At 70.7% G+C, this 57671-nt stretch carries 45 protein-coding genes, 1 pseudogene and 1 CRISPR repeat array (2 of these 47 cut by a window edge); of the genes and pseudogenes, 12 read left to right on the top strand and 34 right to left on the bottom strand.

Features of this window, described 5'->3' with window-relative positions:
* Window positions 1-249: the final stretch of a ketopantoate reductase family protein gene (locus tag ACWGKJ_RS15060; protein WP_385016867.1), read on the top strand. The gene continues 777 nt to the left of window position 1, outside the view; only the last 249 of its 1026 coding nucleotides appear in the window; the start codon falls outside the window, past its left edge; it ends in the stop codon at window positions 247-249.
* A gap of 121 nt (window positions 250-370) precedes the next feature.
* Here ACWGKJ_RS15060 and ACWGKJ_RS15055 read toward each other — a convergent pair whose 3' ends face one another.
* The 15 genes from ACWGKJ_RS15055 to ACWGKJ_RS14985 form a co-directional block, all read right to left on the bottom strand.
* Complete coding sequence (locus tag ACWGKJ_RS15055) at window positions 371-1120, bottom strand: sirohydrochlorin chelatase (RefSeq protein ID WP_385016870.1); 750 nt, start codon at window positions 1118-1120, stop codon at window positions 371-373.
* 6 nt (window positions 1121-1126) lie between these two features.
* Window positions 1127-2005, bottom strand: coding sequence for an ABC transporter permease (locus ACWGKJ_RS15050; protein WP_385016872.1), 879 nt, complete (start codon window positions 2003-2005; stop codon window positions 1127-1129).
* Complete coding sequence (locus ACWGKJ_RS15045; RefSeq protein WP_385016875.1) at window positions 1992-2777, bottom strand: ABC transporter ATP-binding protein; 786 nt, start codon at window positions 2775-2777, stop codon at window positions 1992-1994. Before ACWGKJ_RS15045 ends, ACWGKJ_RS15050 begins: the two co-directional genes overlap by 14 nt.
* Before the next feature lie 46 nt (window positions 2778-2823).
* Window positions 2824-3936: an aliphatic sulfonate ABC transporter substrate-binding protein gene (locus ACWGKJ_RS15040; protein WP_385016878.1), complete on the bottom strand. Its 1113-nt coding sequence runs from the start codon at window positions 3934-3936 to the stop codon at window positions 2824-2826.
* A 136-nt stretch (window positions 3937-4072) separates the two neighbouring features.
* A complete protein-coding gene (locus ACWGKJ_RS15035; protein ID WP_385017097.1) occupies window positions 4073-4195 on the bottom strand; it encodes a hypothetical protein in 123 nt (40 codons plus the stop codon).
* Window positions 4183-5541 (bottom strand): sulfate adenylyltransferase subunit 1, encoded by a 1359-nt coding sequence (locus ACWGKJ_RS15030; protein ID WP_385016881.1) that lies wholly within the window; start codon window positions 5539-5541, stop codon window positions 4183-4185. The genes ACWGKJ_RS15035 and ACWGKJ_RS15030 overlap by 13 nt, the downstream gene beginning before the upstream one ends.
* A complete protein-coding gene (gene cysD / locus ACWGKJ_RS15025) occupies window positions 5542-6480 on the bottom strand; it encodes a sulfate adenylyltransferase subunit CysD (protein WP_385016883.1) in 939 nt (312 codons plus the stop codon).
* Window positions 6477-7046: an adenylyl-sulfate kinase gene (cysC, locus tag ACWGKJ_RS15020; protein WP_385016885.1), complete on the bottom strand. Its 570-nt coding sequence runs from the start codon at window positions 7044-7046 to the stop codon at window positions 6477-6479. The genes cysD and cysC overlap by 4 nt, the downstream gene beginning before the upstream one ends.
* The gene (locus ACWGKJ_RS15015; RefSeq protein WP_385016888.1) at window positions 7046-7747 is read right to left on the bottom strand and encodes a phosphoadenylyl-sulfate reductase; all 702 of its coding nucleotides are present in this window, start codon (window positions 7745-7747) and stop codon (window positions 7046-7048) included. The genes cysC and ACWGKJ_RS15015 overlap by 1 nt, the downstream gene beginning before the upstream one ends.
* Window positions 7744-7932, bottom strand: coding sequence for a hypothetical protein (locus ACWGKJ_RS15010; RefSeq protein WP_385016891.1), 189 nt, complete (start codon window positions 7930-7932; stop codon window positions 7744-7746). Before ACWGKJ_RS15010 ends, ACWGKJ_RS15015 begins: the two co-directional genes overlap by 4 nt.
* Window positions 7929-9626, bottom strand: coding sequence for a nitrite/sulfite reductase (locus ACWGKJ_RS15005; RefSeq protein WP_385016894.1), 1698 nt, complete (start codon window positions 9624-9626; stop codon window positions 7929-7931). The genes ACWGKJ_RS15010 and ACWGKJ_RS15005 overlap by 4 nt, the downstream gene beginning before the upstream one ends.
* A gap of 175 nt (window positions 9627-9801) precedes the next feature.
* Window positions 9802-9885 carry a putative leader peptide gene (locus ACWGKJ_RS15000; RefSeq protein ID WP_385017083.1) on the bottom strand — a complete coding sequence of 28 codons (84 nt, stop codon included), beginning with the start codon at window positions 9883-9885 and terminating at the stop codon, window positions 9802-9804.
* Between the two features lie 170 nt (window positions 9886-10055).
* Entirely contained in the window at window positions 10056-10634 is a 579-nt protein-coding gene (locus ACWGKJ_RS14995; protein WP_385016896.1) for a GNAT family N-acetyltransferase, read from the bottom strand.
* Window positions 10635-10750: 116 nt separating this feature from the next.
* Entirely contained in the window at window positions 10751-12052 is a 1302-nt protein-coding gene (locus ACWGKJ_RS14990) for a GAF domain-containing protein (protein WP_385016899.1), read from the bottom strand.
* A gap of 442 nt (window positions 12053-12494) precedes the next feature.
* Window positions 12495-14132, bottom strand: a complete 1638-nt coding sequence (locus ACWGKJ_RS14985; RefSeq protein ID WP_385016901.1) for an acyl-CoA dehydrogenase family protein — start codon at window positions 14130-14132, stop codon at window positions 12495-12497.
* A gap of 17 nt (window positions 14133-14149) precedes the next feature.
* Between ACWGKJ_RS14985 and ACWGKJ_RS14980 the strand changes: the two genes are divergently transcribed.
* The gene (locus tag ACWGKJ_RS14980) at window positions 14150-15304 is read left to right on the top strand and encodes a YihY/virulence factor BrkB family protein (protein ID WP_385016904.1); all 1155 of its coding nucleotides are present in this window, start codon (window positions 14150-14152) and stop codon (window positions 15302-15304) included.
* Window positions 15305-15660: 356 nt separating this feature from the next.
* Window positions 15661-18039 (top strand): ATP-binding protein, encoded by a 2379-nt coding sequence (locus ACWGKJ_RS14975; RefSeq protein WP_385016907.1) that lies wholly within the window; start codon window positions 15661-15663, stop codon window positions 18037-18039.
* A 357-nt stretch (window positions 18040-18396) separates the two neighbouring features.
* On the opposite strand, the gene ACWGKJ_RS14970 is transcribed toward ACWGKJ_RS14975, so the two are convergent.
* Window positions 18397-18747: a hypothetical protein gene (locus tag ACWGKJ_RS14970; protein ID WP_385016910.1), complete on the bottom strand. Its 351-nt coding sequence runs from the start codon at window positions 18745-18747 to the stop codon at window positions 18397-18399.
* Window positions 18748-18838: 91 nt separating this feature from the next.
* Entirely contained in the window at window positions 18839-22900 is a 4062-nt protein-coding gene (locus ACWGKJ_RS14965; RefSeq protein WP_385016913.1) for an amino acid adenylation domain-containing protein, read from the bottom strand.
* Between the two features lie 313 nt (window positions 22901-23213).
* On the opposite strand from ACWGKJ_RS14965, the gene ACWGKJ_RS14960 reads away from it, so the two are divergent.
* Both ACWGKJ_RS14960 and ACWGKJ_RS14955 read left to right on the top strand, forming a co-directional pair.
* Entirely contained in the window at window positions 23214-24197 is a 984-nt protein-coding gene (locus tag ACWGKJ_RS14960; RefSeq protein ID WP_385017085.1) for a L,D-transpeptidase, read from the top strand.
* A 125-nt stretch (window positions 24198-24322) separates the two neighbouring features.
* Window positions 24323-25537, top strand: a complete 1215-nt coding sequence (locus ACWGKJ_RS14955) for a low temperature requirement protein A (protein ID WP_385016916.1) — start codon at window positions 24323-24325, stop codon at window positions 25535-25537.
* Window positions 25538-25606: 69 nt separating this feature from the next.
* Here ACWGKJ_RS14955 and ACWGKJ_RS14950 read toward each other — a convergent pair whose 3' ends face one another.
* Complete coding sequence (locus tag ACWGKJ_RS14950; RefSeq protein WP_385016919.1) at window positions 25607-27088, bottom strand: AfsR/SARP family transcriptional regulator; 1482 nt, start codon at window positions 27086-27088, stop codon at window positions 25607-25609.
* A gap of 235 nt (window positions 27089-27323) precedes the next feature.
* On the opposite strand from ACWGKJ_RS14950, the gene ACWGKJ_RS14945 reads away from it, so the two are divergent.
* Entirely contained in the window at window positions 27324-27905 is a 582-nt protein-coding gene (locus ACWGKJ_RS14945) for a hypothetical protein (protein ID WP_385016922.1), read from the top strand.
* A gap of 165 nt (window positions 27906-28070) precedes the next feature.
* Window positions 28071-28404: a CRISPR direct-repeat array (repeat unit 29 nt; unit sequence GGGACCACCCCCGCAGGCGCGGGGAAGAC).
* Between the two features lie 116 nt (window positions 28405-28520).
* Here ACWGKJ_RS14945 and cas2e read toward each other — a convergent pair.
* From cas2e to casA, 7 genes are all read right to left on the bottom strand, one after another.
* Window positions 28521-28883, bottom strand: a complete 363-nt coding sequence (cas2e, locus tag ACWGKJ_RS14940; protein WP_385016924.1) for a type I-E CRISPR-associated endoribonuclease Cas2e — start codon at window positions 28881-28883, stop codon at window positions 28521-28523.
* Window positions 28880-29827, bottom strand: a complete 948-nt coding sequence (gene cas1e / locus ACWGKJ_RS14935) for a type I-E CRISPR-associated endonuclease Cas1e (RefSeq protein ID WP_385016927.1) — start codon at window positions 29825-29827, stop codon at window positions 28880-28882. Before cas1e ends, cas2e begins: the two co-directional genes overlap by 4 nt.
* Before the next feature lie 3 nt (window positions 29828-29830).
* A complete protein-coding gene (cas6e, locus tag ACWGKJ_RS14930) occupies window positions 29831-30547 on the bottom strand; it encodes a type I-E CRISPR-associated protein Cas6/Cse3/CasE (protein ID WP_385016930.1) in 717 nt (238 codons plus the stop codon).
* Window positions 30547-31341: a type I-E CRISPR-associated protein Cas5/CasD gene (cas5e, locus tag ACWGKJ_RS14925; RefSeq protein WP_385016933.1), complete on the bottom strand. Its 795-nt coding sequence runs from the start codon at window positions 31339-31341 to the stop codon at window positions 30547-30549. The genes cas6e and cas5e overlap by 1 nt, the downstream gene beginning before the upstream one ends.
* Window positions 31338-32546 (bottom strand): type I-E CRISPR-associated protein Cas7/Cse4/CasC, encoded by a 1209-nt coding sequence (gene cas7e, locus ACWGKJ_RS14920; RefSeq protein WP_385016936.1) that lies wholly within the window; start codon window positions 32544-32546, stop codon window positions 31338-31340. Before cas7e ends, cas5e begins: the two co-directional genes overlap by 4 nt.
* A gap of 86 nt (window positions 32547-32632) precedes the next feature.
* Window positions 32633-33508, bottom strand: coding sequence for a type I-E CRISPR-associated protein Cse2/CasB (gene casB, locus ACWGKJ_RS14915; protein WP_385016939.1), 876 nt, complete (start codon window positions 33506-33508; stop codon window positions 32633-32635).
* 18 nt (window positions 33509-33526) lie between these two features.
* Complete coding sequence (casA, locus tag ACWGKJ_RS14910) at window positions 33527-38272, bottom strand: type I-E CRISPR-associated protein Cse1/CasA (protein WP_385016942.1); 4746 nt, start codon at window positions 38270-38272, stop codon at window positions 33527-33529.
* A gap of 1247 nt (window positions 38273-39519) precedes the next feature.
* Here casA and rsgA point away from each other — a divergent pair.
* Window positions 39520-40638 (top strand): ribosome small subunit-dependent GTPase A, encoded by a 1119-nt coding sequence (gene rsgA, locus ACWGKJ_RS14905; protein ID WP_385016945.1) that lies wholly within the window; start codon window positions 39520-39522, stop codon window positions 40636-40638.
* 161 nt (window positions 40639-40799) lie between these two features.
* Window positions 40800-42131 carry a DNA-3-methyladenine glycosylase 2 family protein gene (locus tag ACWGKJ_RS14900; RefSeq protein WP_385017087.1) on the top strand — a complete coding sequence of 444 codons (1332 nt, stop codon included), beginning with the start codon at window positions 40800-40802 and terminating at the stop codon, window positions 42129-42131.
* A gap of 46 nt (window positions 42132-42177) precedes the next feature.
* Here the strand turns inward: ACWGKJ_RS14900 and ACWGKJ_RS14895 are convergent, their stop codons facing one another.
* The 4 genes and pseudogenes from ACWGKJ_RS14895 to ACWGKJ_RS14880 form a co-directional block, all read right to left on the bottom strand.
* The gene (locus tag ACWGKJ_RS14895; protein WP_385016948.1) at window positions 42178-42543 is read right to left on the bottom strand and encodes a PPOX class F420-dependent oxidoreductase; all 366 of its coding nucleotides are present in this window, start codon (window positions 42541-42543) and stop codon (window positions 42178-42180) included.
* 103 nt (window positions 42544-42646) lie between these two features.
* The gene (locus ACWGKJ_RS14890) at window positions 42647-45019 is read right to left on the bottom strand and encodes a glycosyl hydrolase family 95 catalytic domain-containing protein (RefSeq protein WP_385016950.1); all 2373 of its coding nucleotides are present in this window, start codon (window positions 45017-45019) and stop codon (window positions 42647-42649) included.
* A gap of 134 nt (window positions 45020-45153) precedes the next feature.
* The gene (locus tag ACWGKJ_RS14885; protein ID WP_385016953.1) at window positions 45154-45636 is read right to left on the bottom strand and encodes a DUF456 domain-containing protein; all 483 of its coding nucleotides are present in this window, start codon (window positions 45634-45636) and stop codon (window positions 45154-45156) included.
* Between the two features lie 357 nt (window positions 45637-45993).
* Window positions 45994-46977, bottom strand: a pseudogene (locus tag ACWGKJ_RS14880) (helix-turn-helix domain-containing protein); the annotation flags it as partial.
* Window positions 46978-47242: 265 nt separating this feature from the next.
* Here ACWGKJ_RS14880 and ACWGKJ_RS14875 point away from each other — a divergent pair.
* On the top strand, window positions 47243-48907 hold the full coding sequence (locus ACWGKJ_RS14875; RefSeq protein ID WP_385016956.1) for a protein phosphatase 2C domain-containing protein: 1665 nt from the start codon (window positions 47243-47245) through the stop codon (window positions 48905-48907).
* A 65-nt stretch (window positions 48908-48972) separates the two neighbouring features.
* Here the strand turns inward: ACWGKJ_RS14875 and ACWGKJ_RS14870 are convergent, their stop codons facing one another.
* A complete protein-coding gene (locus tag ACWGKJ_RS14870; RefSeq protein WP_385016959.1) occupies window positions 48973-49902 on the bottom strand; it encodes an NmrA family NAD(P)-binding protein in 930 nt (309 codons plus the stop codon).
* On the bottom strand, window positions 49899-50723 hold the full coding sequence (locus ACWGKJ_RS14865; RefSeq protein WP_385016962.1) for a polysaccharide deacetylase family protein: 825 nt from the start codon (window positions 50721-50723) through the stop codon (window positions 49899-49901). Before ACWGKJ_RS14865 ends, ACWGKJ_RS14870 begins: the two co-directional genes overlap by 4 nt.
* A 97-nt stretch (window positions 50724-50820) precedes the next feature.
* Here ACWGKJ_RS14865 and ACWGKJ_RS14860 point away from each other — a divergent pair, with 97 nt between their 5' ends.
* The gene (locus tag ACWGKJ_RS14860) at window positions 50821-51189 is read left to right on the top strand and encodes a winged helix-turn-helix transcriptional regulator (protein WP_385016965.1); all 369 of its coding nucleotides are present in this window, start codon (window positions 50821-50823) and stop codon (window positions 51187-51189) included.
* Between the two features lie 41 nt (window positions 51190-51230).
* Window positions 51231-52973 (top strand): pyruvate dehydrogenase, encoded by a 1743-nt coding sequence (locus tag ACWGKJ_RS14855; protein WP_385016968.1) that lies wholly within the window; start codon window positions 51231-51233, stop codon window positions 52971-52973.
* Between the two features lie 66 nt (window positions 52974-53039).
* Here the strand turns inward: ACWGKJ_RS14855 and ACWGKJ_RS14850 are convergent, their stop codons facing one another.
* Both ACWGKJ_RS14850 and ACWGKJ_RS14845 read right to left on the bottom strand, forming a co-directional pair.
* Complete coding sequence (locus tag ACWGKJ_RS14850) at window positions 53040-53252, bottom strand: DUF397 domain-containing protein (protein ID WP_385016970.1); 213 nt, start codon at window positions 53250-53252, stop codon at window positions 53040-53042.
* Window positions 53249-54109 (bottom strand): helix-turn-helix domain-containing protein, encoded by an 861-nt coding sequence (locus tag ACWGKJ_RS14845; protein WP_385016973.1) that lies wholly within the window; start codon window positions 54107-54109, stop codon window positions 53249-53251. Before ACWGKJ_RS14845 ends, ACWGKJ_RS14850 begins: the two co-directional genes overlap by 4 nt.
* A gap of 484 nt (window positions 54110-54593) precedes the next feature.
* Here ACWGKJ_RS14845 and ACWGKJ_RS14840 point away from each other — a divergent pair, with 484 nt between their 5' ends.
* Complete coding sequence (locus ACWGKJ_RS14840) at window positions 54594-54716, top strand: hypothetical protein (RefSeq protein WP_385016976.1); 123 nt, start codon at window positions 54594-54596, stop codon at window positions 54714-54716.
* A 358-nt stretch (window positions 54717-55074) separates the two neighbouring features.
* Here ACWGKJ_RS14840 and ACWGKJ_RS14835 read toward each other — a convergent pair whose 3' ends face one another.
* A protein-coding gene (locus ACWGKJ_RS14835) for an alpha-mannosidase (protein ID WP_385016978.1) crosses the window boundary here: on the bottom strand, window positions 55075-57671 show its 3' portion. 505 nt of this gene lie beyond the right edge of the window; the window shows 2597 of its 3102 coding nt (coding positions 506-3102); its start codon lies off the right edge, out of view; it ends in the stop codon at window positions 55075-55077.

Genomic DNA, 57671 nt, shown 5'->3' with positions numbered 1-57671 from the left:
CTGCCGGTCGAGGGGCAGCCGCGCGGCGGCGGTTCCTCCTGGCAGAGCCTCAGCCGGGGCACCGGCACCATCGAGGCCGACTTCCTCAACGGCGAGATCGCCCTGCTGGGGCGGGAGCACGGCGTACCGACCCCGGTCAACGCGGTGCTCCAGCGGGTGGCGAACGCCTTCGCCCGGGAACGCCGGCCCGCGGGCTCCATGCCGGTCGCCGAACTGGCCGCGCTGGTGGCCGAGGAGGAGCGCCGCTGAGTCCGGCCGACCGCGGTGGCCCACCGAATCGCGCCCCAAGTGGCCCGCCGGGCTGGTTCACCGGTCCGCAGCTACCGCGTACGCGCTGCGGCCGGACGGCACGAGGCCGGGCAAGCGGATATCAGGCGCTCAGGGCCGCAGGTTCACGCGTCCGCGCCTCGTCGTAGCGGGTCAGCAGCAGCCGGGCCAGCTCTCCGCCGGCGCCCAGCACCCCGGACAGCACATCGGCGCGGGCCGCACGCGCCCCCGCCGCGATACGGTCCGGCAGTCGGCCCGGTGCGATGACATAGGGCGCCACCGCGACCCGGCCGACACCGCAGGCCCGCAGTTCACGCACCGCGTCCTCGGTGCGGGGCAGGGCAGCGGAGGCGAACGCAGGCCGCACGGCGCACCAACCGGTGTTCCGCAGCTCCCGCGCAATTTCAGCGATCACTGCGATCGCCTCCGGGTCCGTGGAGCCCGCCGAGGCCAGGACCAGCCCCGTCGAGCGCCTCTGGGAGGGGCTGAGCCCCGCCTCGTACAACCGCCGTTCCAGCGCGGTCAGCAGCAGCGGGGACGGGCCGAGCACCTCCGCCTGGCGTATCCGCATCCCGGCCGGTGCCTCGCGCAGCACCCCCGGGATGTCCCACTTGGCATGGAAGGCCCGGGTCAGCAGGAGGGGGAGCGCCACCACATCGCGTACGCCGTCGGACGCCAGCCGTTCGAGCACCCGCGGGACCGACGGCGCGGCGAAGTCCAGGAACGCCGTCTCCACCCGGACCCCGGGACGCAGCGAACGCGCCCGCCGGGCCAGCGCGTGGACGGTCGCCGCATGCCGGGGGTCGCGGCTGCCGTGCGCGACGACGAGCAGGACCGGACGGTCGTCGTACATTCCGCGTCAGCTCCTGACCAACAGACCGCGGCTGCGCAGCACACGACGCTCCAGCGGGCTGAAGACGATCAGATCGATGGCGATACCGACGATGAGGATCAGGAAGATGGCCAGGAAGACCATCGACATGCTGCTGGTCTCCCGGCCCTGCTCCAGCAACTGTCCGAGCCCCACGCCCAGATCGGGCGACGAGGCGATGATCTCGGCGGCCATCAGCGACCGCCAGGAGAACGCCCAGCCCTGCTTCAGACCCGCCAGATAGCCGGGCAGTGCGGCGGGCAGCACCACATGCCAGGTGCCGCGCAGACCCGACGCGCCGAGCGTCCGGCCGGCCCGCAGATAGAGCGGCGGCACCTGGTCGATGCCGGAGACCAGGCCGTTGGCGATCGAGGGCACCGCGCCCAGCAGGATCACCGCGTACATCATGGTGTCGTCGAGCCCCAGCCAGATCACCGCGGGCGGCACCCAGGCGACGGACGGCAGGGACTGCAGCCCGGAGAGGATCGGGCCGATCGCCGCGCGGACGAACTTCACCCGCGCCACCAGCAGTCCCAGCGGGGTGCCGATCACCAGCGCCAGCAGGAAGCCCAGCAGACCGCGCGAGACGCTCGTCCAGATATAGCCGAGCAGGGTGCCCTGCGCCCAGGCGTCGGAGACCTCACCCCACACCTGGCCGGGCGAGGGCAGCTTGTAGCTGTCGGTGACCTTCGCCCAGATCAGCAGCTGCCAGACCACCAGTACGAGCACCACCGCAAGGGCGGGCGGCAGCACCTTCCCCACCAGCACCTGACGGACCGGGACCCGGTCCACCCGTACGGTGTCGAGCGCGTCCAGGCCCGCTTCCAGGCCGGCCAGCTCGTCCGTCCTGACGTCAGTGTCGGCCATGTCGGCGGATCTCCCCACGCAGTTGCTCCGTTATCTCCACCGAGAGCTCCGCCACCGCGGAGTCCTCGATCCGGCGCGGATGCGGAATGTCCACCGCCCACTCGCGCGCCACCCGGCCGGGACGCGAGGAGAGCAGCACCACCCGCTCGGCGAGCCGCACCGCCTCGCGCACGTTGTGGGTGACGAAGAGGACCGAGACGCTCGTCTCGCGCCAGATCCGGGTCAGTTCGTCGTGCAGCACATCGCGGGTGATGGCGTCGAGCGCGGCGAACGGCTCGTCCATCAGCAGCAGTTGGCTGTCCTGGGCCAGCGCCCGCGCCAGCGCCACCCGCTGGCGCATCCCGCCGGACAGCTCGTGCACCCGCTTGGCGTACGCGCCATCGAGACGTACGAGGGAGAGCAGCCGCTCCGCCTCGTCCCGCCGGCCGGCCCGGGGCACGCCCCGCAGCCGCAGCGCCAGCTCGATGTTCTTGCCCGCGGTCAGCCACGGGAACAGCGCGTGCTCCTGGAACATCAGCGCGGGCCGCCCGCCCGGGGTCGTGATGGTCCCCGAGGTCGGTGCGTCGAGTCCGGCGACCAGATTGAGCAGGGTGGACTTTCCACAGCCGGACGCCCCCAGGAGCGTGACGAACTCGCCCGGCGCCACGTCGAGGGTGATGTCGTCGAGTACGGGCTGCCCGGCGGGTCCGCCGAAGGACTTCGAGACGTGGCCGATACGGGCCGCGTGGGTCACATCGGTCCGGTCGTCGGACTCGGCGATTGCTGTGGCCATGGTCGTCACCTCCTGGGAACGGGGCTGGATCCGGGTTTGTCCGGGGTTACTTGACGCCGAGACCGGCATCGGGGACCGCCGGGCGTCCGGCTGCCTTCAGGACCTTGTCGAGCGGCCGCAGGTCGTAGATGCCCTTGAGGTCGGGCTTCGACAGCAGACCTGCCTTGACCGCGTGGTCCGCCTCCGTGTCGAGCGTCGCAGCGAGCGGGTCGTCGGTGGTCTGGATGGACTTCCACGCCGGGTCGAGCACATCGGCGGGCAGCGCCTTGCCCGACAGCTTCTTCAGCGCCGCGTTGGCCGAGGCCTTCGCCGCGTCCGGGTGGGCCTTGATCCAGGCGTTGGTCTTCACCGAACCGCGCAGCACGGCCTCGACGACGTCCGGGTGCTCCTTGAGGAACTTCTGCGACACCACGATGTTGGTGATCACGAACTTCTTCTGCGGCCACAGGTCGCTCTCGTCGAGCAGCACCTTGGCGCCCTGCTGCACCAGCTTCGACGCGGTCGGCTCCGGCACCCACGCCCCGTCGATGGAGCCGGACGCGTATGCGTCCGGGGTCACCTTGTTGTCCGTACGGACGACGGAGACATCACCCTTGCCACTGGTGGGATCGGTCTTCCAGCCCTTGCTCGCGATCCAGTTGAGGAACGCGACGTCCTGGGTGTTGCCGAGCTGCGGGGTGGCGATCTTCTTGCCCTTGACGTCGTCCAGGGACTTGATCTTCTTCGGGTTGACCACCAGTTTGACCCCGCCGGAAGCGGAGCCGCCGATGATCCGCAGGCTCTTGCCCTGGGACTTGGTGTAGCCGTTGATCGCCGGGGACGGGCCGATCCAGCCGATGTCGATCGAGCCCGAGTTGAGCGCCTCGATCTCGGACGGGCCCGCGTTGAAGGTGGACGCCTTGAGCCGGGTCCCGCCCAACTCCTGCTGGAATATCCCCCGCTGGTCGCCGACGAGCGCGGTGGCATGGGTGAGATTCGGGAAGTAGCCGATCTTCACCGAGTCGGCGGAGAGCTTCTTGGCCCCGGCCGCGACGTGGGACTTGCCCGTGTCGTCGTCGGACTTGGCCGATCCGTAGCCGCAGGCGGTGAGCGCCACGGCCAGCAGCGGAAGGGCGGCGGCAGCGGCGAGGCCGCGGCGCAGGGGCAGAGTGGCAGGCACGGGAGGTCTTCCTCTCGGTGGCCCGGTGGGGGCGTCCCTCAGGACACCGCCGGGCGGTCGGCTGGTGGTGCGGGTCTTCGCCGGGTCGGTCGCGGCGAGTGGTGCGTCCGGGCGCGCAGGCAGTGCGCGTACGCCTTCACGCACATCGCCCGACCCCGCCCTGCCCGCTCCCGAGAGCGCCGCTGCCGATGCGGCCGCCCTCCTTCGCGAAGGTCGCGTAGATGTCCAGCGCGTACAGGGCCATCGTCAGAAGTCCCACCCGGTCTCGTCCTGCGCGGCCCCCGCGGTGTCGGCCGGGGCCTGCGCCGTGACGGCGAAGGCGTCGCCCGCCATCCCGGCGGCCAGCGTGGTGCCGTCGGCCGGGTCGATCAGCAGGAAGGAGCCGGTGCGCCGGGAGTCCGCGTAGGCGTCGAGCGCCAGCGGCTCGGCGGTGCGGATGACCACCCGGCCGATGTCGTTGGCGACCAGCCGGCCGGGCTCCGGGTGCTGGGACAGGTCGTCCAGGGTGAGCCGGGACGGGATCTCCCTGACGATCGCCTTGACCGTACGGGTGGTGTGCTTGAGCAGCACCCGCTGGCCCACCGAGAGCGCCGAGTCGGCCACATGGCAGACCGTCGCCCGCACGTCCTGGGTCGGCACCGGGGCGTCATCGGCCGGGGCGATCAGATCGCCGCGAGAGATGTCCAGATCGTCGGTGAGCCGTACGGTCACCGACTGCGGGGCCCACGCGATGTCCGCGCTCTGCCCCAGCACGTCGATACCGGCGATCGTCGACGTACGGCCCGACGGCAGTACCGTGACCGCCTCGCCGACCCGCAGCGCGCCCGAGGCGATCTGGCCCGCGTAGCCGCGGTAGTCGGGGTGCGCGGCGGTCTGCGGGCGGATGACGTACTGGACGGGGAAGCGGGCCCTGCAGCCGGTGAGGTCATGGCTCGAAGGGACCGTCTCCAGATGTTCGAGCACGGTCGGGCCGCCGTACCAGTCCATATGGGCGGATGGCTCCACCACATTGTCACCGGCCAGCGCGGAGATCGGGATCGCGGTGATCTCCGGGACACCGAGGGATGCCGCGTACGCGGTGAACTCCTCGGCTATGGCGGCGAACACCGGCTCCGCGTAGTCGACCAGGTCCATCTTGTTCACGGCGAGCACCACATGCGGCACCCGCAGCAGCGCGGCGACCGCGGCATGGCGGCGGGTCTGCTCGACCACGCCGTTACGGGCGTCGACCAGCACCACGGCCAGCTCGGCGGTGGACGCGCCGGTCACCATGTTCCGGGTGTACTGCACATGGCCCGGGGTGTCCGCGAGGATGAACCGGCGCCGGGGCGTGGCGAAGTAGCGGTAGGCGACATCGATGGTGATGCCCTGTTCGCGCTCGGCGCGCAGCCCGTCGGTGAGCAGCGCCAGGTCGGGGGTCTCCTGGCCGCGTCCGATCGACGCCTGCTCCACGGCCTCCAGCTGGTCGGTGAAGATCGACTTGGAGTCGTGCAGCAGCCGTCCCACCAGGGTGGACTTGCCGTCGTCGACGGAGCCCGCGGTGGCGAAGCGCAGCAGAGTGGTGGCCGACACCTGCTCGGCCGACCGGTCGGTTGACGTGGTCATTTAGAAGTACCCCTCGCGCTTGCGGTCTTCCATCGCTGCCTCGGACATCTTGTCGTCGGCGCGGGTCGCGCCCCGCTCGGTCAGCCGGGAGGCGGCGATCTCGGTGATCACGGCTTCGAGCGTGGTGGCGTCGGAGTCGACCGCGCCGGTGCAGGACATGTCGCCGACGGTGCGGTAGCGCACCAGCCGGGTCTCGACGGTCTCGGTCTCCTTGGGGCCGCCCCACTCGCCGGGGGTCAGCCACATCCCGGACCGCTTGAACACCTCGCGCTCGTGCGCGAAGTAGATCTCCGGGAGGGCGATCTTCTCGCGCTCGATGTACTGCCAGACGTCCAGCTCGGTCCAGTTGGAGAGCGGGAAGACCCGGACGTGCTCGCCCGGCGCGTGGCGGCCGTTGTAGAGCTGCCACAGCTCGGGACGCTGGCGGCGCGGGTCCCACTGGGAGAACTCGTCGCGCAGCGAGAAGACCCGCTCCTTGGCGCGCGCCTTCTCCTCGTCGCGGCGCCCGCCGCCGAACACCGCGTCGAAACGGTGCTGCTGGATGCCCTCGGTCAGGGGGACCGTCTGGAGCGGGTTGCGCAGCCCGTCGGGCCGCTCACGCAGCGTCCCGGCGTCGATGTACTCCTGGACGGAGGCCACATGGAGCCGCAGCCCGTGCTCGGCCACCACACGGTCGCGGTAGGCCAGCACCTCGGGGAAGTTGTGCCCGGTGTCGACGTGCAGCAGCGCGAACGGCACCGCCGCAGGGGCGAACGCCTTCAGCGCCAGATGCAGCATGACGATGGAGTCCTTGCCGCCGGAGAAGAGGATCACCGGCCGCTCGAACTCGCCCGCGACCTCGCGGAAGATGTGGACGGCCTCGGACTCCAGGGCGTCCAGGTGGCTCAGGGCGAACGGGCTGTCGGTGCCTTCGGTGACAGTGGCGGCGGTGGTCGTCATCGGGCCAGGCCCCTCTCGGTGAGCAGCGCGTGCAGCGCCGCTGCGGACTCCTGCACGGTCTGGGTGTGCGACTCGATGCGCAGGTCCGGGGTCTCCGGTGCCTCGTACGGGTCGTCGACACCGGTGAGCCCGGAGATCTCGCCCGCCGCCTGCCTGGCGTACAGGCCCTTCACATCGCGTACGGAGCACACCTCGACCGGGGTCGCGACATGCACCTCCAGATAGGCGGTGCCGGTGCTCGCGTGGCGCTTGCGCACCGCGTCGCGGCTGTCCGCGTACGGTGCGATGACCGGCACCAGCGCCTTCACGCCGTGGGACGCGAGCAGTTCGGCGACGAAGCCGATCCGCTGGACGTTGGTGTGCCGGTCCTCGCGGCTGAAGCCGAGGCCCGCCGAGAGGAACTCGCGGATCTCGTCGCCGTCGAGCACCTCCACCCGGTGGCCCTCGCCGCGGAGGGTGTCCGCGAGTTCACGGGCGATGGTGGTCTTGCCCGCGCTCGGCAGACCGGTGAGCCAGACGGTGGCTCCCTGGTCCGTCGTCATCTCGTTCTCCTGATCCTTCGTCATCAGCCGTGCAGCCCGCACTCGGTCTTGTTCCGGCCGGCCCAGCGGCCGGCGCGGGCGTCCTCGCCGTCGGCGACCCGCCGGGTGCAGGGGGCGCAGCCGATGGAGGGGTAACCGTCCATCAGCAGCGGGTTGGTGAGGACGCCGTGCTCGGCGATGTACGCCTCCACGTCGTCCTGCGTCCAGCGGGCGATCGGGGAGATCTTGACCTTCCGCCGCTTCTCGTCCCAGCCGACGACGGGGGTGCCCGCCCGGGTGGGGGACTCGTCGCGGCGCAGCCCGGTCGCCCAGGCCGTGTAGTTCTTCAGCCCGTCCTCCAGCGGCTTCACCTTCCGCAGGGCGCAGCACAGGTCGGGGTCCCGGTCGTGCAGTTCCGGGCCGTACTCGGCGTCCTGCTCGGCGACGCTCTGCCAGGGCAGCAGAGTGATGACGTTGACGTCCATCACGGCCTCCACCGCGTCCCGGGTGCCGATGGTCTCCGGGAAGTGGTAGCCGGTGTCGAGGAAGACGACATCGACCCCGGGGAAGGCGCGGGATGCCAGATGGGCCACGACCGCGTCCTCCATGGAGGAGGTCACACAGAAGCGGCTGCCGAAGGTGTCGGCCGCCCAGCGGAGGATCTCCAGGGGCGACGCGTCCTCCAGTTCGCGGCCCGCGCGATCGGCGAGGGCCCTCGGATCCCCGGTCTCCGGAGTGCCGGTCATATCCCTTCCCCTTCACCGCTGTTGGGCTGCTGGTGCTGGAGCCCCCGGGCCAGCAGCCCGAGGAACTTCAGGTGGAACGCGCGGTTGCACGCCGCGCACTCCCAGGCGCCGTGGCCCGCCTCGTGGGGACGCAGGTCCTCGTCCCCGCAGTACGGGCAGAAGAACGGCGCCGCGCGCTCGCTCATGACAGGGACTCCGCGTCCGCGCGCGCGGCCCAGGTGGCGAACCGCTCGCCCTCGGCGCGCTCGGCCTGGAAGTTCTTCAGCACCCGCTCCACGTAGTCGGGCAGCTCGTCCGAAGTGACCTTCAGCCCGCGGACCTTGCGGCCGAATCCGGCGTCCAGGCCCAGTGCGCCGCCCAGGTGCACCTGGAACCCCTCGACCTGGTTGCCGTCGCCGTCCAGCATCAGCTGGCCCTTGAGGCCGATGTCGGCGACCTGGATCCGGGCGCAGGCGTTGGGGCAGCCGTTGATGTTGATGGTGATCGGCTCGTCGAACTCCGGGATCCTGCGCTCCAGTTCGTCGATGAGCGAGGCACCGCGCGCCTTGGTCTCGACGATCGCCAGCTTGCAGAACTCGATCCCGGTGCAGGCCATGGTGGAGCGGCGGAACGGCGAGGCGTTCACCTTGAGGTCGAGCGCTTCGAGTGCGGCGACCACCGGGCCGACCTGCGACTCCTCGATGTCCAGCACGATCATCTTCTGCTCGGTGGTGGTCCGCAGCCGCCCCGAGCCGTGCGCCTCGGCCACCTCGGCGATCTTCGTCAGGGTCGTGCCGTCCACCCGTCCGACGCGGGGCGCGAAGCCGATGTAGTAGCGGCCGTCGCGCTGCTTGTGCACGCCGAGGTGGTCACGCCAGACGCCGGCGGGCTGCTCGGGCGCCGGGCCGTCGCTCAGCTTCCGCTGGAGGTACTCGTCCTCCAGGATCTGCCGGAACTTCTCCGGGCCCCAGTCGGCGACCAGGAACTTCAGCCGGGCGCGGGTGCGCAGCCGGCGGTAGCCGTAGTCCCGGAAGATCGAGATGACGCCCTCGAAGACATCGGGCACCTCGTCCAGCGGCACCCAGGCGCCGAGCCGGACCCCGAGCTTCGGGTTGGTGGAGAGCCCGCCGCCGACCCACAGGTCGAAACCGGGGCCGTTGTCGGGATGGTCGACACCGACGAACGCGATGTCGTTGATCTCGTGCGCCACATCGAGCTGCGGGGAGCCGGAGATCGCGGTCTTGAACTTCCGCGGCAGATTGGAGAAGGCGGGGTTGCCGATGAAGCGGCGGTTGATCTCGTCGATGGCCCAGGTGCCGTCGATGATCTCGTTCTCGGCGACACCCGCCACCGGGGAGCCGAGGATCGTACGAGGGGTGTCACCGCACGCCTCGGTGGTGGAGAGGCCGACCTCCTCCAGGCGCCGCCAGATCTCGGGGACGTCCTCGATCCGGATCCAGTGGAACTGGATGTTCTGCCGGTCGGTGAGGTCGGCGGTGCCGCGCGCGAACTCCTGCGAGATCTCACCGATGACGCGCAGCTGCTCCGTGGTGAGACGGCCGCCGTCGATGCGGACCCGCATCATGAAGAACTCGGCGTCCAGCTCCTCCGGTTCAAGGACCGCGGTCTTGCCGCCGTCGATCCCCTCCTTGCGCTGGGTGTAGAGGCCCCACCAGCGCATCCGGCCGCGGAGATCGCCGCCGTCGATGGAGTCGAAGCCGCGCTTGGAGTAGATCGTCTCAATGCGTGTCCGCACATTGAGACCGTCGTCGTCCTTCTTGGTCTGCTCATTGCCGTTCAGCGGGGTGAAGTGGCCCTTGGCCCACTGGCCTTCGCCACGGTGCCGGCTCACCTTGCGTCGGGGCGTGGCGGGCGGAGGTGTTCCAGGGCTGGCGGCCATGATGCTTCGTCCTTCTGTGGCGGCTCAAGGGGGCGGTTGATCAAGCCGAAGGGACCCCTGTGACCTGCCGGTACATGGCAGAGCACGGTGGCGGTGGGACAACTGGAGACCCCATCGGGGGCTTCGCTCGTCCGCTACGACGGGGACGGCGGGAAAACGGCGTGGCTGGTGGAGATCAGCGCGCCGGACAGATGGCGCTGGACAGGCGGCCGAGGTCGACGTGGCGTCGACTCACCAAGGCAATTCCAGTTCCAGACATGACGGAAGCGTGGCACGGCGATCTCACGCCAGTCCACTACTATCCAATATTCGGACGAGATGGTCCCGCATGGTGAGACGGTGTGGTCCCGGTCACCTGGTGGCGGGCGTCCGTGCCCGGCACACCCAGGGCCGGTGTCGGGCCTCCGGGCCCGGTACTCGGAGTCGGTGTCAGACCTCCGCGCCCGGCCACGGCCCCGGCGTCCCGGCGTCCGGCTCCTGCGCGGTCTCGGTCCTGAAGAGCCGGAACCCGCGGCTCAGATAGTTGTCCATCGCATGGGCGCCGTCCTTGCTGCAGGTGTGCACCCAGACCCGCTCGGTCGGCCGCCGCCCGGGGGTGCGGTCCGCGAGGTCCCAGGCCCGCCTGACACCGTACGTGAGCAGATGACCGCCGATCCGCCGCCCCCGGAAGGCCGGGATCAGACCGAAGTACATGATCTCCACGGCCCCGTCGTCGTGCGCGCACAGCTCCACGTATCCGGCCGGTGTGCCCCGGTCGTACGCCACCCAGGTCTCGGTGCCCGGCCGGGCGAGCGTCTCCTGCCACTGGGCGTACGACATCGAGAGCCGGTCCGTCCAGCGGATGTCCCCGCCCACGGAGGCGTAGAGGTACCGGCTGAACTCGGGGGAGGCGACCTCGGCCCGCACGATCCGGAGGTCGCCGCCGGGCTCGGCGGCCGGGCGCAGATCGGTGGGGGAGGTCTGCTCCAGATACCAGGTGGTGACCGTGACGGTGCTCTCGCTCTTCATGGGGGCCAGCGAATCACGCGCCGGGGCCATGGCTCACGGCAGCCCCGCGGTCCCTTGGCGCGGAACGGCCGGCGGGTCCGCTTCTCCGGCATGCCGGGCTGCGGTCAGGAGATGATTCAGCGCCGGACCGCGGCCCGGCGCACCGCGGGCGCCGACGAATGGGGGAGCAGGTCCGCCGGGTCGGCCGGGCCCCTCACCTCCACCTCGACCCCCTCGGCGAAACGGTACGGGCGGTGTGCCAGCACCTCTGCGAGACCCCGGCGCACCCGCGACATCTCCGCGCGCACCGTCACCGTCCGTGTCGCGTCGCCGAACAGGTCGTCCGCCAGCTCGGCCGCGGTACGCCCCTCGCGGTGCAGGCTCAGTACGTAGAGGACCTCCGCATGACGGGGCGTCAGGTCCTGGGTCCAGCTGCCGGACGCCCCCGACACGGTCACCGACCAGCGCCTGCTGCCGCTCAGATCGAGGACGACCCGGCTCGCCGCCGCCCCGCCGCCCTGCTGCCGCAGCCCCGGCCCCTCCTCGTCCACCCGGATCAGCCAGCCGCCGGGCAGCGGCTCCACCGTGCACATCCCGAGTGAGGGCAGCCAGAGCCGGCCGGGACCGAAGGACTTGGGCAGGGGCAGACGTCCGGCAGCCGGCATCCCGGTCACCGCGGCCGGCCAGCCGTGCGCGTCCACCACCAGGGCCCGGCCGCCCACCCTGTTCAGGACCGGCGCCGCCACCGTCCGCAGCCGCTCGACGGAGTCCAGATGCCGGTCCCGGAGCTCCGCCGCCGCCAGCCGGGCCACCGAGTCCACCAGGGCGAGCATCGCCGGGTGGAACGTCGAGTCGGGGCCGCTGACATCGATGACCCCGAGCAGCCGCCCGTCGCGCGGATCCTGGACGGGCGCGGCGGCGCAGGTCCAGTCCCGCAGCGTACGGACGAAGTGTTCGGCAGAGTGCACCTGGACGGTCTGGCCGGTCGCCAGGACGGTGCCGACCGCGTTGGTGCCGGTGGAGCCCTCGCTCCAGGCGGCGCCCTCCTGGAGCCAGATACCGTCGGCCTGGCGCAGGACGGCCCGGTTGCCCTCCCGCCACAGCACCCGGCCGTCGCCATCGGTGACCACCATCACCTGCATCGACGCGTCGGCGACCGAGGCGAGCCCGCGGCTGAGCGTCGGCAGCAGCTCACCGAGGACCGTGGACCGGCGCCGGTGCTCCAGCTCGTCCGCGCCCAGCAGCACACTGCTGGTGTCCCGCTCCGGGTCCAGGCCGATGCGCAGCATCCGCTGCCAGGACGCGCCGATGACGGGGCGCGGCGCCAGCTCCGGACGGTCCCCCGAGAGCGTCGCCTCACGTATGCAGTGCAGCGTACGGGCGCTCTCAGCGGTGTGCCGGGCCACCGGGCCGGTGACGTTGGGGGCTCCGGTCCTCATGGGTACTCCCGAATGTGATCCACGACGCGAATGGGCGGTCCAGCGGTGCGGTACGGCGGTCCAGCGATGCGGTGCAAGCGGTGCGGCGATCCGGTCCAGCGGTCCGGTGCAGCGGTCCGTTCCAGCGGTCCGGTCCAGCGATCCGGTCCGGTGGTCCGGTCCGGCGGTGCGGTGCCTCATCGTGCATCTCCGGCGGCCCGGGCGCACCGCACTCCGCACAACCGGTGCAACCGTCTGCAACCCTGGCGCAGCCGCACCCCGTTGTACGAAGGTGGGGGCCCAGCCGGGGTGGTGCCGTGTCGGCGCAGCATCGACCCCGGCTGGCCCCGTGCCGTGCCGCTCCGTCCGGTACCGCCCAGCCCTGCCCCGACGGCCCGGTCCGGAGCTGTCCTGCCCGGACCGTCCCGGCCCGAAGCCGCCCGGACCGTCCCGGCCCCGCCCGCTACCCGCAGGCCCGTGCCCGGTCGACGACCGACCCCAGATCCAGGGTGTGCGGCAGGGTGCCGAACGCCGTGCCCCAGTCGCCGCCGAGGCGGGAAGCGCAGAACGCGTCGGCGACCTCCGGCGGCGCCCAGCGCACCAGCAGCGAGCCCTGGAGCACCAGCGCGATCCGCTCCGCGACCCGGCGGGCACGGCCCTCGACTCCGTCCAGATCGGCGAGTTCGGTGAGCAGCTCCCTGATCGCCCCGTCCAGCCGGTGATCGGCGCCCCGCGCCCTGCCCACCTCGCGGAGGAACGCGTCGAGCGCCTGCGGCTCACGCTGGAGCGCCCGCAGCACATCCAGCGCCTGTACGTTCCCCGACCCCTCCCAGACCGAGTTGAGCGGGGACTCGCGCAGCAGCCGCGGCAGCCCCGACTCCTCCACGTAACCGTTGCCGCCCAGGCATTCGAGAGCCTCGGCCACCACCGGCGTACAGCGTTTGGTCACCCAGTACTTGGCCGCGGGCACCGCGAGCCGCAGGAACGCCAGCTCCTCCTCCGTACCGCTGTCGTACGCGGCGGCCAGCCGCATCGCCAGGACCGTCGCCGCCTCCGACTCCAGCGCCAGATCGGCCAGCACATTGCGCATCAGCGGCTTGTCGACCAACTCACCGCCGAACGCCCTGCGGTAGGTGGCGTGATGCACCGCCTGCGCCACCGCCTGGCGCATCAGCGCCGCGGAGCCGATGGCGCAGTCGAGCCGGGTCGCCGCGACCATCTCGATGATGGTGCGCACCCCGCGGCCCTCGTCACCCACCCGGCGCGCCCACGTTCCTTCGAACTCGACCTCGGCCGACGCGTTCGACCGGTTGCCGAGCTTGTCCTTGAGCCGTTGGAGCGCGAAGACGTTCCGCGTCCCGTCCGCCAGCACCCGGGGCACCAGGAAGCAGGTCGGCCCCTCCTGCGCCTGCGCCAGCACCAGGAAGCCGTCGGACATCGGCGCGGAGCAGAACCACTTGTGCCCGGTGAGCGCGTAGGCGCCGTCGTCCCCGTCGACCGGCACCGCGGTGGTCGTGTTGGCCCGGACGTCGCTGCCGCCCTGCTTCTCGGTCATCGCCATCCCGAACAGCGCCCCCGGCTTGCTGCCGGGGACGCCCAGACCGCGTTCGTACACATGCGAGGTGAGCCGCGGCTCCCACTCGGCCGCGAGCGCGGGATCCGCCCGCAGCGCCGGCACCGCCGCATGGGTCATCGACACCGGGCAGCCGTGCCCCGCCTCGACCTGCGACCACACCAGGAACCCGGCGGCCCGCCGCACATGCCCGCCCGGCCGGCCCCAGGCGTCCGTCAGCCCCGCCGATACGGCCTTGCCGAGCAGCCGGTGCCAGGCCGGATGGAACTCCACCTCGTCGATCCGGTGCCCGTAGCGGTCGTGGGTCCGCAGCCGCGGCGGGTTCTCGTTCGCCTGGAAGCCCCACTCCCGCGCCTGCGCCGATCCGGCGCTGCGGCCCAGCAGAGACAGCTCCTCCCGTACGACGGTGGCGAGCGCCGGCGCGGTGTGCCGGTCCACCGCCTCGGCCAGGACCCGGTCGGTGGTGAAGACGTCATGCCCCACCAGGGGCGGAGGCTGGTTGGTCACTGTGTGAGTGCTCGGTGCCATGGGGCTACGGTATGGAGGTGCAGGCAGCAAATGAAACAGGGGAGCAGCATCCGGGTCTGCTCCACCGGGCCAGAGCCCTTTACCGCAATGTCTCCAAACGCAGAATGGCGTGGTTGCTCCTCAAGGACACCGTCAACTCGTGCATGGAGTACCGGATCCTGGGACTCGCTGCCGAGGCGGCGTTCTTCACCCTGCTCTCCCTGCCGCCCCTGCTGCTCAGCCTGATCGCCCTGCTCGGCTATGTCGACGGCTGGACCGACACCCACACCGTCGCCAGCCTGGAGAAGAACATCCTGCACGCGGCGAGCACGGTCCTCTCCGACCGCGGCGTCCGCGAATTCGCCGAGCCGCTGCTTGAGAACGTCACCCACGCCAAGCGCCCCGACATCGTCTCCATCGGATTCGCCTTCGCCCTGTGGTCCGGGTCGCGGGCGGTGAACGTCTTCATCGACACCATCACCGTGATGTACGGGCTCGACGGCCGGCGCGGCATTGTCATGACCCGGCTGCTCTCCATCGTGCTGTACGTCGTCGCGCTGGTGATCGGTGCGGTGGTGCTGCCGCTCGCGGTGGCGGGCCCCGACCGGGTGGTCCAGTTCGTGCCCGGGGGCGAGCAGGTCATCGCGGTGCTCTACTGGCCGGTGGTCGTCCTGCTGTCGATCGCCTTCCTCACCACGCTCTACCACGTCTCCGTACCGGTGCGCTCGCCCTGGATCGAGGACATGCCGGGCGCCCTGGTCGCGCTGGCCATGTGGTTCCTGGGAAGTCTGCTGCTGCGCGTCTATCTCACGAGCACGGTCGAGGGCCCCACGATCTACGGCTCGCTGGCCGCCCCGGTCGCGGTGCTGCTGTGGATCGGGGTCTCGGCCTTCGCCGTCCTGGTCGGCGCCGCGGTCAACGCCGCCATCGACCGGATCTGGCCCTCGGTGGCGACGGCGGCGGCCCGCGCGGCGAACGAACGCCTCCGGCTCCGGCAGACCGCCCGCCCGGTGGGCGGAGCGCACACCCCGGACCACCCGGGCGCCCGGGCCCCGGAGGCCGACGACGAAGGGTCGGACATGCCGTCCGAGTTCCCCGAGCGCTGGTCGAAGTTCCTGCCCCCCGAGGACGTCACATCCCGGCTGCGCACGAAGAAGCCCGACGACAGGCGCTCCGGGCCTGACGAGGAGTGAGGCGGGGCCCCGGGAGCCCGGGGCAGGCACCCGCGTGCCGCCCCGAGCGGACCGATGGGGCGCCCGGTCCGGCCGCGGCACGTCGGCGAACACCCGTCCGCCTTCCCGGGGCGAGGGCGCCATCCCCGCCCCGGGCCGGACGGCGTCGTACCCCCGGGCAACCGCCACCGGGGTACCGGGGGTTACGGCCTTGGCAAAGGCTTGGGAACGGCCTTACGGAAACGTGCCCGGCCGGGTCGCTCGTCCGGCTGTTCTTCCGGCCGCCCGGTGTCACTCAACGTGGTGTGCCCCGTACGCTGAGGTGCGCGGCACGGGCGTGCCGCGCACACCGGAGACGTGGCGTACGCGGAGAAGCGGTGTACGCGGAGAAGTCCAGCGAGCGCGGCGGGGGCGGCATGGCACTCGGATACAGCCGGCGCACCGGGGAACTGCCCCTGGAAGTCACCGGGTTCGTCGGACGCTCGGCCGAGCTCGACCGGATCCGTGAACTGGCGGCGCGGGCCAGGCTGGTGACCCTCGTCGGCCCCGGCGGGGTGGGCAAGAGCCGACTGGCCCTGCGCGCCGCACTCACCCTCGGGGCGAACTACCCGGACGGCGTCGTCCTGGCCGAACTCTCCTCGCTGCACGACCCCGAACTGCTGCCCCAGGCCGTGGCCGCCGCGCTGGGGCTGGCCGAGCAGTCCGGGCGGATGCTGCTCGACGTCGTGATGGAGCACCTACGGGAGCGCGCGCTGCTGCTCGTCCTGGACACCTGCGAACACCACCTCGACGCCTGTGCGTTCCTCGCCGATCTGCTGCTGCGCGAGGCCCCGGGTGTGACGGTGCTCGCCACCAGCCGTCAGCCGCTCGACGTCCCGGGTGAGCACACGCTGCACGTACCACCGCTGGCGTACGACGACGCGACGACGCTCTTCGAGCAGCGCGCGGCGGCCGTGGTGCCCGGCTTCCGTGTCCACGCGGGCAACCACCAGGACGTACTCGCGCTCTGCCGCCGCCTGGACGGCATCCCGCTCGCCATCGAGCTGGCCACCGTACGGCTCAGGGCCATCCCGCTCGACCAGCTGACCGCCCGGCTCGAACGCCGGTTCAAGGTGCTCACCGGTGGGCGCCGCAGCGCCGCGCTGCCCCGCCACCAGACGCTGCGCACCGCGATCGACTGGAGCCACGACCTGTGTTCGGCCGACGAACGGCTGCTCTGGGCACGGCTGTCGGTGTTCGCCGGGCCGTTCGATCTGACGGCCGTCGAAGAGGTCTGCTCGGGCGCCGGCCTGCCGCGCGACGAGATCCTCGAACACCTCATCGGTCTGGTCGACAAGTCGGTGGTCCTGCGGGAGGGCGACGACGGCTCCCGCTACCGGCTGCTCGACACCATCCGGGAGTACGGGGCGGACCGCTGCGCCGCTCTGGGCGACGAGCAGGAACGCTGCCGGGCCCGCCACCGCACCCACTACCTGGCCCGGGTCCAGCACTTCTACGAGACGGTGCTCACCTCCGAACAGGTCACGCTCTACTGGGAGTTGTACCGGGACATCGCTGATCTGCGCAGCGCACTCGACTACTCGCTCTCCCGGCCGGACGGCATCAGGCCCGGCCTGGAGATGGCGGCCAGGCTCTGGCCGTTCTGGGTGACGGCCGGGCTGTCCAAGGAGGGCCGCTACTGGCTGGGCAAGGGCATCGACGCCGACCCCGAGCCCTGCCGTGAACGCGCGCTCGCGATGCTCTGGCGCAGCCTGCTCGCCCTGGCGCAGGGGGATCTCGAACCGGCACTCGCCGGATTCGAGGCGACCCGCGAGGTGGCGGGACTGGCGGGATCGGAGCTGGACCTCGCCTTCGCCACCGGGTACACGGGCGGGGTCCGCTGGCTGCTCGGCGACCCCGAGACAGGACAGCGGCTGCTCGACGAAGCACTGGCCCGCCAGCACCGCATCAACGACCGGCTGGGGCTGGTCGTCTTCCACTACCAGAAGGGCTATATGCACGCGGTGCTGCGCGACTCGGCTGCCGCGGTGGAGGAGTGCGAGAAGGCGCTGCTGCTGCTCGGGGACGAGAGCGGCGAATGCATCATCAAGGGGCAGATCCTGGTCATCGAGGCCATCGCGGCCTGGGGCCGGGGCGAGCCCGCGGAGTGTGTCGCACTGGCCCGCTCCGGCCTGCAGCGCAGCCGCGAGGTCCGCGAGATGTTCGGCGCCGCGAACAGCCTGGAGCTGCTGGCCTGGGCCGCCGCCGACCTGGCCAGCCCCAGCAGGGCGGCCTGGCTGCTGGGCGCCGCCGAGGCGCTGTGGCGCAAGGTCGGCTCCCCGATGATGGGGGCCGCGGTGTACCTCGACGACCACGCACGGGTGGAGAGCGCGGTCCGCGCCGAACTGGGGGAGACCGAGTTCGCCCGGCTCTTCGCGCTGGGCGCCGAACTGACGCTGGACCGGGCGGTGGAGCTGGCCCTCATGGACGCGGACACCCCGGCCGCCACGCTCCCCGGGCAGCGTGGCTCGGCTCCGGGCGGCATGCTGACCCGCCGGGAGCGGCAGGTCGCCGCGCTGGTCTCCGAAGGGCTCACCAACCGGGAGATCTCCGAACAGCTGGTGATCTCCAAGCGCACGGCCGACGCCCACGTCGAACACATCCTGGCCAAGCTGGGCTTCTCGTCGCGCGCGCAGATCGCGGCGCTGGCCGGGCCGGCCGGGGAGATCGGGGCCGCTCCCGCTCCGGCCACGGAAGCGGCTCCGCAGGCGGAGTAGCCGGCCGGAGCGGGCACCGGCCCTGCACGCGGCACCGGCGCTGCATGCGGCACCAGCCCGCCGGGGAGAACCGGATACGTCCGGGGCACCGGACCGACCCGGTCCGGCGCCCCGTATCAGCCGCACCCGCATCCTCACGGGATGCCACACGGACGGCCCGGAGCACCACCTCTGCCCCGGAGTGACGCCCGTTCACCGCGCGACGGCCGTGCATGGTGCCGTCCGTCCGCGCATGGTGCCGTCCGTTCACGGAGCCGCCCGTGCACCGCGCTGTTCGCGCACCGCGCCGCCCGTGCGTCGCGCCGCCCGCGCACCGCGCCAACCGTGCACGGTCGCCGCCGCGCACCGCGCCGCCCGTCAGGGGCGCCGGTCGCTCTGGCCGCAGATCCAGGACAGCGCGTCGTACAGCCCGCGCGCGTAGTCGTCCGTGACACCGCGCTGCACCGCGTCCTCCAGCTGTACGGTCACCGCGTCCACCTCGGCGGTCAGCCGCCCGAGGTCAGGGGCGCCGCCGGTGATGCCGGTGGCCGGGGCCGCGTCCGCCCGGCCCAGGGCCCACCGGTAGCCGGTCAGTACTCCGCGTGAGAGGTCCGTCTGCGCGTCAGGAGCGGCCGTGCCCTCCACCTTCCGGCAGGCCGCCTCCACTTCGGCGCGGTACCTGGTACCCACGCGTTCGTCGTCGAATGGTTCTCTCTCCGGGGTGCTCATACCTCTGAGTGTGTCCGATTCCGTCGTGGTGATGTCTCCGCGGGGGCCTCCCGGGAACGGTTTCCGGCGCCGCGCCGTGCCCTGCGCCCGGTCAGACGGAGGACGCTTGTGCGGCGTCGAGGTGGCGGCTGAGGGATCGCCCGATGTGTGCGAGCGGCGCCGCCTGGGTCATCGCGTGATGGGTGCACGCGATGTCGTACGACTCGATCCGGCCGGTCACCCAGGGCCGCCACGCCTCCCCGGTGAGGGCCTGCGCCGACTTTCCCTGGGTGGCATGGAAGTACAGCACATCACCTTCGAACACGCCCTCCACGAAAGTCGGCTGGAGCCGGACCGAGTTGGTGAGGACCGACGTCATCGCCGCCACATGGTGCTCGGCGAGACCGGGATGCTCGGCGAGCGGTGCAGGGCGCCCGTTCCCGCCGTCGCCGCTGAGGATCGCGGCGACCTCGGTGGCGGTGAGCGCCGAGAGGCCGGGGCCCTGCGGGGTGTGCCCGGCCGCTTCCAGGAGCAGGGCGAGGGCCGCGCGGTCGTCCGGCAGCGACCGCAGCCGGCTGCGCGGGTCGATGGGGCGGGAGTCCAGCATGGCGAGCAGGGCCACCCGCTCACCCTGGTCCTGGAGGCGTACCGCGACCGCGTGCGACAGCGCACCGCCCAGGGACCAGCCCAGCAGGTGGTAGGGACCGGACGGCTGTACGGAGCGGATGTGCGCCACATAACCGGCGACCATCTCCTCGAAGGACACGGGCAGTTCTCCCGGCCCGGAGAGCCCCCGCGCCTGTAGCCCGTACACCGGCAGGTCGGCCGGGAGATGGCGGGGCAGGCCCGCATAGCACCAGCTCAGGCCCCCCGCCGGATGGACACAGAAGAGCGGCGGCCGGGATCCGCCGGTACGCAGTGGCAGCAGCATCGCGAAGGGGTCCTGCGCCGCGCCGCCGTCGAGCAGCCGGGCCAGTCCCGCCACCGTCGGCGCCTCGAAGACCGCACCGATGGAGAGGGCGGTGCCCAGCGAAGAGCGGATGCGGCCGGTGAGCCGGGCGGCCAGCAGCGAGTACCCGCCCAGCGCGAAGAAGTCGTCGTCGATGCTGACATCACCGACGCCCAGCACCTCGGTGAAGAGCGCGCAGAGCGTCTTCTCCTGCGCGCTGCGGGCGGGCCTCCCCGTCCGCTCGGCCACCGACTCCGGCGCCGGGAGCGCGGCCCGGTCGAGCTTGCCGTGCGGGGTGAGCGGCAACGTGCCGAGCAGCAGGTACGAGGCGGGGACCAGGTACCCGGGCAGCCGCTCCGTCGCCCAGGCCCGCAGCGCGGCGGGGTCCGGCTCCGCCGCGGGGCCCGGCTCGCCGCAGGCCACGATCCTCGGCCCCGGGACCGCCCGCGGCCCCGGCCGGCCCGCGGGCACCACATACGCGGCGAGGACCGGCTCCCCCTGCGCGGACTCGCGTACCGCGACCGCCGCGCGGGCCACCCCCGGATGGCGGGCGAGCACCGCCTCGATCTCACCGGGCTCGATCCGCAGCCCCCGCAGCGTGACCTGGTCGTCGGTGCGCCCCAGATACTCCAGCGAGCCCCCGTCGGTCCACCGCACCAGATCGCCGGTCCGGTACATCCGGCCGCCCGGGGCACCGAACGGATCAGCGAGGAAACGTTCGGCCGTCAGTCCGGGCCGGTTGAGGTAGCCGCGGGCCACCTGCGCGCCGGCCAGATGCAGTTCGCCGGGCACCCCGGGCGGTACCGGGTTACCCGCGGGGTCCAGCACATAGGCGCGGACGTTGTGCCCCGGCCGCCCGATGACCGGCAGATCGCCCTCAGCGTCCAGCCGGCAGTACACGGCGTCGACGGTGCACTCCGTCGGCCCGTAGTAGTTGTAGGCGACTGTGTCCCGGCACTCCCGCAGCGTCCGCCACAGCGCCTCGTCCAGCGGCTCGCCGCCGACCATGAGCAGCCGGGGCCGGTGCCCGCCGCCGGTGAGCAGACCGGCGGCGATCAGCTGGTGCAGATAGGAGGGGGTGACGTCCAGGAAGTCGATCCCGTACCGGTCCACGTACTGGACCAGCGCCGCCGGATCGAGCCGTACGGCATCCTCGATCACATGGAGCTCCTGGCCCGCCGCCAGGAAGAGCGGACCCTCCCACGCGGTGTCGAACGTGAAGGTCGCGGTCAGCGCGGACCGCAGCGGCCGGCCCGCCGACTCGGCCGCAGGGGCGATCAGTTCGCTGTGGTGGTCGGCGCACAGGTTGCTCAGCGAGCGGTGCTCGACCACGACGCCCTTGGGCGCCCCGGTCGATCCCGACGTATAGCTCACATACGCCGGGTGGTGCGCCAGCAGCGGGGCGCGGCGGTCGCTGTCGCGGGGATCGCCGTCCGGCCCGGTGGCCAGTGCGCCGACGGTGGAGGGGCAGTCGATCAGCAGCGCGGGCACGGTGGCGGGCAGCGCCGGGGCGCAGGCGGTCGTGGTGATGACGCAGAGCGGTCCCGCGTCGGCGAGCAGGTACCGGATGCGCTCGGCGGGGTGCTCCGGGTCCACCGGCACACATGCCGCACCCGCCTTGAGCACGGCCAGCAGCGCGACCGGGTAGTCGGCGGTGCGCGGCAGCGCCAGCGCGACGAAGGTCTCGGGGCCCGCACCGCGCGAGATCAGCAGCCGGGCCAGCCGGTTGGCGCGCCGGTTCAGTTCACCGTACGAGAGGGAGCCGGCGCCGCACACCACGGCGGTCGCCTCCGGCGCACGGCGGGCACGGTCCTCGAACATCGTCGTCAGGGTGGCGGCGGGCACCGGGCGGGCGGTCCCGTTCCAGCCGTGCACCACCAGGTGCCGCTCGTCGGCGGAGAGCAGCCCGATCTCCGCGAAGGGCCGGTCCGGGTCCGCCGTGGCGAGCGTGTCGAGCAGCCCGAGGAACCGGCGGTGGTGGGCTGCCGTGACCTCCGCGCCGTACAGGGCGGGATCCGCGTTGAAGTCGATCCGCAGCGAGCCGTCCGCGGGACGGTCGTACACATTCACGCCGAGCCCGGTCACCGGGCCGTTGGAGAGGTTGTGCAGGACGGCCGGGTGCCGGCCGAACGTCAGCTGAGGGTCGTATCCCATGATGTTGATCCCCCAGTCGCCCAGATACCCGTCGGCCGGGACCCCGCCGAGGTCCTTGACGAGGTACGGCGCCGGGTAGCGCTGGTGGCGCAGCAGCCCACGCGCCTGCCGTGCGGTGTGGCGCACCAGTTCGGAGACGGTCGCGCCCGGCTCGGGGCGTACCGCCAGCGGGAGCACGTTGGCCAGCATCACCGGGACCGTACGGGCCACCGCTCCGGTGCGGCCGGTCACCGTCAGATCGAGTGAGACCTCGTCCTGCCCGCTCAGCCGGTGCACATACAGCGCCAGCGCCGCCATCGCGACCGACGGCAGACCGGTCCTCGCCCGCCGGGCCAGCGCCCGCAGCCCGGCGGCCGCCGGGGCGCCGACCGGGCCGCTCTCCCGCACGAAGCGGGGCGGGACGGACTTCAGCAGCCGGCCCGACGCCTTGGGCGCCATGGGGCGGCCGGCGAGCTGCGTGGCCCAGTACTCCCGGTCCGCGGCGAACCGCTCCGACGCGAGGTACGCGGCCTCGTCGGCCAGCAGTTCCTCCAGCGAACCCCAGGAGGAGCCGGGCGGGGGCCCGCCGGACTCCAGCGCGGAGTAGAGCCCGGCCACCCGCTGGATGAAGAGCGAGAAGCCGTAACCGTCGAGCGCGATGTGGTGCACGCTGATGTAGAGCAGGAAGCAGTCGTCGGCGGTCCTGAGCACCGCGAAGGTGAAGAGCGGAGGGTGCCCGAGGTCCAGCGGGCACCGCATGTCCTCCCACATCCAGGCGTGCGCCGCGCTCCACGGGTCGTCGGCGCCGCGCAGATCCACCAGCGGCAGCCGCCACCGCGGCGCCGGTCCGATGTGCTGCCAGATGCGGCCCTCGTCGTCGGTCCCGAACCCGGCCCGCAGCGCCTCCGTCTCGCCGACGGCCACGCTCAGGGACTCCTCCAGCAGCGCGAGGTCGAGCGGGCCCCGGATCTCGACGAACTCGGCCGCGCGGTAGTTGGGGTTCTCCGCGTCCAGCTCCTGGGAGAACCACATCCCCGTCTGTGCGGCGGTCAGCGGCAAGCGACCGTTCCGGCTGCCGGACTTCCTGTTCATGCGTGCCGTCTCCTGACGCAGGTGCTTGGTCTCTGCAGGTGCTTGTGTGTCTACGGGTGCTTGGTGTCTACGGGTGCTTGGTCTCTACGGGCCATCAGGGCCAACGAGCGTCACCGGACAGGTGTATTGGTCCGGGGCGAAACTCTTTGGGACGGGTGTTCCAGAACGGGCCGCGCGCCGGGCGGCCCGCAGGCCCCCGTCCCGTACCAAGACTTGGCCTGCGCTTTACGAGAAGGGCTGCAACCGCGCTCCCCGTACAGATGTCTCTAGATGTGTTGTGTCCAGCGGGAAGTGATGTGAGCGGAGCATGAGCATGGGCCGGGTCAAGGGCAGCATAGGAATCGCACTGCTGGTCAGCGCGGTGCTGGCGGGCACGAGCGCCTGTGGGGGCAACGCCTCGGCCTCCGCGTCGGGCGACTCGGCGAACGGCGCTTCGGCCAAGGCGTCGGCGAGCGCGCACCCGTCACCGACCCACCCGTCGGGCCCGCCCATGCTCCTTGAGACGATCGCCCCCAAGACCGGTACGACCGTCGGCGTCGCGATGCCGATCTCGGTGGTCTTCACCAATCCGGTGGCCACTTCGGCCCGTGCGAAGGTCGAGAAGCACCTCAAGGTCACCGCGTCCGAGCCGGTCGCCGGTGCCTGGCACTGGTTCAGCAGCACCCGCGCCGACTGGCGGCCCGAGAAGTACTGGCACCCCGGCACCAAGGTGACGCTGGACGCGGACCTGGAGGACGTCGGCAACGGCAACGGCCGTTACGGTACGCACAATTACCAGCACAAGTTCACCATCGGTGACGACGTCGAGGCCACCGCTTCGGTCCCCGGCCACTCGATGAAGGTGACGCGCGACGGCAAGACGGTCCGCACCCTCCCGATCGACGCGGGCAGCCCCAGCTTCCCCTCCTGGGACGGCACGATGGCCGTGATGGACAAGGCCAAGAAGGTCCACATGACCTCGTGCAGCGTCGGCATCAGCTGCACCAAGGGCAGCCCCGACTTCTACGACCTGACGCTGCCGTGGGATGTGCACCTCACCAACTCGGGCACGTACATCCACTACTCGACCGGCGACCCCTACCCGGGCCACAGCTACGGCTCGCACGGCTGTGTGCATCTGTCGCTCGCCGACTCCAAGTGGTTCTACGACTTCGTCAAGCAGGGCGACCCGATCACCATCACCGGCTCCCCGCGCGGCAAGGCCGCCGGTGACAACGGCTACGCCGACTTCAACCTCTCCTGGGACCAGTGGCTGAAGGACAGCGCCACCGGGCAGCAGACGACGGCCACCGGCTGACCCGGCCGCCCGGACTCCGCCCCGGCCCCGGGGCGCCGATTGTGCGCCGCGCCGCGATCTGCGCCATGGTGAGGTGCTGAGGGGCCCGGCACCGGGCCGGGGCCGAGCGGAGGAGTGGCGCGCTGATGAGCGAAGAGACGGCGGCGTCCGGGGCGGGGCACGGCGGGCTCCCGCTCCCGGGGGCCCGGATGCGGCCCAGGGACCCCGGCGAGGCACACCGGGCCTCCACCCCGCTGGAGCTCTTCTTCGATCTGTGCTTCGTGGTCGCGGTGTCCCAGGCGGGCAGGCATCTGGTGCACGCCCTTGCCGAAGGACACCCGGGGCACGGCATCGCCGGCTATCTGACGGTGTTCTTCGCGATCTGGTGGGCCTGGGTCAACTTCTCCTGGTTCGCGTCCGCGTACGACACGGACGACGTGCTCTACCGGGTCGCCACCCTGGTCCAGATCGCCGGGGTGCTGGTCCTCGCCGCCGGGGTCCCACGCGCCTTCGAGCACGCCGACTACGCGGTCGCGATCGTCGGTTACCTGATCATGCGGGTCGTACTGACGCTCCAGTGGATCCGGGCGGCGCGCGGCGAGACGGGCGGCGCCAGGACCACGGCCCTGCGGTACGCGGCCGGGCTCGTGGTCGTCCAGGCCGGCTGGGTCGTCCTTCTGCTGCTGCCCCAGGCGGCGTGGAAGTGGGGCTTCCTGCCCATGGTCGTGGCCGAGCTGGCGGTCCCGGCGTTCGCCGAGCGCCACCGGCGCACCCGGTGGCATCCGCACCACATCGCCGAGCGTTACGGGCTCTTCACCATCATCGTGCTCGGGGAGACCGTGGCCGCCGCCACGGTCGCGGTGCAGTCGGCGCTGGACGAGTCGGCCGCGCTCGGTGAACTGCTGCCGATCGCCGCGGGCGGTCTCGTCATCGTCTTCGGCGCGTACTGGATCTACTTCGCGGTGCCCATCCACGAGCATCTGGCCTCCAACCGGCGGCCGTTCCTCTGGGGTTACGGCCACTACCTGGTCTTCGCGTCGGCCGCCGCGATCGGCTCGGGCATCGAGGTCGCCGTCGAGCAGGTGACCGGCCACACGGACATCCCGGCGGTCGCGGCAGCGGCGGCGGCCACCGTGCCCACCGCGCTCTTCCTGCTCACGGTCTCGCTGCTGCACACGCGCCATTTCAAACGGGGCGCGGCCCAGCAGGCGGTCCTCCCGGTCAGCGTGCCGCTGGTGCTCGCGACCACCTTCGCCGGTCACTGGGCGGTGCCGCTGGCCGGTCTCGTCGTCGCGGTCACCGTCGCTGTGGGCATCACGCTGGCGCACCGGACGCCGGATGAGACGGGCGCCGTCGTCTGACGCGCTGCCGGGAGCCCGGCGCCCGTGCCCGCCGCCGGCCCCGAGTCACGGGTCACGCGGGGTCAGGGGTCACACGGGGCCGGCGGCCGGTATCCCACACGCCGCACGTACGGCGTGTACCTTCTCCAGTGCCTGGAGATGTCCGCCGTCCCGGGCGCAGCGTTCGGCCCGGTCCAGCAGCGCTGCCGGCCCCTCGCCGTCGGCGGTCTCCGCACGCACCGAGGCCAGGGCGGCGAGCGCGAACGCCAGGGCCGTCCCGCCGAACGGCTCGGCCACGGAAACCGCCGCCCGTGCCAGCCGCCCGGCCTCCTCCCGCTCACCCAGCATCAGATGCAGCTCCGCCAGGTTCGCGCGCTCGAAGGAGGTCGCGGTCGGGCGCCCGCCCTGCTCGGCGAGGGCCAGGGCCCGCGCCCCGTGGCGCAGCGCCTCGCGCGGACGGCCCGTACGGCGGGCGTTCTCCCGTGACACGGACAGGACATGCGCGAGCAGCGCCGTATCGCCCGACTCCTCTGCCAGCACCCGCGCGCGTTCCGCCACCACACCGGCGTGCACCATATCCCCCAACAGGCCGCTGCACACGGCCTGCTGGGCGAGCGCGCGCACGCGCAGCGCCACCGCCTCCCCGCTCCCGCCCGCATCGGCGCCGGTGGGCCGCGGCGCCGCCTGGTCAGCACAGCGCTCGGCCTCCCGCGCGGACACCAGCCCCTCGGCGTAGTCACCGGTGTACGCCAGAACCCTGGCGGTGGCCATGTGGTGCGCGGCCCGTGCGAGAGGTGGCGTACGGTCTTCCGGAGCGTGCGTACGGAGTACGGTCACGGCATGCGCGGGCCCCTCGCCGCCCGTGCGCGCCAGCGCCTCGGCGAGCCGCGCGGCGACCCGTACGCAGTCGTCCCGGCGTCCCTGCCCCGCGTACAGCTCCAGGGCCTCGCGCAGGACACGCACCGCGTCCGCGTAGCGGCCCGAACGGTCCAGCGCCAGCGCCCAGTCCAGCCGGATGCGCGCGGTGTCGTCTGCCTGATGCCCGCCGCCGCCCGTCCGCGCCGCCAGCGCGGCGGCCACCTGGCCGCGCAGCTCCGCCATCCGCTCACGGCACGGCTCGGCCCAGGCGGCGTAGCGGTCCTCGGGGAGTACCTCGCCCGCGCACGCCCACGCGGCGGCCCGCAGTGCGGGAACCTCGCCCGCCTCCCGCGCGCGCCGGGCCAGCAGCCCGGCCGTGTCGACATCGACCCGGACCGTGTCGGGCGCGAGGCGCAGCAGCGGGCCGTCGGCGACGAGATAGGACGAGGCGGCCCGGGGCGCGAGTTCGGGCTCCAGCGCGTGCCGTGCGGCGTGCAGGGCGACGCGCAGACTGCGCAGGGCCGAGGGGAGTTCCGCGTGCGGCCAGCACACCGCCATCACGTCCTCACGGTGCAACTGGTGCCCCGGCGTCACGGCGAGCAGCTTCACCAGGGTGCGGGCCCCCGGCCGTGGCCAGTGGGCGAGGGGCTGTGGCACCGCTCCCTCGCGTGTGGCGTCGAACCCACCCAGCAGACGGATACGCAGCAGCCCCATAAATCCGTCACCCTAGCCGCGCCGGCCCCGGGCCTGCCCATGTGTCCATGGCCGCGGACGGGAGGCCATGCGGGGTTACGCGGTTGTTACTGGCCGAATCCCGCCGTCGTGCGCCCCAGGCAGGCGGGGTGTCGGAGCAGGGTCCCGTCATTCCGGTGCACCGCGTTGCCCACGGGGGAGCCGACCGCACAGGATGAGCGCCGCCCCACCACACCACAGCCCCCGGGAGTAACCCATGAAGCGCTCGCACGCCCTCGCCGCCGGTGTCCTCCTGCTCATCTCGGGCAGCGCCGCAGCGGCCCAGGCCGCCGACTCGTCCGACGCACCCGCCAGAACCACGGGACACACTGTCTCCGCTGCCCGTTGGTGCGAGCACCAGGGCGGGCACGACGTCACACGTGTTCCCTACTACGTCACTTCGGGCGGCAAGCTCAGTCCACTGGGCGGGGAACGCGAGATGTGCGTGTTCAAGGACACGACGAAGAAGACAGAGATCATGATCTCCGCCGACTCGCTCGCCGCGAAGAAGCCGACTCTCGCCGCCCTCGCCTACGTACGCAAGCCGGCCGGCCCTTCCAGCCCCGGCAACCCCGCCGTCGCCTACTGCCAGGGCATCAATGGCACCGCCATGTTCGGCAACAGGCCCACTGACGCGGGCGGTTGGGGCCCGAAGGGAGCGACGAGCACCGATCAGGTCAGGGGAGCATGCATGTTCGCGGACGGGTCCGTGATCGACGCATGGGGACTCAAGTACCACCAGGGCGGGGTGATCCGGGGCGCCGACCTCACGAAGAAGTTCCGCGCCGACATGCCCTGACCACCGGCGGTCCGTGGAGGACTGCTGACAGCCCGTACGCACGCGGGCAGCCGGGGTATCACCTACCCGGCTGCCTCGTCGGGGGGCCTCGCGAGACCCGTCACCAGATGTCGCACCGCCGGGCGCCAGGAGGTCTGGAACGCTGCGCTGCCGCGGCCTTAATGAGGTAACACCCCCGCAGGCGCGGGGAAGACTTCTCCTTGATGAGGCGGGCCGCGTACGGCCAGGGACCACCCCCGCAGGCGCGGGGAAGACTTCTTTACCCATGCGACTGACGGTAGCGCGCAGGGACCACCCCCGCAGGCGCGGGGAAGACTCGAACGAGCCGCTTCGGGTGCCGGACACCAGGGGACCACCCCCGCAGGCGCGGGGAAGACCCCCACCACCTGGTCCCCAGCCCCGAGCCCGAGGGACCACCCCCGCAGGCGCGGGGAAGACTACTGCATCACCCCACGGCACCGCGAACCGATGGGACCACCCCCGCAGGCGCGGGGAAGACAGTCCGTGACCAGCGGATTTACAGCGCGAGACTACTGTTTTTACTTACTTCTTCAAGGTCGGGCATTCTGATCCAAACTGGTCTCTTTTGGATGGCTCCGATAGCTGGCTTCTGGCTTACCGGCTTCCGAATCGGCGTCGTTTCGCGGCCTTGCTCCAGCCTTGTGCGGGTGGCGTGGCGGGCTTCGATTCAGGGGTGCGGGATCCTGGGGCGGGCCGGTGGATCAGCGTAACGCCCTCGTGGTCTGTGGGGTGCCAGGCGTGGTCATGGGTCTTGAAGGTGAAGCCCTGTTCGTTGTTGGTCTGGTAGGCGAGTAGTGCTCTGCCTTTGCCCGAGTACTGACGGACTTCGTCCCAGAGGATGTCGCGGACGCGTGCGGTCGGGGCGCCGAGAAAGACACCGGGGGAGATCTCCAGCAACCAGCGGGTGAGGAGACCCCGCAGCCCTGCTGGGCAGCTGGCAAGGACGATGACGGTCACCAGATTGACTCGTCACCGTGGTTGCGGCCGCCCTCAACGGTACGGTTTCCATCGGATTGGAGAGTCACCCGGTCCTGGTTGTCCGTCGTGTCACGGGTTCCGTCGTAACCGAGCAGATTCTTGATGTCCTTGACGCAGCGATCGAGTAGGCCAGTCTGGTTGATGCGGTCGCGGAGGGCTCTGCGAGTGCGTGAGGCGACATCGAGTTCGCCCTCTGCGGCTGCGTCGAATGCAGCCGGGATCGCGACGTCGGTCTTGTACAGATCGGCCACGTCCAGAACGAATGAACGCTCATGCCCCGAATGGACAAAGCCCAGGGCCGGTGAGCAGCCAAGGGCTGAGACGACGGCATGGGCGATGCCGTACATGCACTGGGCGGCGGCGGTGACGCCCTGGTTGGGAGCATCTCCGGCGGAGAAGTCGTCCCGGTTGTACTCCCGGCGCAGCCAGGGGACTCCGGTGCGGGCAGATTCACGGCGGTAGCACTCCTTGAGGCGCCGGCCTTCCATGCCCAGGAGGTCTTGCCGTGTGCGGCCGGTGGTGTCCTCGCCGGGAAACCGCAGCTTGTACATGGACCGGGCCACGTCGAGGCGGGTGCGGCGGTTGGCCCAGGCCGTGGTGTGTGCCTCCGCGAGGGCGGAGGAGCGTGTCAGGGCTCGTCCGCCGGCGTAGAAGCGTACGCCGTGCTCGCCCACCCAGGCCACGGAGGCGCCGCACTCGCCGAGTACGGACATGGCTTGATGGGTCACCCGCGTGCCGGGGCCGAGAAGGAGCGTGCCGATCGTTGCCGAGGGGATGTGTGTCACCCCGTTGGCGTCGGTCGCGGTGATTGCATTGTCCTCGCGGTGGACAGCGCAGCGCTCCAGGTAGATGAAGGACATACGGTCTCCCACCCGCGGCAGTTCACGGGGTGTGGACGCGCCTCGCCGGCTTACGGTGCTCATCGGTCACTTCACCGGGGCGAGCGTCATCAGCCCGCAGCCGTAGGCCTTCGCTTTTCCCAGACCGTGAGTGAGGGTGTTGCGGAAGACGGCGGGGTCGGTGACCCTCAGCCGTCCGTCGAAGGTGACTCGGGTGATCCGTACATCCTGCGCCGGCCGCTTGGCGGGCGGGCGGTGGAACTGGAGCGGCACCTGGTTGTGCACGATCACTTCGTGCTCGTCGCCGTACTCCGTGAGCCGGCGGTCGGCGGCTTTCCGTACGATCTCGAAGCCGGACTGCTCCTGGCGGGCCAGAAGCCAGGCCAGTTGGTGGCGGGGTGTGCGATGGGCGGCGCGTTTGGTGTCTGTGCCCGGTTTGTCCGAGGCATTGCGGACATTGTGGACCGGGTTCGCGGTGAGGCGGAAGCCCCACGTGTCGCCCGCAGCGAGAGCATTGAGGAATTCTTCGTACGCGTACGTCGTCCATCCCGGTTCGTCGAGGGTCGGCCAGCCGGCCTGCTCCACCAGATGGGTCAGGTCGGGTCGCCTGGGACTCACGATGAACAGCTGCGCCTTGGCCTGCTGATCACGGTCGATCCGCCACAGGACTCTGGGCCCACCACCGTCCCGCGGGGGCAGGTCGGGGAACGCCATGTTCACGGCGCCGTGCATGAGATGCGGCGAACCGATCAGTCGACGGCCCCCGGAGCGACCAGTGTTGACGGGAAAGCGGGTCAGGTACATCAGATGGTCCTAGAAGGTGCGTCGGGGGACTGTGTCGTCCTCGCAGAGTCGGTGGCCGTGCGGGAATGAGGCAGGGGTGTGAGCCCCCACGTGGGGTCGTGCGGCGGTGTCGTGGTCCCGAGCGGCCGGGGTGCCTGTTCGCTCCGGATGCCGCGTAGTTCGTACCGGCGGTGGCGTTGGTCGAAACTGACCGGGGAGTCCCGCAGCGACATGTCGGGGGTTTCGCCCGCCGGGCAGTCCAGCAGCAGATCCAGTGTCTCCGGCACCTCGGTCCGGGGGGTGCTCCTGGTCGATCGCTCAAGTTGCCGTATGTACCAAGGGGATGCCTGCCATTCGGCGCCGCGGAGGGCCTCGGGGAGGGAGGTGTCCAGCGGCGGTCCCATGGTGATGGGCCGGGACGGCGGGCAGGAGCGGCGCCCGAGATAGGGCAGGAAGCGCGGGGTGAGCAGCGCGTCGTGCAACTCCTGGAGCAGTGCGGCTTCACCTTCTACACCGGCGACGAACGCTGCGTCAGAGAGATAGAAGCGCTCGGACAGCGGCATGGCCCTGCCTGAGTCTGCGTGGTGGGCGGTTTGGAAGTCTCTTAGGCGGGAGCCCGGTTGATCGATGCGTACGCCGAAACGCAGCGCAGCGAGATCGGAGACGTCGGACTCCCGGGTACGGCCGAGGGCGGCTGCGAGAAGGCCGACGACTCCGCTCTTCGTGGGTGCGTTCTCGGTGCTGCGGCGGGCGAAGCGAGCCGCAGCACCCCAGGACTGGAGGGGGCCGACGAGCCGGAGCAGCAGGACACTCATACCCCCGTCACCAGCCGGTTCGCTACGGTGTTCTCCACATCCTTCACCAGTTCGGCGAGCGTTACTGCTGTGCCGAGGCATTCAAGGCTCTTGGTCGCTTCACCGACGCGGACAACCCAGCTCGGCTCCGTGTCCGAGATGCCGTACTGCTTCTCCAGATCCGGAACGTAGGCCGCGAGACGCTTGCAGCCTTCGCGGAGGAAGCCGCCCTCCTCACCCTGACGTACCGGTTCCTCGAAGGCTCCGACGAAGCTGACCGGTCGGCGGGTGCGGAGCTTGACGATGACGGCGGCAGGCAGTGTGTGGTTACCGAAGGTGTTGATCTTCCCGCTGGGCAGTGAGGTGATGAAGCCTTCCAGGAAGGCGCCCACCGCTTTCTGAGTCGGTGTGGTGGGGGCCTCGTCCTCTTGCAGGCCGACGCCGAGGTTCGCGTGCAGTTCGTCGACGTCCACGGCGGCGTAACGGTAGAGCGTGGCCGAGTTGAAGTCGATGGAACCGATCATTCCGGCGCCGGTCTCAGCGGCGGTGTTCTTGTCGTCGACAGCGGTGTAGTAGTCCGATTCGATTTCGGACTTGTGAATGCTGAGGGCGTGGGCGACCTGAGTGGCTGCGTCAACATTGAGGTCGGTGGAGTCGGCCACCATCCGGCCGAAGAGGGCGATGTCCACGGAGTGCCGGGTATCGACCGCACCCACGGCCTTTGCCTTGTTCTTCTTCAGGTACTCCTTCAGTTTTTTTGCGTCACCGCCCGAACTGCCCTCGATGGCCAAGGCAGCCAGCGCGTCGAGCTGACGCTTGCTGAGGAAGATCAGATAGCCGGATTCCGGTGCTTCGGCCTTGGCATCGGCGTCCGCCGGGTCATTCTTCGACGACTTACGGACGCGGGCATCGATTTTCGCCCCTGTGGCGGTCCGCACCGTCTCGGCGGCCAATCCCCACGCCACCTCGGGGGCCAGCGAGCTGTCCAGCCCCTTGATCCGCTCGGCCACCGCCTCGGCGACCTTTCTGGTCCGCACCCCCAGCTCGGAGGCCGGCAGCAACTCGTTGAATGTCTTACGGGTGGCCCTCTTCCACGCCTGACTGGATACGCGGGCACGCCGCACCCCTCCGTACACCGCCGATTTGGGTGTACCTGTGTCGTCGCGGTTCAGATTGCTCGGAGGGACGGACTGCAGGATGTGAATGTCGAGGATGGTTCGCGTCACCGGGGTATTCCGTTCTTGTGCTGGGCGGAGAGCCGTGGGCGGTATGGATGACGGATAGGGGAGGGGATGGGGCGAGGGGGCCTGGTTCAGTCGCTGAGGCCGTACTCGCCCAACAGGTTCACTTCGTGGTCCTCGTCGGCGCCGGGGGCTGAACTCTCGCCGGCGGCTGTCTCGGCCGGGCGTGAGGAAGATTCGTAGGACAGATGGAATTCGCGGCCCCAGGCGCGGCGGATACCGGGTCTCAGGCTTTCGTCCTGCCACGCGTACAGCTGCTGAGCGAGCCGTCCGTAGTCGACGGGGATTCTGGAGGCCCTCAGGAGCAGTACGAGTTCGCGCAGCCGGACGCTGAGGGCGTCGAAGGAGTTGGAGGTACCGATTCGGATGAACCGCTTGCGAAGCGTCTCGCTGAGGTCCTCGTCCCCGCGCGTGCTGGGCTCGCCTTCGTCGGACGAAGGGTCTCCCCCCTTCGCCGCGGGTTCCGTTCCGGACTCGCCCCTCGCCAGGCGCCGGACCGCACGTCCCAGACTCCAGCCGTAGGCGTGCATGTCGGCTTCCCGTACGGACTGTTGGTGCAGAGCCCACAGCGTTACCGCGAGGTGGACCGCGCTCTCCTCCGCGAGTTCGCGGCGCTCGCCTCTGAGACGTTCGTCGGCAGAGAAGAACTTCAGGGCCGTGTCATCGTGTTCTGTTGTCCCGGACTCTTCGCGTACTTGGGCGAGTTCCTCCAGACCGTCGATGCCCCAGGTGTCGGGAGAGTCGTGCGGCGGGCGGCCGACGCCGCGTCGCAGGCGTGCCAGTGTTGCTACGGCTGCGGCACTGTTCCTGCGGTACGGATTCTGTAGCCGGTTGATACAACGGACCGTGGCACGGAGCGGGATGCTCGGGGGCGTCCGGTGTCCGGTGTCCGGGCCGGAGTTCGCGCCTCCGCCGGTTTCGGCCCGCGCGGCGGGTTGAGTGGTCATGCGGGGCCTCCTGGTTGGCTATTGAGGGGCAGGGCCGTTGCCTACTGGTGGAGTTGGCCCGGGAAGGTGAGGACTCGGCAGTACTCTTTTCAGCCGCAGTCGGAACCACAGCTCGGCACTGGCGTCGTTGACCCAGCGCTTTCCGCTCCCGGGGATGTCGACGATCCTTCCTTCGGAGGCTGCCGGCCCCGCGGAGTCGAGCAGGCTTCGGCTGAGTCGGACGATGTGTCGGCGCACTGTCGCCTGCCATTGCCTTCGCGCCGATTCGGGCCGGGAATGCTGTGCCAGCTCCGCCAGCCACCGCCGGTAGGGGCCGTCGAGTTCGCCGAACCCGAGATCGCGGGCAGCGTCCGATGCCGCTGTCGGGCTGGAACCGGCGGCCCGCGCGAGATTCCCCGCGAGGTGGCCCAGCGCGGTGACTGCCTCGTCCGCGTCCTTGACGGCGTCGATGGCCACCACGCCGTATGCCGGATTTTCCTCGTGCAGCAGGACCACCGGTAGTGCCACGGCGTCGTCCACGATCTCGTCCACGACCGACTGCTGCGTGCCGTACACGGTTCCCACGAGCCTGACCCGAAGGAGGGCGAGCGGATCGAGCTCCCCTTCGGTGGCCAGCAGGGCCAGCCACCGGACGACACCGCAGGGCAAGGAGGCGGGTGTGCCCCTTCCCGAGTCATCACTCGCCGACCGACGAGCGGGCAGAAGACTGGCCATACCCCTCCAGGAGGCACGGTTCGGGTCGTGCTGCCGCGGCATGTAGACCAGTTGGCGGCCCTGCTTCTTCTCCTGAGCCGGGCTGCGACGCCACCCCGTCATGGGCTCCAGCTTCCAGGGCGCGTACGGGGTGAGGGGGTCTCCGTATCCCAGGACAACCCCGGTCACCCAACCGTTCTCGACGTGCAGACGCATGCGCCGCGACTGCCAGGTGTAGAGATCGCACAGGCCACTGGGCCGGCGGACGGCGGGGGCGTCCGCGGTTGCCCCGGGACCGCACGGCGGGCGCCGCCAAGCGGGGAGGTCGTCGCCGGGAGCGCCAGGGGCGTCGATGATGCCCTCGTCGTAGGGGATCAGATTCAGCAGCAGGGTTTCGCGCAGGGTCGACCCCTCGGCGAACACCCCGCCCAACTGGCCTGCGGAGCCCACACCCAGCGGGTAGACCTTCCCGGCTTTGGCCCGGCCCTCGTCGCCGACCATCGCGGATTTGATACCGGACGAGTCGTACGCATGTGTGTGAACCAGCCACCGCGCGGCCTCTGCGCAGGACAGCCGCTCCACGGCGGGGCGGCGCATCGTGAAGAACGGCTCCCCATTGGGAACGTCAGCGACGATCCGGTTCAGCGGAGCGATCTCGCCTTTCGCCGTACTCAGGGTCGCCACTTGAAAGAACGGCGTCTCCGTATGCAGCAGGTCGAATCGGTCCCGGTGGGCGGTCAGATAGTCGGCAACGCCGGCGAAAGGGTCCTTCGACTGCCACAGCTTCGACCAGTCCTCCAGTTCGGCCGGGCCGTCGAGCGCGTCATGCAGGATCGCCAATATCAGGCGGAGCAGGGCCAGCTCCTGGGTGGGCAGATCACCCACCAGCCGCCTCAGGTCACCGGCCTGGGAGAAGACTTCCTCCAGGGACAGCTCAGCCATCCGCCCGTCGAGACGCTGCACCGGCAGCCAAGGACGTGTGAGCAGATCGAAGGTGGTCGAAGCCGAAAGGGCAGCGGGTTCTGCGGTCACGACACGCTCCTGCCCTGGCTGGTCCTCTCCTGCTTCGCGGGGGTCGGTAACAGGTTCCAGGGGGGCCGGGGCACCGCCGATTCGCTCGTCCGTGGCTGGCTCATCGCTGCCGTCCTCCTCCGCTTCGGCCCCGCGCTCCACAGCGTCGGGAACAGCCGCCCCGACTGGTGAGACACGCAGCCCGTCGGCGTCGCTGTAGACGAGATCGAAGCCTGCCAGACGGGTCTGACAATCCTCGTCCAGGACGAGCAGCAACTCACCCGCCAGCCAGGGGCATTCCTTGACCTGCCAGGCTTCGACCAGGAATTTCTCCAGCTCGCCAATGGTCTGGTCGGCCTTGTGCGGGAGCGAGAACCTCCTCGGGAGTGTGAGCGCGCTCGCAGCGACGGCCTCTGCGGCCCGCTTGCCCGGCGGGAAGTCCGTCGGCAGCTCCAGGCCGCCGCGGTCCTGGCCCAGCCAGGGCACCGTGGTCAGGACTCCGTCTCGTCGGCGCTGCACAACAAGCACTTCCAACGTCTCTTCGCTGTCCCGTACTTGCGCGCGTCCCGTACTGCTGTCGTCGGCGTCCCCGGCATTGGCCTCCAGCCACCCGTATACCGGACGGCCGGCCCGGCGCACCGGAGCGAGCAGGAACGCCTCCGCGCTTTCCTGCTTCCGGTCGAGCAGCCTCAGGTGCTTCTCACGCGCTGCCCTCATGTCCCCGGCCCATGCGGGCGGACCGATCTCGTTCGTTCCGTAGGCCGACTGAACCAGTGGGCTGATGTCATCGGGGAGTGCGAGCGGAGCGCCCTCCAGATGCGGCTTCAACACCGCGAGCGCCCGCCACAGCAGGTGCTGACCTTGGTAGACAGCGACAGAGCCATCCACCGGCACAGGGGGATCCGCCCCCCAGTCGGCAACTCCGGTCACCAGACACCGCGCGCCCGCCAGCCGCGAGGGTCGCCGTCGCGGATGACGGTGCAGCCGCCCCATGCGCTGGAGCAGCAGATCCACCGGGGCCAGATCGGTGACCAGCAGGTCGAAGTCCACGTCGAGGGACTGTTCGATCACCTGGCTGGCCACAACGATGTGCTTGCCCCTGGGGCGATCGCCGCCGGGGCCGAACAACGCCCGGAGCAGACTGTCCTTGTGGGCACGGTCAGCCGCCAGGAAGCGCGAGTGTGCGACGGTGACGGCATCGGCTCCGAAGCGCTCGCGCAGTACTCCGGCTGCCTCAAGCACCCGATCGACAGTGTTTCGCACGACCAACGCGCAACCGCCGCCCGCGAGTTCCCTGGCCAATCGGTCAGCCAGGAGGGAGAGATCGTCGTCCAGCCGCTCCAAGGACACATCGGTACGACGCCCCGACGCGGCCGGCTGCGCGATATGGACCGGTGCACCCGGCGCCACAGCAGTGACCAACGGGTACCGTTCGCCGACGGATTCGGGGGTCAATGTCTCCTGCACGCTGTCAACACCGGCGTAGGCGGACGCCAGAGCCCGCCTGCGGTCTGCTGATAATGTCGCCGAAAGCATGACAACCGGCACCCGATACGCGGCCAACCATTCCAGAACCCGGTCTAGGTACCGGCTCATATACGCGTCGTACGCGTGCACTTCATCGATGATGACGACTTTGCCCGCCACCGCCAGGTGGCGCAGAGCCAGGTGTCGGCTCTTGAGCCCCGCAAACAGCACCTGGTCGATGGTCCCTACCGCGAAAGACGCGAGAAGGGACTTCTTCCGTCCCCGTAGCCACTGATGGGCATGCAACCCGGCAGGTTCCGCTCGGATCCGCGACACGCTGCCGACCCGGTCGGACCGGTCCGCTTCGACAGCCGAGATCGTCCGGTGCCCCTTCTTCATCATGCCCGCCCATACATCGTTGAGCGCCGACTTCGCATGCGACAGGACGACCGACCTGGGGCCGTCGGCGGGCAGATGCGACAGCCAATCCAGCATGCGAGGGAACATGGCGTCGGCGGTCGCGCGACTGGGAAGCGCGACGAGACAGCCGCCCGCGCCACTCCGGGCCGCCAGGATCTCCGCCGCAGCGAAAGCGGCCTCGGTCTTGCCCTCGCCCATGGGCGCTTCGATGATCAGAAGCCCGGCCGCAGGCATGAGGCGGGCCATCCGCACGGCCTCGGCCTGGACCGGGCGGATCTCCGCCCCCTCGGGGAGGGCGAACCGATCGGCGAACAGTGTGTCCGCAGCCTGATCGGGCTCCGATGCCCGCCATGGGCCCGGCAAGTCCAGGCCTTCCCAGGCAGCCCGCAGCCGCCGTGCCTCTCCCACCGGTCCGAGAGGCTGCCAGGAGGCAGAATCGTACGGGAACAGCTCGGCCGAACTCGCCAGCCAATCCGACAGGATGACGACAGCGGTCAACAGCACCTGCACTGGTTGTGGCAGGCGCACCGATTGCCAGTCCACGAACCGGTCTGTGACGTCGGCCAGTTGACCGCAGGCGTCCATCAACTCGTACTGCACACGGCGCCACACGGATTCACTGACGCCGGGATGGCGCAGTAGCGATGGGTGGAGCTGAAGATCATGGATCTGCTGATGCTCCGGAGGCGTCCCGTGATGTCCACCGGCCACAACAGCGAACTGCCCGGAAGAGCGGGGAGTCATCCCGAACCGCTCCGACATCCATTCCTGAAGCAGTAGTTGGCCCACCGTCCCATGGGGGGCCAACCGCCGGTCGGTGCCGTGCTCCGCCAGTGTCGACATCGCCAACCCCTGGTCGCGCATACGGTCGGCGAGCGGCTCCACCTGGCAGGCGAAGGCAGGGCTCGCCTTGCCGGTGTCATGTGCGGCGGCGAGGAAGACAACCAACCGCCGCGCGTCCACTTCCCCTTCGGGAAGCACCTCCGCCGCCAGAGCCTTGATGCTGTCGGGTACCCACTCGTCCCACAGTCTCCCGGCCACTGCGCCGCTGTCGGCCATGTGCCGCCACAACGGCAACCACCCCTCCGTCTGCCGATCGTGCTTCGCCCAGGCACTACGCGCTGCGGCCGACAGCGACGCGAAGGCAGGTGGGGGCGGGGAATCTTCGTCCATGGGCTCATGCGACATGACAGAGTGCTCTCCCGTCACCGATCTCTCGGAAACCGTATGGACCCGCAGTCAGGCTGATAGCAGCCACCTATCCGTGACAGGGCCGCCCGTGGGTCCAGCACGGGATCGGATCCCCGACTCGGGTCCCATGACCGGAGCGGCCATCGGACCCGACCCCTTGGGCGACTGAGTTTTTCGGCTACGACCTGCGCCTATGGGGCCATTGACGGTTGCGCCAGATCGGCCGCCCCACGTAGGCCCAGAGAAGCGCGACAGCTGCGGTATTCCAGAGCCACGGTGAGACTGGCGTCGCGGTCGATGGACCGCCCGCGAGCAGGGCGAACAGCGCAGCTTCTGGCGTAACGTTGAGCGGTTGCCACGGCTCAGGAGGCTCGGGCACGGGTAACGGCGATAACATGGACAGCGACTCCTTCGGCTCTGCTCTCGGGCTATGGAGACAGGCCGGGTCCGGCTCCCTCGCTGCTACGAGGAGTTGGCCCGGCCGCCTTGCGTTCGGCAAGGCGGCGACGGCCAGCGCACCGGGGCGTGTACCTGCCTGTGGCCATGCTGACACTTGGCGAGGCTGTGTGTCTGCCGAACGCATCAACTCCCGTTGATGTCGGATGAATTCTACTCATCACTTCCTTAGTTCGACGATTCTGAAGTGCACAGAAGCCGTCCGACCCTCTGATCCAACCCCGCAGACGCGAGGATTAGGCACTGCTAATCATCCCTTAGGGGGCACCCCCACGGATCGTGAGGAGGCTGCGTGCAGAGCCAACTTCTCGAAACACGATCGTAGTTGTTCTGGCGGCCCGTGATCAGTCCCACGCCTGGACCAAGTGTTCAGACGCACACCTGGTCCAGGCATGGGACTCAGTCCGCTTCGGCCGCAGCTTCTGCCCGCCGAAGGTGGGGGGCTCTCCCTGATCCTCTTCGTCCAGCTTTCACCACTGGGCGTGGGAACTGCGCCGGTAGGCCTCTGGTGGCAATGACCGGACGCCGTGGGATAAATCCGCTGGCGCCCCCCCGCGGCCCGTCGCTATCGTGTGCAGCGTTCCCCCGGCAGCCAACCGCTGCCGGGATCGGCTCAATCGAGGCAGGAGGTGTGACCGATGGCTGCCGTCAAGGTGGGTGCTGTCCGCACCCGGAAGCTCATCCATTCCACCTCCGTGGTCTCCGGCTGATCCCTCTTTCTCTCTCCGTGCCAGTGCGCGCGGTGCCGGGGCCACCCCTGTGAAGGGTTCCCCTTGTCTTTCTCTTCTCTCTCCCAGGCTTCCTCCGCTTTCGCGCACCCCCTCGCCCGCTACGGCTGGGACGCGGGCTGGGAGGCCGAGTTCGCCCCCTATGCGGCTCAGGGGCTGCTGCCCTGCCGGGTCGTACGTGTCGATCGCGGGCAGTGCGATGTCGTGACCGCAGCCGGTCCGGTGCGGGCCGATACCGAGTACGTCGTGCCGCGCGATCCGATGCGGGTCGTGTGCACGGGTGACTGGGCGGCGGTCGACCCTGCCGGTGACCCGCGGTTCGTACGGGCCCTGCTGCCGCGCCGGACTGCCTTCGTACGGTCGACATCGTCCCAGCGGTCCGAGGGGCAGATCCTCGCCGCCAATGTCGATCACGCGATCATCGCCGTCTCGCTCGCCGTGGAGCTCGACCTGGGCCGGATCGAGCGGTTTCTCGCCCTGGCGTGGGAGTCGGGTGCGACCCCACTGGTCGTCCTCACCAAGGCCGACCTCGTACCGGACCCCACGGGGCTCTCGTATCTCGTCGAGGACGTCGAGACCACCGCCCCCGGGGCGCAGGTGCTGCCCCTCAGCTCCGCCACCGGTGAGGGCGTGGAGGTCCTGGCCGCAGTGGTCTCCGAGGGGACGAGCGTGCTGCTCGGCGCGTCCGGGGCGGGCAAGTCGACCCTGGCCAACGCACTGGCCGGAGCCGATGTGATGGAGGTGCAGGCCACCCGCAGTACGGACGGCAAGGGTCGGCACACCACCACCACCCGCAATCTGCTCGTCCTGCCCGGTGGCGGTGTCCTCATCGACACCCCGGGGCTGCGCGGTGTCGGGCTCTGGGACGCGTCGAGCGGGGTCGGCCAGGTCTTCAGCGAGATCGACACACTGGCCCAGGAGTGCCGTTTCCACGACTGCGCCCATGCCACGGAGCCGGGCTGCGCGGTGCTCGCCGCCATCGATGACGGCTCGCTGCCGGTCCGGCGCCTGGAGAGCTACCGCAAGCTGCTCCGGGAGAACCAGCGCATCCTCGCGAGGACCGACGCCCGGATGCGCGCGGAGATCCGGCGGGACTGGAAGATGAAGGGCGCGGAGGGCCGGGCCAACATGGAGGCCAAGCGCGGCAAGGTCCGTAAGCCCTGAACTCCGCAAGGCTTGAGCCCCGCAAGGCTTGAGCCCCGCAAGGCTTGAGCCACGCAGGTCCTGGACTCCGCAAGCGCTGAACCGATTGTCTACCGGCCCCGGGCGTGGTGTCCGTTTTCCGCCAGCCCGGGGCCGGAGGCGGAGGCACACTGGTCCGCGTGATGGATGAAGAGACCAGGTACGAGGCGGTGAGCAGCCGCGACATGCGGTTCGACGGCGAGTTCTTCTTCGCCGTACGCACCACCGGGATCTACTGCCGGCCCAGCTGTCCCGCGGTGACCCCGAAACGCCGGAACGTCTGTTTCTACCCGACAGCGGCGGCGGCCCAGGGCGGCGGGTTCCGCGCCTGCCGCCGCTGCCGGCCCGACGCCGTACCCGGATCGGCCGCCTGGAACGTCCGCGCCGATGTCGTCGGCCGTGCCATGCGCATGATCAGCGACGGGGTGGTCGACCGCGAGGGTGTGCCGGGGCTCGCGGTACGGCTCGGTTACAGCACCCGGCAGGTCCAGCGCCAGCTGACCGCCGAGGTCGGCGCGGGCCCGGTGGCGCTGGCCCGCGCCCAGCGCTCGCACACCGCGCGGGTCCTGCTCCAGACCACCGGGCTGCCCATCACGGAGATCGCCTTCGCCTCCGGTTTCGCGAGCGTGCGCCAGTTCAACGACACCATCCGGCAGATCTACGCCCGCACCCCGAGCGAGCTGCGGGCCGAGGCCGCCGCATCCGTGTCCGGGGCCACCGCCGGAACCGACGCCGGTATCCCGCTGCGCCTCGCCCACCGCGGCCCCTACGCGGCACGGGAGGTCTTCGACCTGCTGGCGCGGGAGGCGATCCCACGGATCGAGGAGGTGCTCGGCAAGCCGGGCTCCCGCACCTACCGGCGCACCCTGCGGCTGCCGTACGGCACCGGTGTCGCCGCCGTCGGCGAGAAGGCGGCGGGGCGCTGGCTCGACGCCCGTATCCACCTGACCGACCTGCGCGACCTGACCACCGCCGTGCAGCGGCTGCGCCGCCTCTTCGACCTGGACGCGGACCCGTACGCCATCGACGAACGCCTCTCCGCCGACCCGCGGCTCGCCCCGCTGGTCGCCCGCCGCCCCGGGCTGCGCTCGCCCGGTACCGCGGAGCCCGAGGAGTTCGCGGTACGGGCGCTGGCCGGGCGGGAGAAGTCGCAGTGGCTGGTCGAGCGCTACGGCACAGCGCTCGACCGGCCCAGCGGCGGGCTCACCCACCTCTTCCCCGCGCCGGCCGAACTGCTGGCCGACGAGCCGTCACTGGGGGCCGTGTCCGGCGTACGGCTGGACCCGGGAGCCGACCGCGACGAGGCCGAGCAGGCCCTTCTGGAGCTGCCCGGCATGACCCCGCGGGCGGCCGGGCTGATCCGGATGCGGGCGCTGGGGGACCCCGATGTGGCGCCCGCCGGTGAGCCCGGCGCGGAGCTCTGGCGGCCCTGGCGTTCGTACGCCCTGCGGCACATCTGGCTCGATCAGGCGTGAGCGCCCGGGTCCGCCGTCCACCGGGGGAGCGCCTGCCGCGCCGGGATCAGTCGAGGCCCCAGCTGTGGATCTTCGCCGGGTGGATACGGATCAGCTCGTCGCTGAAGTGCGGGCCCAGGTCGTGCGGCCCGGTCAGCAGCTCCGCCTCACCTCTGATGTCCACCCCGCGCACCGTCCACGGCTGCACGCTCACCACATCGTCCACGACGAGGGCGACCTTCGGATTGGCCTGCAGGTTCCGCCACTTCTTGGTCGTGCCGAGGGCATAACCGCCGATCAGGATCGTGCCGTCCTGCTGGGGGAAGAAGCCGACCGGGTTGGCCTGCGGCTGGCCCCTGGGGTCGACCGTGGCCAGCCGTCCCAGGCGCTGGGTGGCGAGGTACGCGCGTTCTGCGTCGGTGAATTCGCTCATGCCCCCAGCATCCCGTGCGCGGTCCCGTCCCCGCACGATCGGCACGGCCCCGGCCGCGCTGCCACCGGATCGGCGGCAGGGCGGACCGGGCCCGGCCGCCGTCTCACCCGGGCAGTCCCCAGCGGGCGGCCGGTTCGTTGGGGGCGACCGGTCGTACCGTCAGATCCGGGCGGTCGCCGGTGGCGGTGATGAGCGCGGACTCACCCCTGCGCAGCGCGATGGTGACCGTGCCGTCACCCGCTTCCTCGTACCGCAGCCCGCGCCCGTGACCGTCGCGTACGTCGACGGGCCCCGTGATCCCATGGCGCACGGCACACGGGGCGCCCGCCTCACTGGTCACCCTGACCCAGCGGGTCACCCCCTTCTCCCGTACCGCACTGAGCAGGAAGGCCCCCTGGGTACGGAAGTCGTGGAGTACGAGATCGCGCCAGGCCGCCGGGACCGCGGGGAAGACCCTGATCACACCGCCCCAGGACTGGCAGAGCATGTCGTGCAGCGACTGCGCCGCGGACAGCGGCGTCTCGATGACCGGGCCGGACTCCTTGTACATGGTGTTGGCCTGGATGAAGCGGGCCATCAGCTCACCGAGGTACTTCAGCGCGTCCTCGCCCTTGCCGAGCAGCGCGGACATCGAGGCGGCCCCGGTGAACGTATAGCCCTGGAGCGCCCCTTCGAAGCCGACCCAGTGCGCCAGCGACTTCTCGATCAGCGCACGCTCGTCCGGGGTGCGGCCGGTCAGCTCGTACAGCGGGTAGACCGCGAGGAGATGCGAGTAGTGGCGGTGGGACATGGCGAAGGGGACACCCGCGCCGATCATGAAGCCGTTCTCGTCGACCGGGTAGGGCACCAGCTTGGCCAGCACCTCCTGCCAGCGCTCCTTCAGCGGGTCCTTGATACGGAGGGTGGCGGCCGATTCGACCAGGGTGCGGCAGCCCCAGCGCAGCAGCATCAGGTCGTAGTTGGTGTCCGGGGCGTCGACCCCGTACTCGGGGGAGAAGGTGGCCGGCAGATGCAGCCTGCCGTCCTTGCCCGGAGTCAGGAAGTGCAGGTAGTAGTTGACGGCCTTGCGCAGCAGCGGGAAGAGCGTGTCGCGCAGGATCCGCTCGTCCATGGTGTGGCGGTAGCTCAGCCAGACGTTGTGCAGCGCCCAGGTGAGGTTGCCGACCTCGGGCGTCGGCGGGTCCTCGCCGGGGATGCCCACGCCGTAACCGCCGTTGGCGACGGCCGCGCCGTTGACCAGCTGGGGGTCGGTGGTGCGCGGGATGCCCGCCGAGTCCTTGCGGTACGGCGCCGCCAGCTGGTTCGACAGGTTCTCCCGGAATTCTCCCAACGCCCTTGTCACCGCGTCGAGTTCCAGGTGGTTCGAGCCGTGGATCAGCCAGTACTCCAGCTGGACGTTGAGATTCCACCAGGTGTTGGGCCAGGGGGTCGGCTCCAGCCAGGGTCCCGATGTGGCCATCACGGGGGCATCCGCGCGGGCGGCGGATGCTGCCTTGTAGAGCTGGATCCAGTAGAAGCGCTGGATGCGGGCGTCCGGCACCGAGAGGAAGCTCTTGCGGTAGTAGCGGTGCCACCAGTCGCGGTGGGCGAGCGCGTGTACGCCGAGGGGAACCGGTGCCACGTTGCGGATCAGCCGGACGGCCCGGTCGCGGGCGGTGTTCTTCGGGTGGGAGTGCGCGACGGTGGCGTACAGCGTGCGCCGGGAGCCGTGGGTGCGCTCCTGCCACGCGGTCACATGCTGGCCGCCCGCGAGAAGCGGCTGCACGGCGGCCGTCACCCCGCTGTGCTGCTCGGTCACGGCGGGCGGGTTCGCCGTGTAGCCGTCGGGGAGCGGCTTCGACGCGGCGCGCGGACTGATCGAATCGGCCGGGTGGAAGACCCAGCGGAACTCCTTCTCGCCCTCGCTCGGAGTGATCTCGACGGCGAGCACGGAGAGGGAGTTGTGCACCAGGGCGCGCAGGGTGAGGGTGCCGCGGTCGGTGGTGAGCGTGCCGGTCAGCTCCGCGTCGCGCAGCCCCAGCCGCCAGTCGAGTGCGGTGATGGTGCCGACCGGTTCCAGTGTGAAGTAACCGATGGGCAGCCGGGCGAGGCCGAAGAGCGAACCGAACTCGGGGCGGTGGTCGGTGACCTCGGAGTGCTGGACGTTGAAGCGGACCGCGTTCCGGCCGGGCTCGGCGTAGATGCCCGAACCGAGATAGCCGTTGCCGAGGTACGGGCCCTCGTACCAGGTCTGCGGCATCTTCTGCCAGACGAGGTCGGCGTCGTCGAGAATCGCCTTCCAGCTGTCGTCCGACGACTGCACGGCTATCGGCGCGGGCCGTGGCGACACCGCTGTGGCGCCGTCGGGAGCGGCCTGCGCGGGAACCGCGGCCAGGCCCCCGGTGAGCAGGGCGCCGCCGATGGCTGTGCCGGTGGCGAGAACGGTGCGCCGTTTTGGTGGTTCAGCTGCGTTCGGTGGTTCAGGTACAGCGGCCATGACGCCTCCCGGCGGCTCGTCACCCAAGAATTCATCCGAGCTATCCCGTGGAGAAAGGTAGACACGGCGCTGGGGTGCGTCAATGAGTCGGGAGAGATCCCATGTATTGGCCTGGGTTGCTGGGCGCGGCGCGGTCAGCCCTGGATGAGGGCGCCGAGCCAGGCCCCGATGACGCTCAGGCAGGCCATGAGCTCGACGAGAACCGCCGTACCGATGGCCCGCATGACCGTACGGGTGGATGCCCAGCCCGCCCGGTGACTGCCGAGCCGCACTCGCTCCGCCGTGTAGATCCCTCCGATGAAACCGGCGACTCCGCCGAGTACGGGCACGATGAAGAAGCCCACGATGCCGGCGGCCCCACCGGTATAGACCGTTCGGCGCGGTGCACCCGACTCGCGGGGGCGGCGGGTCGGCAGCAGGGGACGCAGGGCCTGGTTCAGCAGCAGCAGAGCCGTCGCGCCCGCCAGGATGCCCCAGGCCAGGCCGGTGGTGTCGGTCAGCGCCCACCATGCGACGGCGGCCCACACGATCGCGGGACCCGGCACACCGGGAACCAGCACCCCCACGAGACCGAGCAGCATCACCAGGCCCACCGCGACGAGCTGCCACAGACTCATCTGCCCAGCGTGCAGGAAGTGCCCGTCTCCCGCAGCACGGCGTCGGCCCCTGGTCCACCGGTCGCCCCGGCTCGCGCAACCGGCGCGGTCGCCCCGGCTGGTGCGCCGGGCGTGGCCGCCTTGGCGCCGGGCAGCCGCTCCTTGGCGCCGGGCAGCCGCTCTCGGTGCCGGTCAGCTGCTCCCGTCGGCGGTGCCGCCCGGCGTCGTGTTCCGGCCGGGCGCGTTCCTGTCCTCTCTGTTCCTGCCCTCTCTGTTCCCGTCCTGGGTGCCGGGCTCCTGCGCCTTGCCGCGTTCCTGTGTGTTCCGGTCCTGCGTTCCGCGCTCCTGCTTTCCGCGCTCCTGTGTGTTCCGGTGCGGGGTCCTGGCGACCCACCCCTTCTCGTACGCGTGCCAGCCGAGCTGCAGCCGAGTGGTGACCCCGGTCAGCTCCATCAGCCCCTTCACCCGCCGCTGTACCGTGCGCAGCCCCAGCTCCAGCTGCTTGGCGACGCTCGCGTCCGTCATCCCGGCGAGCAGCAGCGAGAGGATCTGCAGATCCGTGGCGTCGGGGGCCGGCTCACCGACCTCGGTGACCTCTCCACCGGCGCCCAGCCGCAGCGGCAGCGCCTCCCGCCATACCGCATCGAACAGGCCCCGCAGTGATTCAAGGAGGCCGCTCTCGTGGACGACCAGCGCGGAAGGCTGTGCGCCACGGCCGGTCAGCGGCACCATCGCCAGACTCCGGTCCGAGATGACCAGCTTGGTCGGTACCCGGTCGACGACCCGTACCTGCTCCTTGCGGCCCAGCGCCTCGGCCAGCGCGGCTATCCCGCCCGGCTCCTCAAGTACGACCCGCTCCAGCACCACCCGGTAGGAGACTCCACGGGTCGCCGCCCGCTCCTCGGCATCGTTGTCAACGCCGGACACCGCGATCGGATTGCCGCCGGTCACCAGCGCGCAGACCTCGTCGGCCGCGCCCAGCTGCAACTGCAGGAAGCGCTGGGACACCGCGTTCGCCCCGGTGACCACCTCCACCAGGTCGAGCACCGCGGGCTCCCTGGCCTCCGCCCTGAACTCCTCGACCAGCAACGCGGCTGCCAGCTCGGCCTGTTCCAGCTCGTGGCGGTGCTGGGTGAGCAGCGCACCCAGCGCGACCCCCGGCGGCGCGGCCACCCACCGTCCCGTCCTGCCCGACGACTGGGCGGCCAGACCGTGCCGTTCGAGACGGCGCAGGGCGCGTTCCGTATCGGCCTCGGAGAGCTGGAGCCGATGGGCGAGGTCGGGGACATCGGCCGCCCCCAGCGCGACGAGTGAGCGGTACGCCGACTCCTGGAGGTCGTCCAGACCTATGACGCCGAGCAAGGGAACCCCGATCCGGTGGCGGTTTTGAGTCACGGCGGGTTTCCGCCGCGGCACATCATCGCCGTTCAACTCCGTCTTCTGCCAGGGTGATCGAACTGATGTAAGAGAACCCGGCCCACGGCCAGCCCCCGTTGACCGGATCGGGCGGTGTGCAGCGGGTCCTCCGCAACTCCGTTGGGCCGCACCCCCGTGGGGGGCGGTGCGGCCCAACGGGCAATTCCGCGCACCCTGTACCGGGACCACCCCATCGATGGACAATAGGGGCATGAGTCAGCAGGGGGAGCAGCCCGCCACCGCCGACGACTGGTGGAGCCGGCTGTACGACGAGGCCGCAGAGGACCGGACGGCCGCCGACAAGGGCGACACTCTGGACGACCGCTTCGACTCCGCGGCGGGGACGGTCGGCGTCGCCGTGACGGGCGGCGCTCCGGGCGCCGGGCGGCGGGAACCACCGGGCGCGGAAACGGAGTTGCCACCAGAACCGCCGCCGCCGCCGCCGCCACCGCCTCCGCCACCGCCACCGCCACCGGCAGTGGCGCCGCCACCGGGCCCGGTGCTTGCGCCCGAGCCCGAGCCGGCTGTCACCTCCACGCCGGGTGCGACTCCCCGGCCCGCGTCGACTCGGGCGTCCGCTCGGGGCCCGGCACCGGATCCCGCCCCGTGGCCGACGGCCGAACCGAGGGAACGGGCGCCATGGGAGCCGCCCGTGGAGGGTGCACTGCCCTCCCGTACGTTCCCCTTCCAGCGGGGGCGGAACAGCGACGCGCCCCGCCCCGCGTACGAGCCTCCGGCCGTGGAGCCGCGCACTCCGGTGTACGGGCCTCCGGCCACCGAACCGCCCCATCCGGTCTACGAGCCTCCCGTCCGGCCGCCGGAGCCTCCGGCCTCGGATCGAAAGAGTCCGGCCACCGCGCAGGAGCCGGCCGCCCCCCTCACCAACGTCCCGCGTCCCGCCCGCACCCATGTGGGTGACGGGCCGCCCACTTACGACGCCGAGCCGACCGCCCTGCCGGACGCGCATCCCGACGCCCTCGACGAGCTCGTCGCCGACACCGTGCTCGACGGCGCCCGCTACGCCTCCTACACCGTGCGCGCCACCTCCGTCCGCGGGGACTCCGCGCGGTACCGGGGCGAGCCCCGCAAGGACGCCCTGCTCACCGCACGTTTCGGCAGCGGCGAGAGCGCGCTTCTGCTGGTCGCGGTGGCCAGCGGCGTCCGGGCGTCGGACCTCGCGCACCTCGCCGCGGCCGACGCCTGCCGCTGGATCGGCGGCGCTGTCGGACGCAGCAGACCGCGGCTCTCCGAGGACATCAGGGCGGGCCGCAGGGGCGACCTCAAGTCCGGGCTGCACCGGCTCACCGATCGCGGCTTCGGCAGACTCCGGGCCCGCGCCGCCGAACTGGGCGTCGAACCCCACGCGTACACGGCGTCCCTGCGCTGCCTGCTGCTCTCCGGAGACCCGGAATGCCGCACCCGGGTCTTCTTCGGGATCGGGGACGGCGGTCTCTTCCGCCTCCGCGACGGCGCCTGGCAGGACATGGAGCCCCCCGTGTCCGGCCCGACCGAGACCGCGGGGGAGGCCGTGGTCGGCTACGGCTCGATGCCTTACGGGCCGTCCGGCGACCGGCTCGCCACCGGCCTCGGGACGGCGGCGCCGCTCCCCGCGCCGGGCGCCGCCCCGCAGCCGCCGCCCGCCAAGCCCTTCCGTTTCCGTGCGTCGGTAGCCAGGCCGGGAGACACGCTGTTGCTGTGCAGCGCGGGTCTCGCCGAGCCGCTGCGGGGAGAGCCCGCACTCTCCGACGAGCTGGCCACGCGCTGGTCGCCGGCCGAACCGCCGGGTCTCGCCGAGTTCCTGGCCGATACCCAGGTCCGAGTCAAGGGCTACGCCGACGACCGCACCGCCGCAGCGGTCTGGGAGATTGGGGGTTGATCACGGCCGTACGCGTCCTGGGGCGCATGGGACCGCCGAGAGCCAGGACGGACAAGGCCCGGCGGTCAGCAACCCGTCCATCCGGTGCGGCGCAGCCAGTCCTCGAAGGTCATCAAACCGGGGTGCAGACGGCGCAGGAGGGGAACATCACGGTCGCGGGTGTAGAGGTCCCGGGCGCCGAAGAACTGGAACATCGCTACGTAGTCGTGGCCGAAGTCGGGCACGGCAGCGCGCAGATCGTCGTACGGCATCGGGGTGTAGGTGCTGGGGACACCCGTGACCCGCGCGAAGGTGGCTGCGATCTCGTCGCCGGTGAGGCTGTCGCCGATCACCGCGAGGTCGCGGGCGCCCCAGGACTGCCAGTTGTCGAACATGTGGCAGGTGAACCATGCGATGTCGTCCAGGGCGATGAGCGGGTAGCGGGCGGCGCCGAGGGGGAGCGCGAAGGTCAGGCCTCCCCGGCCGTCCGGCCGGGGGGTGAGGCGGTATCGCAGGTTCTCGAAGTACGGCGCCGTGGTCAGTACCGACACATGGTTCGTGTACCAGCCGTCGGTCTCCTGACGCAGCATCTCCTCCGACCGCATCAGGTCGATGTGGGCGGTCACGGCGGCCTTGCTGTCGAAGTGCGGGACAGGGTGGCCGGTCAGGGACACCGCGCTGTCCAACGAGGACCAGATGAAACGCTCAACGCCCGCCGTCCGGGCGGCGGCCAGCAGGCCCAGGCCGTGCCGGTACTCACCCACAGCGCTGCCCGTCGCGAAGAAGTCGGTGTTGGCGAACACGCGGTCGGCCCTCTCGGCCAGAGCGCCGACAGCGGCCGGGTCGGAGCGGACCAGTCTCACCCGGTCCGGTGCGGTGGCGGCGAGTTCGGCGGCATGGGCGGACTCCGGGTCGCGGGTGGGTACGGTGATGGTGGCGTCGGTGGTGGCGAGCAGGTGGGGGATCACATGCCGGCCCATCGCCCCGGTGCCCCCGACGACGAGAATGTGGGTCATGACTCCCTGCCCTGGTGTGTGAGGACGTGCTCGGCCACCTGCGCGTGAGTGGCGGTCCAGATGTCTCCGGACGCGCGGACGCGGTCGAGGATCTGGGCGACCATGCCCGCGAGGGGCGGCCGGCCACCGACGTGGGCATGGACGGTGAGGTGGAAGAGGCCTGGGCCGGGGGCGGCGAGCAGTTGGTCCAGCAGCTCCAGGTGCAGGTCGCGGTAGGCATGCGGGCCTGCCGCGACGCTTCGTACGTCGGAGTGGTCGCTGTGCATGAGGGAGACCAGGGGGCCATGGGCGGTGGCCAGGAGCTGGGGGAGGTCATGGTCGCCGTGGTCGCCGGTCCAGCGGTAGCCGGCCTGGGTGAGCAGGGCGGGGGTGTGCTGCGAACCGGTGGCGCGCGGGCTGATCCACCCCGTCGGACGGACGCCGGTGACCTGTCCGATGAGCTCGGTGCAGCGACGGATGTTCTCCCGCTCGGCTTCGACGTCCAGCAGCGCGGGCACGACGTCCTGAGCCCAGGAGTGCGCGGCGATCTCGTGTCCCGCGTTGTGCACGGCCGCCACGGTGCCGGGATTCCGCTCGGCGACGAGGCCGTTGACGCCGACGGTGGCGGGCAGGTCACCGAGAACATCGAGGAGGCGCCGGATGCCGGTGGTGACGCCGTACTCCACCCAGGACGTGCTATGGGGGTCGTCGACACCGGGCAGCGGCCACGCCGCCGCCATCGGCGCATAGACGGGCCAGTGGCCGGGCGACCACAGCTCAAGCGCGACGGTGACCAGCGCGGCGACCTTACGCCCACCCGGCCAGCCGATCTCTGCCGTCATCCGTTTCTCCTTGTCGGTGGCTTCGGTAGCTCGTGACGGCAACGCTAGTGAGGCGCCAGGTACCTCCGGGTTCCTGGCAGCGGGCTATCGTCGGAGCGTGCGTGAGTACCCCGGCAGCATCCTTCTCGCCGACTGCCCGGCCCGGCTGGCGATCGAGATCATCGCCGACAAGTGGGCCGTGGTCGTGCTGTTCGCGTTGAGCCGGGAACCGTGCAGGCACGGCGAACTGGTCGACCGGATCGGCGGGATCTCGCGGAAGGTGCTGACCCAGACGCTGCGGCGGTTGCAGGGGTACGGCCTGGTCGACCGCCACGCCGGGGGCGGGAAGGCCGAGTACACGCTGACCGGCCTGGGCCGGACGCTGGTCGAGCCGATCGCCGTGCTGACCGAGTGGGCCTACGCGCACGGTGTGTCCGTGCTGGAATTCCAGGAGGCGCGGGAGTCCCGGGCTCATGAAAAGGCCTAACAGCGCAGGCGCGACCGCGGCGCCCATGGGTTGATGGAGGCATGGCCAAACAGAACGTTGCGGAGCAGTTCGTCGACATCCTCGTCCGCGCGGGCGTGGAGCGTCTGTACGGGGTCGTCGGCGACAGCCTGAACCCCGTCGTTGACGCCATCCGGCGCAACCCGGCCCTCGACTGGGTCCAGGTCAGGCACGAGGAGACCGCCGCCTTCGCGGCGGGCGCCGAGGCACAGGTCACCGGGAAGCTCGCGGCCTGCGCCGGTTCCTGCGGGCCGGGGAATCTGCATCTGATCAACGGTCTGTTCGACGCCCACCGCTCCATGGCACCGGTCCTCGCCCTCGCCTCCCACATCCCCTCCGGCGAGATCGGCCTCGGGTACTTCCAGGAGACCCACCCCGACCGGCTGTTCCAGGAGTGCAGTCACTACAGCGAGATGATCTCCAGCCCGCAGCAGATGCCCCGGCTGCTCCAGACGGCCATCCAGCACGCGATCGGCCAGAGCGGCGTCAGCGTGGTCACCCTCCCCGGTGACATCGCGGGCGCCACGGCCCCGGACCGGACCGGCGAGTCCGCACTGGTCACCTCGCGCCCCACGGTGCGCCCCGGCGAGGCGGAAATCGAGAAGCTGGCGCGGCTGATCGACGAGGCCGACCGTGTGACGCTCTTCTGCGGCAGCGGTACGGCGGGCGCGCACGCCGAGGTGATGGAGTTCGCCGAGCGGGTCAAGTCCCCGGTGGGCCACGCGCTGCGGGGCAAGGAGTGGATCCAGTACGACAACCCGTACGACGTCGGCATGAGCGGGCTCCTCGGCTACGGAGCCGCCTACGAGGCCACCCACGAGTGCGATCTGCTGCTCCTGCTCGGCACCGACTTCCCGTACAACGCCTTCCTGCCCGATGATGTGAAGATCGCCCAGGTCGACATCCGCCCCGAGCACCTCGGCCGCCGCACCAAACTGGACCTCGCCGTCTGGGGCGATGTGCGCGAGACGCTGCTGGCCCTGACACCGCGGGTGAAGGCGAAGACCAGCCGCAAGTTCCTCGACAAGATGCTGAAGAAGCACGCCGACGCCCTCGAAGGAGTCGTCAAGGCGTACACGCGCAAGGTCGAGAAGCACACGCCGATCCACCCCGAGTACGTCGCGTCGGTGCTGGACGACGTGGCCGACGGCGATGCCGTGTTCACGGTGGACACCGGGATGAACAATGTCTGGGCGGCCCGCTATCTCACCCCCAACGGCCGCCGCCGGGTGATCGGTTCGTTCAGCCACGGCTCGATGGCGAACGCCCTGCCGCAGGCCATCGGCGCCCAGTTCACCGACCGGAACCGGCAGGTCGTCGCGATGTCGGGCGACGGCGGCTTCTCGATGCTGATGGGCGACTTCCTGACCCTCGTGCAGTACGACCTGCCGGTGAAGGTCGTCGTCTTCAACAACTCCGCACTCGGCATGGTCGAGCTGGAGATGATGGTGGGCGGTCTCCCCTCGTACGGCACCACCCACCACCACTCCGACTTCGCGGCCATCGCGCGCGCCGCCGGAGCCTACGGCGTCCGGGTCGAGAAGCCGAAACAGCTGGCCGGGGCGCTCGCGGACGCCTTCAAGCACAAGGGCCCCGCCCTGGTCGACGTGGTCACCGACCCGAACGCACTCTCCATCCCGCCGCGGATCAGCGCCGACATGGTCAGCGGCTTCGCGCTCTCGGCCTCCAAGATCGTGCTGGACGGCGGGGTGGGCCGGATGGTGCAGATGGCGCGCTCCAACCTGCGGAACGTGCCGAGGCCGTAGGCGGAGCTGACAGCACGGCAGAGCCCCCCAACCGTTCGCCGGCCGGGGGCTCCTTCGTGGCGCGGATCAGGCGAGCGTGTCTGTCACGACGGCGTCAACGAACGCGCCCCACGCGGTGCCACGGATGACGATGGCGGGACCGGCGGGGTTCTTGGAGTCGCGGACAGGCATCGCGGACGTGACGCCGTGGGCTACCTCCACGCAGTCACTCTGCCCCCCGCTGTACGAGGACTTGCGCCAGGTGAGACCAGAAGCAGCGGCGTTACCGATGTGAGTCATGTGATCTTGTCCTTCAGTCTTGCGATGAGGTCGGCTGACTCGTCGAACGGTAGCGAACTGGCGCGAAGACGCTCGAATCCGCTTCCATAAACGGACACTTCGGCGAGGTCTTCCACGTACAGCGCTGACGTCAGGCTCTCCACGTGTACGACGTCGAGGTCCGCTGTCTCCGGGAAGCCGAGCACGGTAAAAGCGCCCGCCATCCCAGGGTGTGGAGGAGCGACCAAGGGCAGTACTTGTATGGTCACAGTCGGCAGCTCCTGAAGATCCAACAGACGCTGGAGCTGATCTCGCATCACTGACTTGTCGGGGAGCCGAGTGTGTAGCGCGGACTCGTGGACGATCGCCCACAGCTCCAGCGGATTTGGGCGTGTGAGCACCGACTGACGAGCCTGGCGGACCTGAACGAGCTGCTCCACGCGCTCTGCGGTATCCGACATGTTGATGGCCGAGATGGTCGCGCGAGCGTATGCAGACGTCTGGAGCAGCCCAGGGATCAACGTTGTCTGATACGACCGCATGCTCTTGGCGTCCGACTCCAGGCTGATCAGGTCTGCGTATGCCGGGGAAATGACGTCACGGTAGCTCTGCCACCACCCGCGACGGGCACCGTCCCGTGCGAGACCGTGAAGCGCCGCGCGACGTTCTACGTCGTCCACCCCGTACAGGTCCAGGAGTTCGTCGAGGCTCGCCACCTTCACGCCCACCGTGGCGTTCTCGATACGGCTGATCTTGGACGAGTTGAGACCGGTGGTCGACTTCGCCACCACATCCTCGACTCTCAGCCCGTGAACCTCTTCACGTAGCCGTCGGAGTTCTGAGCCGAGACGACGCCGTCGGACTGTCGGTTCACTCACGCTGGTCCTCCCCCTCAAGTGCTCACATTCTGCCGCCACATGGAGCGGTGTAGCTACAGGGTTCCACAGCCGTCGACCTTGCGGCGTCACGATAATGAAATTCTTCATTTTTTGATCTGCGGGTTGCACTTACACCTCACCTGACGCCACACTGACGGTGCCATGCGATGCACGTTGAGTGATCACGTGCAGAATCGAGGAGGCGGTGGACTGTGGAAAATGAGACATCTATGGGTGACCCGGTCTATTTATCGGAGCCATTCATCGACCCGCCGATGCCTGCAGCTGGTTGCGACGTGTGCGAGGCGCTGTACAAGGACTGGCGGTATTCGATGGCGCCGCTGAGCCCCGGATACGACCCGTCGCACGCGACGGACGTCGCGGTCGAAATCAGGGATCACCCCCACGCCGGCAGGGCGCGGCCATGGTGAGAACTGAGCTGTATCCCGTGGTCGTACCCGTCGATGACGTCCAGAGTGCCTACGTGGCCTGGCTGGAGCACCTGCAAGTGTGCTTCTGCTGCCTGCAAGGTGAGACGTGCGACGAAGTGGCCGTGCTGAAGCTGGCGCACAAGAATGCGAAGAAGGCGATCGTGTGTCGCAGTTGAGCATCGGTGTCTATCGGGTGAACCCCGACACAGGGGAACGGACACGGATTTCCGAACTCCGACCCGTGACGCCTGTAGAGCGCCCCGGCGCAGTGTCAGTGTGGCCCGCGTGCTCGTGCCCGATCCACAGAGGGGCGGACATCCCTGAGCCGTCTTGGCGTCCTCATGGACTCCCGTGCGCCTGCTCGTCACATAGCCGGCCGCGCGGGTAACGGGCGGCAGGGCCGTGTGGGTCGATGAGGTCGGCTGACCACGGCTCTGCCTGCTCCTCGTACAGCTGCTGCGCGAATGGCTCAGGCCGCTGGTCGTGATGGCGCGTCGCCCGCTCCGTGGTCCGCCCCGGGGCGGGCGACGGCGCTCAGGCCGGGCGCAGCCGCAGGGTCAGGATCTGGAACGGCCGCAGCGAGACCGCGCACGCGTCCCCGTCCGTCGTCACCTCCCGCAGCGGACGCTCCAGCAGGTCGGTGAGGTCCGCCCGGCCCACCGGGAAGCCGAGGCCGACCGTGGCGTCCGCGCGCCCGCCCGCCGACTCGTAGAGCCGCACCACCACGTCCCCGCTGCGGTCGTCGGCGAGCTTCACCGACTCCACGGTCACGGCAGGATGGTCCGTGGCGACCAGCGGTGCCAGCGCGGGGGCGTCCGCCGTGCGCAGCGGCAGATTGAGCGCGAGCCCCTCCCGTACGGCGTCGGTCACATCGGCGCCCGGGTGGAGCGCGTAGCTGAACCGGTGGGTGCCCAGGTCCGCCTCCGGGTCCGGGCTGTGCGGGGCGCGCAGCAGCGTCAGCCGTACGGTCGTGCCCAGCCCGTCCCGGTGCTCGGCCCGCGTCACATCGTGGCCGTACGTCGAGTCGTTGAGCACCGCGACCCCGTACCCCGGCTCGGCCACCCGCAGCCAGCGGTGCGCGCAGATCTCGAAACGGGCCGCTTCCCAGCTGGTGTTGGTGTGGGTCGCGCGGTGCACATGGCCGAACTGGATCTCGGCCGTGGACCGTTCGGCGTGCACATCGAGCGGGAAGGCGGCCTTGAGCACCTTCTCGGACTCCTGCCAGTCGACCTCCGTGACGACATCGAGCCGCGGGCTCTCCGCGTCGAGCCGCAGCTCCTGGGCGATACGGGAGTCCCCGGAGGTCCGCACCACCCGCACAGCGGCCCGCAGTGGCCCCTCGGCGACCACCTCCACCGAGTCGGCGGTGGTCAGGTCGGTGCGGCTACGCCGGTAGTGCCGGTCGATGTCCCAGGCGTCCCACTGGTTGGGGTGGTCGGGGTGCAGCTGGAGCAGGTTGCCACGGCTCCCGGGCGCCAGGACCTCACGGTCCGCCGTCAGATCGCGTACCGAGGAGAGCAGCCCGTCCGCGTCCACCGTGACCCGCAGCAGGCCGTTGTCGAGCACGGTCGACGAGCCTTCCCCCGTCACCGTCACCGCTGCCGCCGGGGCGGCACCCCCGGCCGGCGCCGATCCGAGCGGCGGTACGTCGGCGAGGACGAGCCCGTCGTCCGTGGAGTCTCCGCCGCCCGCCGTGGGGACGACCTCGCGGCGGGCGTACGGAGAGGGATTGAGCACCGCTCTGGGAGCGTGGGTGTCACTCGACGGCCTGACGTCGGGCCCGAGTTCGAGCGCCGAGACCGCTCCGGCGATGATCGCCTCCAGCTCCTCCCGCACCCCCGCATAGGTCTCCCGCGCCTCCCGGTACACCCAGGCGATCGAGGAGCCCGGCAGGATGTCGTGGAACTGGAGGAGCAGTACGGTCTTCCAGATCCGGTCCAGCTCGTCGTACGGGTAGGCGTACGCAGCGGACCGCAGCGAGGCCACCGTGGCCCACAACTCGGCCTCTCGCAGCAGGTGTTCACTGCGCCGGTTGCCCTGCTTGGTCTTCGCCTGTGTGGTGTACGTGGCGCGGTGCAGCTCCAGATAGAGCTCGCCGGACCAGACGGGCGCCTGCCGCCCGTACTCCTCCTCGGCCGCCGCGAAGAACGCCGACGGCCTCTCGATCTCCACGCGCGGTGAGCCCTCCAGATCCCCGAGCCTGCGCGCCTTCTCCAGCATCTCGCGGGTGGGGCCGCCTCCGCCGTCGCCCCACCCGAACGGCACCAGGGAGCGCGTCGCGCGGCCTTTGTCCGCGAAGTTCCGCTCAGCGTGGGCGAGTTCGGAGCCGTGCAGCATGGAGTTGTAGGTGTCGACGGGCGGGAAGTGGGTGAAGACCCTGGTGCCGTCGATGCCCTCCCACCAGAAGGAGTGGTGCGGCATCCGGTTCGCCTGGTTCCAGGACAGCTTCTGGGTGAGGAACCACCGGATCCCGGCGAGCTTCGCGAGCTGCGGGAAGGCGGCCGTGTAGCCGAAGGAGTCCGGCAGCCAGATCTCCTCGGTGTCGACGCCCAGTTCGTCGGTGAAGAAGCGCCTGCCGTGCACGATCTGCCGGGCCAGCGCCTCACCGCCCGGCAGATTGGCGTCGGACTCGACCCACATGGAGCCGACCGGCGCCCAGTTGCCGTCCGCCACGGCCTTCTTGATGCGCTGCCAGATGTGCGGCTGGTGCTCCTTGACCCAGGCGTACTGCTGGGCCTGCGAACAGGCGAAGACCAGCTCCGGGTAGTCGGCGGCCAGCGCGGTCACATTGGCGAAGGTCCGCGACGCCTTCCGTACGGTCTCGCGCAGCGGCCACAGCCAGGCGGAGTCGATATGGGCGTGGCCGGTGGCCGAGATCCGGTGGGCGCCCGCATCGGCGGGCCTGGCCAGTGCGGGCGCGAGCGCCTGCCGCCCGGCCGCCGCCGTGCCCGGCACATCGTGCAGGTCCAGCGCGTCCAGCATGTCCTCCAAGGAGCGCAGGATCTCGTGGTGTCTGCTCCGGTCGGCCGGTAGCTCGCGCATCAGCTCGGAGAGCACCTCGATGTCGATGACCAGCTGCCAGACGTCCTCGTCCAGCACGGCGAGATCCGCGGACGCGAAGCGGTAGAGCG

This window comes from Streptomyces sp. NPDC054757 (genome assembly GCF_053612185.1).
The sequence above is the reverse complement of the archived record's forward strand: the minus strand, read 5'-3'. Positions and strand labels throughout refer to the sequence as shown.

Bases quoted from the DNA above. Each gene is read 5' to 3' on its own strand.
- ACWGKJ_RS15055 (WP_385016870.1), bottom strand. From the start codon at position 1,120: ATGTACGACGACCGTCCGGTCCTGCTCGTCGTCGCGCACGGCAGCCGC.
- ACWGKJ_RS15050 (WP_385016872.1), bottom strand. From the start codon at position 2,005: ATGGCCGACACTGACGTCAGGACGGACGAGCTGGCCGGCCTGGAAGCG.
- ACWGKJ_RS15045 (WP_385016875.1), bottom strand. From the start codon at position 2,777: ATGGCCACAGCAATCGCCGAGTCCGACGACCGGACCGATGTGACCCAC.
- ACWGKJ_RS15030 (WP_385016881.1), bottom strand. From the start codon at position 5,541: ATGACCACGTCAACCGACCGGTCGGCCGAGCAGGTGTCGGCCACCACT.
- cysD (WP_385016883.1), bottom strand. From the start codon at position 6,480: ATGACGACCACCGCCGCCACTGTCACCGAAGGCACCGACAGCCCGTTC.
- cysC (WP_385016885.1), bottom strand. From the start codon at position 7,046: ATGACGAAGGATCAGGAGAACGAGATGACGACGGACCAGGGAGCCACC.
- ACWGKJ_RS15015 (WP_385016888.1), bottom strand. From the start codon at position 7,747: ATGACCGGCACTCCGGAGACCGGGGATCCGAGGGCCCTCGCCGATCGC.
- ACWGKJ_RS15010 (WP_385016891.1), bottom strand. From the start codon at position 7,932: ATGAGCGAGCGCGCGGCGCCGTTCTTCTGCCCGTACTGCGGGGACGAG.
- ACWGKJ_RS15005 (WP_385016894.1), bottom strand. From the start codon at position 9,626: ATGGCCGCCAGCCCTGGAACACCTCCGCCCGCCACGCCCCGACGCAAG.
- ACWGKJ_RS15000 (WP_385017083.1), bottom strand. From the start codon at position 9,885: ATGTCTGGAACTGGAATTGCCTTGGTGAGTCGACGCCACGTCGACCTC.
- ACWGKJ_RS14995 (WP_385016896.1), bottom strand. From the start codon at position 10,634: ATGAAGAGCGAGAGCACCGTCACGGTCACCACCTGGTATCTGGAGCAG.
- ACWGKJ_RS14990 (WP_385016899.1), bottom strand. From the start codon at position 12,052: ATGAGGACCGGAGCCCCCAACGTCACCGGCCCGGTGGCCCGGCACACC.
- ACWGKJ_RS14985 (WP_385016901.1), bottom strand. From the start codon at position 14,132: ATGGCACCGAGCACTCACACAGTGACCAACCAGCCTCCGCCCCTGGTG.
- ACWGKJ_RS14970 (WP_385016910.1), bottom strand. From the start codon at position 18,747: ATGAGCACCCCGGAGAGAGAACCATTCGACGACGAACGCGTGGGTACC.
- ACWGKJ_RS14965 (WP_385016913.1), bottom strand. From the start codon at position 22,900: ATGAACAGGAAGTCCGGCAGCCGGAACGGTCGCTTGCCGCTGACCGCC.
- ACWGKJ_RS14960 (WP_385017085.1), top strand. From the start codon at position 23,214: ATGGGCCGGGTCAAGGGCAGCATAGGAATCGCACTGCTGGTCAGCGCG.
- ACWGKJ_RS14955 (WP_385016916.1), top strand. From the start codon at position 24,323: ATGAGCGAAGAGACGGCGGCGTCCGGGGCGGGGCACGGCGGGCTCCCG.
- ACWGKJ_RS14950 (WP_385016919.1), bottom strand. From the start codon at position 27,088: ATGGGGCTGCTGCGTATCCGTCTGCTGGGTGGGTTCGACGCCACACGC.
- ACWGKJ_RS14945 (WP_385016922.1), top strand. From the start codon at position 27,324: ATGAAGCGCTCGCACGCCCTCGCCGCCGGTGTCCTCCTGCTCATCTCG.
- cas1e (WP_385016927.1), bottom strand. From the start codon at position 29,827: ATGAGCACCGTAAGCCGGCGAGGCGCGTCCACACCCCGTGAACTGCCG.
- cas6e (WP_385016930.1), bottom strand. From the start codon at position 30,547: ATGTACCTGACCCGCTTTCCCGTCAACACTGGTCGCTCCGGGGGCCGT.
- cas5e (WP_385016933.1), bottom strand. From the start codon at position 31,341: ATGAGTGTCCTGCTGCTCCGGCTCGTCGGCCCCCTCCAGTCCTGGGGT.
- casB (WP_385016939.1), bottom strand. From the start codon at position 33,508: ATGACCACTCAACCCGCCGCGCGGGCCGAAACCGGCGGAGGCGCGAAC.
- casA (WP_385016942.1), bottom strand. From the start codon at position 38,272: ATGGACGAAGATTCCCCGCCCCCACCTGCCTTCGCGTCGCTGTCGGCC.
- ACWGKJ_RS14900 (WP_385017087.1), top strand. From the start codon at position 40,800: ATGGATGAAGAGACCAGGTACGAGGCGGTGAGCAGCCGCGACATGCGG.
- ACWGKJ_RS14895 (WP_385016948.1), bottom strand. From the start codon at position 42,543: ATGAGCGAATTCACCGACGCAGAACGCGCGTACCTCGCCACCCAGCGC.
- ACWGKJ_RS14890 (WP_385016950.1), bottom strand. From the start codon at position 45,019: ATGGCCGCTGTACCTGAACCACCGAACGCAGCTGAACCACCAAAACGG.
- ACWGKJ_RS14885 (WP_385016953.1), bottom strand. From the start codon at position 45,636: ATGAGTCTGTGGCAGCTCGTCGCGGTGGGCCTGGTGATGCTGCTCGGT.
- ACWGKJ_RS14875 (WP_385016956.1), top strand. From the start codon at position 47,243: ATGAGTCAGCAGGGGGAGCAGCCCGCCACCGCCGACGACTGGTGGAGC.
- ACWGKJ_RS14870 (WP_385016959.1), bottom strand. From the start codon at position 49,902: ATGACCCACATTCTCGTCGTCGGGGGCACCGGGGCGATGGGCCGGCAT.
- ACWGKJ_RS14865 (WP_385016962.1), bottom strand. From the start codon at position 50,723: ATGACGGCAGAGATCGGCTGGCCGGGTGGGCGTAAGGTCGCCGCGCTG.
- ACWGKJ_RS14855 (WP_385016968.1), top strand. From the start codon at position 51,231: ATGGCCAAACAGAACGTTGCGGAGCAGTTCGTCGACATCCTCGTCCGC.
- ACWGKJ_RS14850 (WP_385016970.1), bottom strand. From the start codon at position 53,252: ATGACTCACATCGGTAACGCCGCTGCTTCTGGTCTCACCTGGCGCAAG.